Here is a 43,960-nt window from a genome sequence, read left to right as displayed (position 1 = left end):
ACTCGCAGCGCACCAAAAAATAGTAAAGCAGAGTTCCACCGAACAGACGCCCTCCACCAATTCTCTGTGGGAGGGAGCCTGCTCGCGAAGGCGGCAGCGGGTTACATGCCTGCTTAGAGGTGTAGGTGATCCGTGGCGAGGGAGCAAGTTCCCTCGCCACGGGATTGATACTGTAGCGACTAGCGTGGGTCGACGTTATCGAGTACTCGGTTCGCCAGCAATGAACTCAGTTCGATCAGTTGCTGGATGCCGAGGGCGATGTGGCGGCGGGGGCCTTCCAGGTCGAAAGCCAGGTTGCTGATCATCGCGTCGGCGGATGCCAGGTTTTCGCTGAGGTTGGCGAGCAGGCATTCGTTGTCGGCGTTTTTTGCCACGGTGAATAGCTGGCCTGGTTTGGATGCCTCTTCGGACTTTTCCGGTTTCGGTAGCAGGTAGTAATCCAAGGCGCGTTTTTCTGCCTCGTCTTGTTTCTTTGTTTTGGATTGAGTGGACGCAGAAGTGCAATCTGCTTCGGGGGGATTTGGTGTGAGTTTGAACATGGTGGAGCTCCTTTCGTAAGAGGAACCATCACCGTCTGCCGCCAAGCAGATGGGGTGACGGGTTACACAAGGTTGGCGGACCGGAACGAAAGGAACCCGGCATCCCCGAAGGGATCCTTGCGCAACCCGCCATAACATAGGAGTGCCAATGCCAGAGGCATCGCATTCATATTGAGGGGCTGTTACGCCTTTCGTGTAACGGGCCGCCAAGCCCGACCACTGATGGGCAGTGGCAGGGAAACGATAGAAGCCATGGGCAAGGCGCACAAGCGGGCGGATTCTGGCGTAGTTGTAGGCAATGGCGCAAGGATGCGTAGCTTGGTGGCAGTGTTGCGGAGAGAGAATAAACAAGCTTTCGTAATGCTCAGGATTCGGGGCGAGGAAACTTGCTCTCGTTCGGTGGCGTAGCTGTTTTTCTGTAGGAACGCGCCCGCCATTTGGGGCTGCTGCCATAGCCGTGGCGTACTGCATGGCGACATGAAGCCGAGCAACGTCATGTTGAGCGAGGAGGGCCTGCGTCTGTTCGATTTTGGCTTGGGCCTGGCCGAGGGAGGACCCTCGCAGCACCTGCCGAACCTGAACCGTGAGCGCCTCAACGCCTGGACGCCAGGTTACGCGGCGCCTGAACTGCTTGAAGGTGCGCCCCTGTCAGTGGGTGCCGATGTTTATGGTGTGGCTTGCGTGTTGTATGAACTGGCGAGCGGCAAGCACCCGTTCCGACGGTTACCCGCCACCCAGGCTCGCGATGCCCGGTTGGAGCGCGGGCTCAAGGCACCGCGCCACCTGCCCAGGCGTTGCTGGCCGGCGCTGCGAATGGCGTTGGCGCTTGATCCGGGGCAGCGGCGTATTGGTGCGGCTCAGTTGCGCGATGCCTGGGATGATGTTTTGTCTTGGTGGTGACATTTCCCTGTGGGAGTGAGCAGCGGTCTTGTCTGACCCGGTGATGTTGAAGGTGCCGCCGTCATCGCGAGCAAGCTCCGCTCCCACAGTCAGCGGGAGCAAGCTCCCTCGCCACGGGGGGCTGCGATTAGCGAGGGAGTTGCCCTCGATCCCCCAGGAGTTCATCGATCAGTTCGTCAAAGGCTCGATGAGCGCTGAAGCCATTCAGGACGCCTCCATTGTCGCTAAAAAGCCATTTTGGCGACACGTTCCATTCTCATGTCGTCGCCAGCGACATGAGAGCGTAACGTGTCGCAAAAATCGAAAAACAGCGACACGTTATTCCGTCGTGTTCACACTGACGACATGAGAGGGCGCCTGACCGAGCGCCTTGTTGGAAGCCAAGGACAGTTCCGAGATCGAAAGCATCGTGACCACTACGGACTTGCTCTTTCAGCATGCCCGCCCAGCGGGAGCAAGCTCCCTCGCCACGGGGATTTGTGCTTAACCTGCGTGGCTGTACAAGATGTTGTAGAACGAGGTGTGTTCATCGTTGATCAAGGCAAGATCCTGCCCCGTGGGAATTTTTTCGAACAGCGCTTTGTCGACCCCCATCCGACGCCGGATGATCACCTCCAGCAATTGGCCGAACAACGCTTCATCACGGACGTGTTTTTTCAATTTCAGAACGTCGCGAGGTTTGTCTTTCAGGATGTGAAAGGCGTAATTCATCACAACCATATTGGAGACGAACAGGTTTGCCGTTGATTGAAGCGGATTGACCGCATCGATCAACGCATCAAATATTTTTTTCGGGTCCTGAGCGTACGTGAGCAGAAATACATCGGGGTACATAAGCTCGCTATGCCGATCATTGATCGCGAAGCGGTAATGAGTCTCGTCGGGCTCGGTGAGTAATCTGACGGTGCTTGTTTGAAAGGTTTTCAACGTCCTGAGCAGTTCATGTTCTTTCCTGCTGTCGGCCTTGATCGTTTTGTAGACCCGATCAATCACATCCAGAAAAGCCACGGGCCCCAGCCCGTCGGTCGCCATCATCAGTTGATCGCCTTCGATGCTGAACCGGCGATAAGCCTCGTCATCAATGCTCAATTCGAAAAGCAGAAACCTGAGCATGTAGTTCCTCAGGTGCGCGTCCGCATCCAGGGCGCTGTTCTTCAAGCTGATCAGTTGGATCAGGTAGAAGAAAATAAAGTACTGCTTGTTGGTTCGTTGACGGTTGTCGATTTCAAGCAGGTAGCCAAAACGCGACAGGACCAGCAGCAGGGCGTAGCAGTCGGGCTCCGTGAAGCCGTTCTTCAACATGGCTTTTTCGAAAGCGCTGACGGAAAACAAATCATGCCAGCGGCTAATGCTGAAGGGCGCGCCATTGCGTTTTCTGGCGACAGCGGTCAGCAGCGCAGGCTCGTCTTCTTCGTAAAAAACAGCACCCAACGCCTTCGGATACGGCCGGACGTTGAGGAAATTTTCAAGCTTGTAGGAGAGAAGATCGAATATGTCCATCTGGCGTTATCCGCAGGTCTTCCATTTTCCGTTCGGGCCTTTTTTCTCGACACGAAATGACGTAATGGTTTTATTGAATTTATCCAATAATCGGAAACCGATGCCTCTGGCCTTGGGCTCATTCGTCTTGGACAGCACGCCATCTTTCAGGCCCGTCTCTTTATAGTCAACGGTAGAGATGTCCTTGTGATTATTGAGCATGCTCACACCTTCGTTATTGACGGTGGCCACTACCCGATACTTCTCATTGCCTGGGTTGAATCCAGGGTTACTGTCCTGGTTGACCCACACTGCTTTCTCTCCTCGGATATTCGGAACCAGGCCACCTTTGCCTCCGTTGGCAGCCTTGGACGAGACGGTTTCGCTTTCGCCCATGTACCGGATAATCTCATTCTCTTTGAGCCCCAGCGGGTCGATCCAGGTAAATGGATTCGGTGCGTAGCGATAGAGATTCAGGCTTGCCGCCAGGCCCAACGGGTCGGGCGTGGTAAAGCGGCCTATGTCGGGATCATAGAAGCGGAAGGTGTTGTAGTGCAGGCCCGTTTCCCGGTCCAGGTACTGCCCCTGAAACCGCAGGTTCTGTTCTTCGATGTAGTACGGTTCACGGACTTCATCAGTGGTGTTGCCCCATACCTGGTAGCGAGCGTGCCATAGCGGATGGCCGTCACTTTCCGTCAAGGCTTGTGGCAAACCATTGGGGTCGTTGTGGTAATAGCGGATGCGTTGATGTTCATCGATGCCGTCGACACGGGCCAAGGGTTCGTGACTGTCGCCGATGTAGAGGTACAGGCTGGTCAGGCTATTTTTATGTTCCTTGAGTAGTTGCAGGCCATCCCAGTCGAAACGCGTGCAGGCGATGAGACGACCGTCGTCATCGTGTTCGGTTTTCTCAATCCTTCGGCCCAACGGGTCGTAGCGCATCCTGACGATGCTTTCACCGTCGGATTTGAGCGTTCGAACTTCAACCAGCCGATGATCCGAGTCGTAGCTGAAGCGCTGCAGGCCGTGCCGGCTGCTGCGCTTTTCGATCATTCGGCCAAAGCCATCGTAGCGATAGTGCTTGTCCTGATAGCGCTTGAGTTGGTTGTGCGTAACCCGCCCATCTGTACCGAGTGAGCTGTCGAGGAGATTGGCGGCGGCATCGAAGGAAAATGTTTCATTCTGGCTTTGCCGAGTGCCCTGGCTTGCCAGGATCCGGCCCGTCACATCGTAGTGCAGCAATTGGCGTTGTTGACCTGTTGGCAGCCGCTCAAGGCGCCCCACCAGGTGGTCGCCAGGATCAAACTCGAAATGGGTCTGATCGGTGGCAGGCATCAGCGCTGGCTGGCGGGTATGCCGACGTTGGCGGCTGCGTAAGCGCCCGCTACGGTCGTACTCACTCCGTGTGCTGATTTGGCCTTGGGTGCGCAGCACCTCTCGATGCAGCCGATCGCGTTCGAAGTCGCTGATGACGTGGCCGTCGAGGTTGATTTGGTGCAGATGACCACTGCCGTAGTACAGACGGTTGACCCACCGGCCATCGGGTAGATGGGTCTGGATCAGGTTGCCGAGTTCATCGTAGTGATGCTTCAGAACGCCTGCTGAACTCTGCTCCTCAATCAGATAACCCAGCGCGTCATAGGCAAAGCCCAGTCGTTGTTCGTTGCCGTCGTTATCGATGACCGTGGCTTCGATTAACTGATTCAACGGGCTATAGCTGTACCGGGACTGTCCATCCGGTGTGATTCGGGTTGTCAGCCGGCCAATGGCATCACGTTCTAACTGATGAACAAGGGGCTTTTCACTGGGCTGATGACCACCTCGCGACGCGGCGACGGTTTCGACTCGTTTTACGTTGTTGAGGGCGTCGTATGTGTAGCCCTTGGCGCTGCCATCAAGGTTGCGCTGTTCGGTCAACCGATCCCCTGCATCCCAGGCAAACCGGTAGCTTTCACCATTCTCGTTGGTCAGCGCTTGCAGCCGGCCGAAGCTGTCGTAGACAAACTGCACCTGCCGGCCCTGGGCGTCGGTGCGTTGGCGGATCTGGCCGCGGCGGTTGTGTTGGTAGAGCGTGGTGTGCCCGGCCGGGTCGGTGTAGCCGGTGAGCTGGCCGGCGGTGTCGCGCTGGTAACGCTCGGTGCGGCCGTCCGGCAACTGGCTGCCGAGCAAGCGCCCTTGAGCGTCGTAGCTGAATTGGGTGCGTTCGCCGAGGGCGTCGGTGATGGTCTGCAAATAACCGCGGGCGTCGTAGCTGAAGCGCGTCGGGTAACCCGAGCAATCGACGTGTTCCACCAATTGGCCGAACGGGTTCCAGCGCAGTTTTTTGCTTTTGCCGGTGGCGTCGATGATTTCCACGACCTGGCCGTGGGCGTCGTAGCGGTAGCGGGTGACGTGGCCCAGCGGGTCGGTTTCTGCCGTGCAGTTGCCGCGTTGATCGTAACGGTATTTCCAGCTGTGGCCGGCGGCGTTGGTGTCCACCCGCGGCAGGGCCCAGTGTTCGAGCCAGAGGGTGGATTCGCTGCGACCCAATGGGTCGGTTTCGCTGAGCAGGTTGCCGGCTTCGTCGTAGCTGAATGAGTACTGGCCGCCTTGTGGATCGGTGGCGCTGAGCAACTGGCGCTCATCGTTCCATTCGAACAGCCAGGTCTGGCCGAGGTTGTCGGTGTAGTGGGTAATCTGGTGCTGGCTGTTCCACTGCCGAATGCTGACGCGCTGCAAACTGTCGCTGATGCGGGTGATGCCGGCCTCAAGGTCATAGTCGAACTGGTAGGCGTCGCCTTCGTCGGTCCAGTGGCGGACCACGCGCCATTCCTGGTCGTCGATCAGGGCCCATTCGTAGAAGCAGTGCAGGCCGGTGGGCAACTGGTGCTCGACCATCCGTTGCCCGACGTCGTAGCGGAAGCGCCGTTGCACCTGGCCGCTGGCATCGCGTACTTCGGCGAGGGTGTTGGCCGCGTCGTAGGCGTAGCTGACCAGCACCTCCCGCGTTTGGTCGGGGTAGAGGCGCTCGATGTGGGTGACGCGTTCGCCTGCGCGGATCAGCTCGACCTGCACCAGGTCGAGGGTGTCACGCAGCCGCACCAGGCGTCCGGCGTCGTCGTAGTCGAGGTGGATGCGGTTGTCGTTGCGGTCGCCCAGTTGGCTCAGGCGCAGGTGCGATGGGGTGGCGGGCGAGGGTTCGAACAAACGGTACAGGCCGTCTTCGCTCTCGATCAGCAATTGCCCGTTCACATGGCGGCGCACGGCCAGGCCTTCGCCGGCGCTGAACACCGCGCCGCCCAACGGGATGGAGCCCATGTCGATGGGCCGGCCCTGTTCGTCGGTGTAGACCAGGGTTTCGCCGCCCTCGGGATGAGGCAGGATTTCCACCTGCACTTCGTAGGCGACGCTCCAGCCGGCGCCGAACAAACTGTCGCGGCGTTCGTCGCGGCTGTTGTAGACGCGCTGCCAGTCAATCGGCAGGATGCCGGGCAAGACGAAATCCAGGTCCTCGTCAGCGCCCAGCACCTTGGCACCCGTGGCGGCATGCACCGGATTCGACGAACCCATGGCCGCATTGGCGGCCGCGTTCGCCGCGCTGCTGGCAGCCATGGACACCGCGCCGCCCACCAGCATGCACGGCAGTTTGCTGAAGAACTTGCCCTTGCCACCCTTGAGCATCAGCAGTGCGGTGACCGCCAGGCCTACGCCCGGGGTCTTGCCGCTGCGGATCTCGCGCACCACCACCGAGCCGCCGCCAATGGTTACGTTGGGCGAAATCAGCCCGGCCGACACCACCGTCGCATCGCAGGTGCTGCGGTCGCCGCTGCGCACGGCGGGTTGGCCGTTGATGGTGACCTTCTCCGAACCTTCGGCCATGAACTGCGGTGGCATGGGCGGGTGCTTGGTGCAGATCACCAGGTCTTCCGGTCGGGTCTCCGTGCCGGGGGCGGGCGAGGCGACAGTCGGGCGCCACATCTGCGAGAAAAAATTGCCGGCCATGTCCAGGTAGCTGGGTTCTTCTTCCGGCTCGGGCATTTCCAGTTCGGTGCCGGCCGGCGCCACATGGGAAACCACCGCCCCGGCGGCGCGGGCCGAGGGGATGTTGTTGGTGAAGGTGTCCTTGGAGCCGGTGAGGATGTTGGCCTGCACCGTGGGCGGAAAGAGGGCGTTGCCGATGCCCTCGCATAAATTGCTCAGGCCTTTGTCGGCCCCGGTCTTGCTCATGGCCAGGCCAACGATGGTGCCCACCACCAGGCCCAGGACGAAGCAGCCCAGGCCGCCGGTGACCACGGTGATGCCCGTGGCCGCGACCACGGCGGCGGTCGCCAGGGCAGTGATCGCAATGTTGGCCGCCACCTCCAATACACCGCCCAGGATGTCGGCCATCATCGAGGTGTGGTTGAGTGCATCGCCCAGGCGGGCGGCCCAGAGCGCGTCAGACATGCACGTTGCTCAGGCGGGTAGGGTGGCTGGGGAGTGTGTGTTCAAGCAGTTGGATGCCTTCCATTGCATCTGTCCTTGTGGGTTAGGGCATGCTCATCAGGGCCATTCTCAGGCGCTTGATCAGTTTCGGGGTCTTGAGGCAATCGGCCGGGCGTTTGTTACCCAGGGCGGGTACGGTCTGTTCCAGCCACCATAAGCCTTCCTTGAGCCCCCTTTTGCCGTAGAGCACCACGGCCATGTCGAGGTGGTTATCCATGACCTTGGCCAGCGCGCGGGCGTTGTCGTCGAGGTAGTCCTCTTCGTACAACCGCACGAAATGCTGCCAATCGGCATCGCCGACGTATTCGTCTTCCAGTCCCATTTTAAAAACCTGCAAACGAAATCAAGTTGCTGCCGGTCGGGTTTCGCGCCGACGGCGCCAGGATCCCATCATAACCATTCGCCTTGGCCCAGGCGCCGATTTGATGGGTCTGGGTGTATTTGTCGCCGGTAATGCTCTTGAGGGAGACCCCCAATTGTTTGCGCACATCGGCCCGGGTCAGGTCCAGGACGTTGTTGAGCTGCACTTTCTTGCTGACCAGCACCCGTGTGGACAGGTCCACGCCCCAGTGATTGACTTCGCCCATGGCTGTCTTGCGTGAGTTGGCGCCATAGACACCGCCCAGACCGGGGGCGGTGTAACGGTGCCTGGAGGCGACGTTCCACTTGTGCGCCGTCCAAGTCGTGCTGATCCGCCCCGGCTCTTCAAAGCGATACACCGTTCGGTTGACCTTGCGACCCTTGGGCGGCGTCGAGCATTTCATCAGCCCGAAGGGGTCGATCCAACTCACCGGGTTCGGCGCGTACTGGTAGAGGTTTAGCCCACCGGCTAAGCCGATCGGGTCCGGTGTGGTGAAGCGGCCGATGTCCGGGTCGTAGAAACGCAGGGTGTTGTAGTGCAGCCCGGTTTCGCGGTCCAGGTATTGGCCCTGGAAGCGCAGGTTCTGCTCTTCGATGTAGTACGGTTCGCGCAGCTCTTCGGCGGTGTTGCCCCACACCTGGTAACGGGCTCGCCAGAGTGTGTGGCCGTCGGCTTCCGAGAGCTGTTCGGGCAGGCCGTTGAAGTCGTTGTGGTAGTAGCGGACCTTCTGCTGATCGCCCAGGCCGTCGACCCTCGCCAGGGGTTCGTGGCTGTCGTCGGCGTAGATGTAGAGGCTGGTCTGGCTGTCGCGGTGTTCCTGCAAAAGTTGCAACGCATCCCAGGTGAAACGGGTGCGGCTGAGCAGCGTGGCGTTGCGGTCGTACTCGGCTTTTTCGATGCGTCGACCCAACGGGTCATAGGTCATTTTTACGACCGAGCCGTTATCGTTGCGCACTTCCACCAGGCGTTGTTCGGCATCGTAGCGAAAACGCTGGACGCCACGTCGGGCGCTGCGTTTTTCCACCATGCGACCGAAACCGTCATAGCGGTAGCGCTTGTCCTGGTAGGTCAACAAGCGGTTATGCGCGACCTGGCCTGTGCCCAGGCCGTCCAGCAGGTTGGCGGCCGGGTCATAGGCGAAGCTTTCACGCTGGCCTTGAAGGTTGTCCTGGCTGGCAAGGATGCGGCCGGTGGCGTCATAGTGCAGTAACTGGCGATGGGACGCTTCGGGCTGGCTGTCGAAGCGCTCCACCCGTTGATCGCTGGCGTCATAGCCAAACAGCGATTGCGCCACAGGCTGCAGCAGCGTGGATTGACCCTGTTGCCGCCGCTGGCGGGCCCGCAGGCGGCCACTGCGGTCGTATTCGCTGCGGGTGCTCTGGCGCCCCTGGGTGCGCAGCACTTCGCGGTGCAGGCGGTCGCGCTCGAAATCGCTGATGACCTGGCCATCGAGGTTGATCTGGTGCAGGTGACCGCTGCCGTAGTGCAGGCGGTTCAGCCAACGACCGTCGGGAAGCAGCGTCTGGTTCAGGTTGCCCAGTTCGTCATAGCGATGTTCGAGGTTCCCCGCCCAGCCTTGCTCGGTAATCAATTGCCCCAGGGCGTCGTAACGCAAGCCCAGGCTTTGTACTTCACCGGTCTGGCTGGTGAAGGTGATCGCGTTGACCTGGTCGAGCGTGTCATAGCGGTACTCGGTGCGCCCGTCTGCGGTGACTTTCGCCACCAGTCGCCCCATCGCATCGCGTTCCAGCTCATGAATGATGGGGGCTTGGGGGGCGAGGTCCAGGTCGGTGCTGCCAGGCACCGCGAACGCTTCCACGCGGGTGACGTTGTCCAGCGGGTCGTAGGCGTAGCGCTTGAGGCTGCCGTCCAGGCTGTGTTGGGCGGTCAAGCGGTCGGCGGCGTCCCAGGCAAACCGGTAGCGCTCACCGTTTTCGTTGGTCAGGGCCAGCAGGCGCCCGTAGTTGTCGTAGCTCAGCTCCACCCGGCGGCCATGGGCGTCGGTGCGCACCCGCAGTTGACCGCTTAGGGTGTGTTGGAAAGTTGTCGTATGCCCGGCCGGATCGCTATAGCTGATCAACTGTCCGCTTGCGTCACGCTGATAGTGCTCGGTGCGCCCGTCCGGCAGTTGCTTGCTCAGCAGTCGACCCTGGTCGTCGTAGCTGAAAAGCGTCCGCTCTCCCAGTGCGTCGGTGCTGCTGAGCAACAGCCCTCGCTCGCAATAGCTCAACCGTGTGGTGTAACCGGAACAATCGGTGTGTTCGCTGAGTTGTCCAAGCGCCGTCCAGCGCATGCGCTTGCTTTTGCCGGTGGCGTCGATGACCTCCACCACTTGGCCGTGGGCGTCGTGGCGATAGCGGGTGACGTGGCCCAGCGGGTCGGTTTCGCGAATGCGGTTGCCCCGCGCGTCATAGCGGTATTGCCAGGTATTTCCCGCGGCATCGGTTTCAGCCAGGGGCAGGGCCCAGTGTTCGAGCCACAGGGTTGACTCGCTGCGCCCCAGCGGGTCGCGGGTTTCGCAGAGGTTGCCCGCTTCGTCATAGCTGAACTGATGTTGTCCGCCGTTGGGATCGGTCGCTCCCAGCAACTGGCTTTCGTCGTTCCACTGGAAGGTCCAGGTGCGACCCAGCGCGTCGGTGCTTTCGGTAATCTGATATCGGGTATCCCAGCGACGGGTGCTGATGCGCTGCAAACCGTCGGTGATGCGCGTAGTCCCGGCGGCCAGGTCGTACTCGAAGGTGTAGGCGTCGCCCGCGTCGGTCCAGTGGCGAACCACGCGCCATTCCAGGTTTTCAACCAACGCCCATTCATAGAAACAGCGAAGCCCGGTAGGCAGTTGGTGTTCCACCATTCGCCGCCCGGCGTCGTAGGCGTAGCGACGTTTTACCTGGTCGTTGGACTGACGGACCTGCGCCAGATCGCCCTGGCCGTCGTAGCCATAGTGCATCAGCACTTCCCGGCGTCGATCGGCATAGAGGCGGTCGATCCGGCTGACCCGTTGTGGCCAGCGCTCGTCATACGCCAGTGCGATGCGGGTCAGGTCGAAGGTGTCACGCAGTTGCGCCAGGCGTCCGTTATCGTCGTATTCCAGGTGGATACGGTTGTCGTTGCGGTCACCCAGTTGGTTCAGGCGCAGCAGCGCTGCGTTGGCTGGCGTGGGTTCGAACAAGCGGTACAGCCCGTCCGCGCTCTCTATCAGCAACTCGCCGTTGGCATGCCGGCGCACGCTGAGGCCTTCACCGGCACTGAACACGGCACCGCCCAGGGGGATCGAGCCCATGTCGATGCGTCGGCCCTGTTCGTCGCTATAGACCAGGGTTTCGCCGCCGTCTGGATGGGGCAGGATTTCGACGCGCACCTCGTAGGGCACGCTCCAACCGGCACCGAACAATCCGTCGCGGCGTTCGTCGCGGCTGTTGTAGAAGCGTTGCCAGTCGATCGGCAAGATGCCGGGCAGGACGAAGTCCATCTCCTCGACATCGCCCAACACTTTGGCCCCGGTGGCGGCGTGCACGGGGTTCGACGAGCCCATCGCGGCGTTGGCCGCGGCGCCCATCGCGCTACTGACCGCCATCGACGCCGCACCGCCGATCAACATGCAGGGCAGGTTACTGAGGAATTTACCCTTGCCGCCCTTGAGCATCAGCAGCGCCGTGACCGCCAGCCCGACGCCCGGGGTCTTGCCGCTGCGGATCTCGCGCACCACCACCGAACCGCCACCGATGGTCACGTCAGGTGAAATCAGCCCGGCTGATACCACGGTCGCATCGCAGGTGCTGCGGTCACCACTGCGCACGGCGGGCTGACCGTTGATGGTGACTTTGTCCGAGCCTTCGGCCAGGAACTGCGGCGGCATCGGCGGGTGTTTCATGCAGGTGATCATGTCCAACGGCTTGGGCACGGCACCGGGCGCGGGCACGGCGACGGTGGGACGCCACATCTGCGAGAAGAAATTCTCGGCCATGTCCAGGTAGCTGGGTTCGGCTTCGGGTGCTTCAAGTTCGGTGCCGGCCGGCGCGACATGGGACTCGATCGCCCCGGCGGCGCGGGCGGCAGGGATGTTGTTGGTCAAGGTGTTGGTGGAGCCGGTGAGGATGTTGGCCTGCACCGTGGGCGGGAAGAGGGCGTTGCCGATGCCCTCGCATAGGTCGCTTAGCCCCTTGTCGGCCCCGGTCTTGCTCATGGCGAGGCCGACCACGGCGCCCACCACCGCGCCGAGCAGGAAGCAACCCAAGCCGCCAGTGGCAACGGTAATGCCCGTGGCCGCGACCACGGCAGCCGTCGCCACCGCGGTGATCGCAATGTTCGCGGCCACTTCCAGGACGCCGCCAAGGATATCGGCCATCATCGAGGTGTGGTTCAGCGCGTCGCCTAGCCGAGCGGCCCAGAGTGCGTCAGACATGCAAGGTGCTCATCAAGCCAGAGCGTCGAACAGCAGCGAACCCTTGATCGTTGCCCAATGCGCCGCTTCGGCATCGCCCAGTTTCTCGGCTTTCACGTAGCTCAGGGCAAGCATTTTGCGGGTGCCGGGCAGTACCAGGGCCAGCTGGAACTGGAAGACCTTTTCATTGCCCTTGTTGAACTGGCTGCGCAGTTCGATGGCTTCGACTTCCTGGTTGGTGCCTACGCGCACGGTGGCGCCCGGTTGGCAGCGCAGGTCCTGGACCTGTTTTTCCAAGCGCTTGAGCTGGTCGTCGAGGTTGCTTTGCAGGGTCTCGCCCTCGGCCAGCAAGCTGCGGCTGACGATCAAGGACGTGCCCAGTTCGGGGAACTTGAGGATGTTGATTGTCGCATCCAGCAATTCGCTGGGCGGCAGCTGGAACTGGAATTCATTGAGGCGGTAAGTCATGGCGCGAAAATCTCGAGGTTAACCCTTGGGTGCAGGGAACGCGGCTTGGATGTTGGCATCGATGCTGCCCTTGACGCCCTGGCCGTCCGGCGTGGCTCCGGGGCCGCCGCCGTTGTTCAGGTGCAGCACGCCGCCGGTGTTGAACTCGGCATCGCCGCTGGCGTAGAAGCTGATCTGTACGCCGGTCAGGTTGATCTGGCCGCTGGCGTTGAGCTCCAGGATGCTTTCGCCGCATACCAAGCGCAGGTTTTCGCCCACTTCAATCACGTAGCTCTGGCTGATGCTGTCGGTCTTGCGCTGGCCGACGGAGAGGATGTCCTCCTGCTTGACGATGCGCAGGCGGTTGTTGCCGATGGTCACCGTCTCGTTGTGGCCGATGCTCTTGTTGCGGTCATGGCCCACCGAATGGCTTTCATCCACCTCGACCACGATGTCCTGGTTACGCTCGGCGTGGATGTACAGTTGCTCGGCGCCTTTCTTGTCTTCCATGCGGATTTCGTTGAAATTCGCTGGCGTGCCGCCCTTGCTCGAACGGCTTTTCATGCCGCTCTGGGTGGCATTGGCGGGCAAGTCATAGGGCACGGTCTGTTCGGCGTTGTAGACGCGACCGGTGATGATCGGCCGATCCGGGTCGCCTTCGAGGAAACTGACGATCACTTCCTGGCCAATTCGCGGGATCTGCATCGAGCCCCAGTTTTTCCCGGCCCATGCCTGCGACACGCGAATCCAGCACGAGCTGTTTTCGTTGGATTGGTCGTGACGGTCCCAGTAGAAATGCACCTTCACCCGGCCGAACTGATCAGTCCAGATTTCCTCGCCCTTAGGACCCACCACTAACGCAGTCTGCGGGCCTTTGACGATAGGGCGATGGGTGATGGGCAGTGGCCGATAGCTTTGCTGGGCGTCGATACAGGTCAGGCTGCTTTCGAACTGCGCCGAAGGCGCGCCACCGCCGGTTTCGCCGCTTTCCTGGGAAATGTAGTAGCGGGCGCCGACGATCAGGTATTCGCGGTTCTGGTCCTGGCGGGTGAAGCCGGTGAGGCTGAACAGATGGCCCGAGCCCAGGCCCCGAGCGTTACCGGCCAACTCGACCTGTTCGTGCTGGGTCTGCAAGGCTTCGATGCGGGTGCGGGCATAGTGTTCGCCGTCCTGGCTCTGCACGTAGGTGCCAGGGTAGTCGTAGAGGGGATAGTCGCCGGCCGTGTGCGGGCGGGGCATGGCCGAGCGTACGTCGATGCGTGCGCTGGGGCGTTGAAAATCGTAGTCGTTGAGTTCCAGCGAGCCGGGCTGGACTTCCTGGGCCAGGTGCCAGTCGTGGATGTGATCCCGCTCGCGCTGCTGCTCGTTCTTGGGGTAGTAGGGCACCGAGCCGTAGCCGGGCGCCTTGGTGTGGGCACCATAGGCGTCGGCCAGCACCAGCACATGACGACCCTGCTCATGGCGGAAGAAGTAGTAGATGCCTTCCTGCTCCATCAGCCGGCTGACGAAATCGAAACTGGTCTCGCGATACTGCACGCAGTATTCCCACTCGCGATACGTCTGGCTCAAGGCGTCTTCGAAATCGGAAAAGCCCAGGTCGCGGAACACCTGCTTGATGATCTGCGGGATGGTCAGGTTCTGGAAAATCCGGCAATCGGAGGTGCGGGTCAGCAGCCAAAACCACGGGCGCAGGGTGGCGTGGTAGCTGGCGAACTGGCCCTGGTCGACGTTCTGGCTGAAACGGGCGACGATGCCATGGAAATAACGCTCGCCACCGCCATCGAGCTGCAGGCTCACGCACATGGGCTTGCCGAGCACCTGATTGAGGTCGATGGCGTTGTCCAGCGAGTGCAGCTGCAGCTCGTAGTTGAACAGCCGCCCCAGTTCTTCGCCGCCGCTCATGTCCTTGAGCAGCAGTACCTCAGGTCCCAGGGGGCTGGTGATCTTGGCCAGGCGTGAGGCTTGGTTGAATAACATCGAGTGTCTCGTGCAAGTTGTAGTAACTGACGGAACCGAATTCCCACTGTGGGAGCGAGCCTGCTCGCGAAAGCGCTGTGTCAGGCAACATGGATGTCACTGACAGATAGCATTCGCGAGCAGGCTCGCTCCCACAGGAGATAGACGTGTTCCTGTCAGGTCAGGCCGCGTCGCTGAAATCGTACTGCAATTCGTTGTCCACCGCGCTGATCCGCACGCCGGCCAAGGCCTTGCCTTCGAGCATGCGGGTCAGGAACTCGCGGCTCATGTCCGGCAGCAGGCTGTTGGTCAGGATGGTGTCGATCATACGCCCGCCGCTTTCGGTTTCGGTGCAACGCGAGACGATCAAATCGATCACCGCGTCGTCGTAGTCGAAGGCCACTTTGTGGGTGCTCTCCACGCGCTTCTTGATGCGGTTGAGTTGCAGGCGGGTGATGGCCTTGAGCATCTCGTCGCTGAGCGGATAGTACGGGATCGTCACCAGGCGGCCGAGCAGGGCCGGCGGGAAAATCTCCAGCAGCGGCTGGCGCAGGGCCTTGGCGATTTCTTCCGGCTCGGGCACGTTCTGCGGGTCTTTGCAGACGTCGGCGATCAGTTCGGTGCCGGCGTTGGTGGTCAGCAGGATCAAGGTGTTCTTGAAGTCGATCACCCGGCCTTCGCCGTCCTCCATTACGCCTTTGTCGAACACCTGGAAGAAGATTTCATGCACGTCCGGGTGGGCTTTTTCCACCTCGTCCAGCAGCACCACGCTGTACGGTTTGCGCCGCACGGCTTCGGTCAGCACGCCGCCTTCGCCGTAGCCGATGTAGCCCGGTGGCGCACCCTTGAGGGTGGACACGGTGTGGGCTTCCTGGAACTCGCTCATGTTGATGGTGATGACGTTCTGCTCGCCGCCGTACATGGCTTCGGCCAGGGCCAGGGCGGTTTCGGTCTTGCCCACGCCGGAGGTGCCGGCGAGCATGAACACGCCAATCGGCTTGCTCGGGTTGTCGAGGCCGGCGCGGGAGGTCTGGATGCGCTTGGCGATCATCTGCAAGGCATGGTCCTGGCCGATGATGCGTTTTTTCAGGTGCTGGTCGAGGTTGAGCACGGTTTCCAGTTCGTTGCGGGCCATGCGGCCCACCGGGATACCGGTCCAGTCGGCGACCACCGAGGCCACGGCCTGGTAATCCACGGTGGGCAGGATCAGCGGGGTTTCGCCTTGCAGGACGGTCAAGCGCTGTTGCAGGTCCACCAGTTTCTCGCGCAGGGCGTGGCTGGCTTCGCTGCCGTCCTCGCTGTCCACCACGCCGACGCGCTCGCGCAGGGTGGCGCGGGTGGCGAGCAGTTCGTCCACCAGGGTTTTCTCTTCGGCCCAGCGGCTTTCCAGCTCGGCCAGGCGCTCGCGTTCGGCGCTCAGCAGGCTTTCGGTCTGGGTCTGGCGAGTGCCGATGACCACGCCGATGGCGTGCTCACGGGCGATGATTTGCAGCTCGGTTTCCAGCGCTTCGATGCGCCGACGGCTGTCGTCCACTTCGGCCGGCACGGCGTGCAGGCTGATGGCGACGCGGGCGCAGGCGGTGTCCAGCAGGCTCACGGATTTGTCCGGCAGCTGGCGCGCGGGAATGTAGCGGTGGGACAGCTTGACCGAGGCTTCCAGGGCTTCGTCGAGGATCTGCACCTGGTGGTGCTGTTCCATGGTCGAGGCCACGCCGCGCATCATCAGCAGGGCTTTGTCTTCCGACGGCTCGGCCACTTGCACCACTTGGAAACGGCGGGTCAGGGCCGGGTCTTTTTCGATGTGTTTCTTGTACTCGGCCCAGGTCGTGGCCGCCACGGTGCGCAAGGTGCCGCGGGCCAGGGCCGGCTTGAGCAGGTTGGCCGCGTCGCCCGTGCCGGCGGCGCCACCGGCACCCACCAGGGTGTGGGCTTCGTCGATGAACAGGATGATCGGCTTGGGCGAGGCCTGGACGTCTTCGATGACCTGGCGCAGGCGCTGTTCGAATTCGCCTTTCATGCTCGCGCCGGCCTGCAACAGGCCTACGTCGAGGCTGCGCAGTTCCACGTCCTTGAGGGCCGGCGGCACGTCGCCGGCGACGATGCGCAGGGCAAAGCCTTCGACCACGGCGGTCTTGCCCACGCCGGCTTCACCGGTGAGGATCGGGTTGTTCTGTCGGCGGCGCATGAGGATGTCCACCAGTTGGCGGATCTCTTCGTCACGGCCGACGATCGGGTCGAGCTTGCCGCTGCGGGCCTGCTCGGTGAGGTCGACGGTGAAGCGCTTGAGGGCTTCCTGCTTGCCCATGGCGCTGGGGGCCATGGCGCCGCTGGCTTCGCCCGGCACTGCACCGGCATTGAAGCCGTCGCTGGCGGTCAGGGCGTTTTCCGGCGAGTCGCCGACGTATTCGTCAAACCGCTCGCTCAGGGCTTCGACCTTGACCTTGTCGAACTCCGACGACAGCCCCAGCAGGGCGTGGCGCAGGCTCGGCGTCTTGAGGATGCCCAGCACCAGGTAACCGGTGCGCACTTGGCTTTCGCCGAACATCAGGCTGCCGTAGACCCAGCCGCGTTCCACGGCTTCTTCGACGTGGGACGACAGGTCGGTGATCGACGTCGACCCCCGTGGCAGGCGGTCGAGGGCTTCGGTGAGGTCGCGGGCCAGGCGCGCCGGCTCGATGTTGAACTGGCGGATGATGCGATGCAGGTCCGAGTCCTGCAGTTGCAGCAACTGGTGAAACCAGTGGGCCAGTTCCACATAAGGGTTACCGCGCAACTTGCAGAACACGGTGGCGGCTTCGATGGCTTTGTAGGCCACGCTGTTGAGTTTGCCGAACAACGCGGCGCGACTGATTTCACCCATGCTCATGGCTCCTTGAGGTCTGTGAGGTGTTGGCCTGTTCGGCGTAATGCCGGGCCAGTATTAGATCGTTGGCATCTGTTTCGGGGCGACCCAGCCAGGTATTGAACCCCAGGCGGAAACGACCGTTGAGTTGCAGCGCCGGGACTTCGGGCTGTTCCAGGACCAGGTTCAGGTCCCAGTCCAACTCATGACCCAGGTATTCGGCGACCCAGGCCACCAACTCATTGAACGGCTGGCTGCCGGGCAGCATGCCCATGTAGTCGACGAGCTTGAGTGGCCCCAGGCGAATGCGGAATTTGTGCTGGCGATCCCACACGAAGCGGCCGAGGCAGAAGTCCACGCCCAGTCGGGCGTTGACACCGACGCGGCTGCGTTCGGGCAGTTCCAGCCATTGGCCGACGTATTCTTCGATCTCCACCGGCAGGCCGAAGTACTCGCTGAGAATCGCCTTCAAGCCGTCCGGGTAACGGGTTTGCGCCGACAGGTGGCCGCTGTAGTGCAGCTTCGCCGTGTCGGGGATCAGCCCCTGGTTGAGCAGGCTCGGCATGCCCCGGCCGCTGAGGGCCGCCAGGCGCGCCGACCAGTAGTCATCGTCCGGGCGGTCATGGCTGACAGTCGGCCGCGCTTCGGCCCAGGCCCGGTAGAACAGGCTGAGCAGGCGATGGTGAAACACGTCGAGGAAGCGCTTGCTGGTGCCGTCGGCGTTGTTGCGCTGGCGTTCGCGCACGTATTCGGTGATGTGCAGCGGCATCGGGCCGTTGGGGCCGCCGAGGCCGAAGAAGAATTGCTCCAGGCGCGCCGGCGTACCGTCGCCGCCCGGTTGCACCGAGGCGAGGGTGGCCGGGGCGAAGGTGCAGTCGGCCTGTTGCCCGAGGCGCAACGGGTCATCGGCCAGGCGCAGGGAATGGCCCAGGCGCGGCAGCTCGGGGGATTCGCACTCGATGCGCCGCAACGCCTGGAAGAAGTCGTATTCCCAGGGCTCCTGGTGCATCGCCTCCAGGGTACTCACAGGGTCGGACGACGTCCGGGCTTGGCTTTCCATCGCATGATCTCGCCGCGTTCGGTGGTACGGATCACCGTCTCGGTAAAACTGTTGATCGACACGTAGCGTGCCAGGAAGCGTTCGAACACCGCACCGAGCAGGAACACCCCGGTGCCGCGAAACGCGTTTTCATCGAATTCCAGGGTGATCTCCAGGCCCCGGCCGAACACGATTGGGCCGGGCATCGGCAAGCGCCGGGTGCAGGCCTTGCTGCTGACTTCCCGCAGGCCTTCGATCTGCAATTGCAGCGCCGCGTCGTTGCTGTCGCCGTACAGGCGCAGCAGTTCGCGCAGGGCGGCGGCGCCTTGGCCTTGTTCGCTCAACGACAAGTAGTTCAGCGACAACTGGCTGATCAGCCGCCAGGCCTTGGCATCGTGGGCATGGCTGGCCCGTGGGCGACTGGGACCTGCCACGCAACGCACGGCGCCAACCGGCGCACTGTCGGCCAGGGTGAAGTCGGTCTTGCCGTTGCCCACGCCCATGAACAGCGGCAGGTCGCGGTTGGTGCACAATGCCGTCACGCCCAGTTGACGCAGGTCGTGGCGGTAGGGCGCTTGCTGGCTGTCCACCAGGCTGACGAAGGTTTCGCTGCCGATGTAGGTCGAGCGCGGGCCGTTGCGCCGTTGGTCGCTGGACAGCACGCGCGGTTCGCGGCGCACGGTGTAGTAGGCCTGGTCGCGGCCATAGCGGGACGGATCGCGCACGGCGTAGAACGGCAAGAACGGCTGCTCCGGCCCGGTGCCGTGACCGGTGAGGCCGCTGAGCGAATGCACTTCGAAATCCATCGGCCGGGTGCGGTCGGCGATCACGTGGTGTTCGTTGACCCGTTCCGACAAGTGAATGCGATCCAGGCGCTTGGGGAACAGGTTGATGGCCGGGGTGCAGAACGGCAGGAACTGCGAAGCGCCGACGCTGCCTTCCAGGCTTGGATCGTGACGGTCGAACAGCACGATCAACTCCAGTTCCTGGCCGTCGCAGCGTTTGACCGCGCGGCTCAACTGGGTGAAGTCGACAAACAGGAAGCGGTGGGGCAGGGCGAAGTATTCCTGCAACAGGCGATAGCCCTGGAAGGCCCGGGACACCACCGGCAGCGCGGCGTCGGCATCGTCGAAACCGCGCGAGCGCAACGCATCCTGGGGCAGCCGCTCCACCCAGTCGCCGCCGGGCTTGCGGGCGAACACCGCGCAGGCGTTGCCCAGCAGTTGTTCGTAGAGGCGGAAGGGCTGTTCGTCGGCGCCGCTCAAGTACAGCGGCAGGTTGTCCAGGGCCAGGCTGTTGAACGGCAGTTCGGCACCGGTGCGCAGGGTGATGCGCAGCCCGGCCTTGGCCTTGGGCTCGCTGGCGGCCAGGCGCCCGAGCACCACGGACGGGTTGCCGAAGTATTCAGCCTGGCTGACCTGCAACGGCCACAACGTCACCGCGTGGGCGGTGCGGTACTCGCAGCAGGTCTGGGTTTCGCGACCCAGGGCGGCGCGCAGGACGGTATCGCGGGGCAGCGGGAAACCACTGCTCAGCGAGCCTTCGTCCGGGTCTGCCTGCATCTGCACCACGGTCATCGACGGCGTTGGCGCCAGGTAATGGGGGTAGGCGATTTCCAGCAGGTTGTGGGTGAAGGTCGGGTACTCGGCGTCGAGCTTGAGCTGCACCCGCGCCGTCAGGTAGGCGAAACCTTCCAGCAGGCGCTCGACATACGGGTCGGCGCAGTCCATGCCGGACAACGTCAGCCGACTGGCGATCTTCGGGTATTCCTTGGCGAACTCCGCCGCGCTTTCGCGCACGTGGTGCAGTTCCTGGTTGTACAGCTCCAGCAGGCGCGGGTTCATGATCGTCTCCGCTGGTCGGCGTTGACCACGCGCACATGGCCGGTTTCCAGGTCCAGGTCGGTCTGCAGCATCAGGCGCAGGGGCACCGGCTGGGCCCAGAGGTCGCCCTCGATCTCGAAACTCAAGGCGTTGTGGTTCATCTCGGCGGTCGCCCGGGCCCGCACTCGCAGGGTGTGGCGCAGGATGCGCGGTTCGAAGGTGGCAATGGCCTGGTGGATCAAGGTTTCCAGGGCCGAGACATCGACGTTCGACGCGCTGTTGCCGGCCAGCGCCGGCAGGCCGAAATTCACCACCGAGGTGCCCGCCGGGGTGTGCAGTGTGGCATCGGCGTCGAGCAATGAGGTGGTGTTGAGCAGCCACGCCAGGTCACGCAGCACCGAGGCTTTCAATTGGGTCAGGGACAGCACGCGTTTGTCGGCGCTTTCCTTGGGGTTGGTCGGATCGTCGTCGGTCAACCGGTCCAATAGGGAGGGCTGGAGGCGATCGCGGGTGGCGATTTCGGTTACCACGTAAAAGGTGCCACGTACATTTTCTGGTCTCCGCCGGCGCCGCAAGCTGCATACAGGCTGACCGTCCCCGCCTCGAAACCTTCTGGCATCTGACGGATAGCCTGCATTTTGCTCAGACAATCGCGGCTGGGGGCGGGCATGTGTTCGCTGCGCCAGACCGCAAAAATCGGGATGTTGTTGAACATTTCCACGCGCAGTTTCTGCTGTTTGTCCAGGCTGAAGCCGCACGGCCATTCCATGTCCAGCTTCATGCGACTCTGGTCGGGTTTGACCAGCGTGCATTGGCCCTGATCGTCAACCAGGCTGAGTGGCTGGCCCACGAAAACGGCCTGGGTCGTCGGCGTCCCCGCATGCTCGGCGCATGCACTCAGGCTGACCAGGCTAGTCGTCAGGCATAGGGCGAACAGGGCCTTGTTCATTAAGTGAGCTCCCAGAACCAGATCTCCTTGGATCGATAGAAAAGGTCGCTGGTTTGGGTCAGGCCACGGTTCCACAGATCGATATGGTCGCCGCTACGACCTTCGGCAGTCTCGCCTGATTGCTGGAAGCAGTCCTTGAAGAAAATCAGGCCGGTCTTGCCCATCAACGTGCGTCGGTTTTCGGTGCTGTTACTGAGTCTGGTTGGAGCACCCAGGTGGTGCTTCCACAACCAGTTGGCCAATGATTCGGCGCCCCTGGCGTGTTCATGCTTGCACAAGGGGTCTTTGGTGTAGGTGGATTTGTTGACCTTGATGGTTTTCTCCGCATTGAGCGTCAGGCTCATGCGTATGGCGCATTGGTTTGCCCAGGGACCGTCACAGGGTTTTGCGTCAGGATGGGCAACCAGCAGGTCGGAATAGGCTTTCCACAAATTGATAAACGAAGGCTTGGCCATGACTCAGACACCGAAAGGGAACAGATTGGATTCGAGCAAGCACCAAACACCCCCGGCGCGTGGCACCGGGGGTATTTTCGATTACACCTTGACGTTCTGACGGATGTTCCAGCCGAACTTGACCGGACCGCCTTCCTTGGTGCCGTCGGCTTTCTGTGGCTGGTAGTCCACCATCACCTTGGCGAAGTTCAGGGTGACGTTTTCGGTCAGGCGATCATCGCCGCCCGAACCGCCGGTGCTCAGGGACGTGACCAGCACTTCTTCCAGGTTGATGATCATGTACTCGACCTGGCTTTCACCGCCGGCCTTGCGCACGGTCAGCTTGACCTTGTCGATGTGCTTGCCGCTGGCGCAGTGCATCATCAGGTTTGGCGAAGCCTTGTCGACGAACTTGGTCAGCGACAGGTCCTGGACGTTGACCTTGCCCGCACCGCCGCCGCTGCCCACGTGCATGTTGCCGGACTGGGACATGCCCCAACTCCAGTTCAGGACGTCGATCTCGTCCTTGTGGGCCTTGTCCATGGACTCGCCCTTGATGTCGCCGATCTTGATGAAAATATCAACAGCCATGTTTTCTCCCTGTGTGGTTTCTAACCACATTGTTTGGTTGACGCTGACCTTGCGAAATTACGGGTGCTGAACGGGGTGGAAGACGATCTCCAACCTGCTGGAGATCCCCTGTGGGAGCGAGCTTGCTCGCGATGGCGGCGTCACATCCGACATCAATGCAAGCTGATCCACCGCTATCGCGAGCAAGCTCGCTCCCACAGGGTTACCGCCACCCGTTTCAATAAGTTTTTACGCGCCCTTGGCCGACGGCAGTTTCGATACCAGGCGCAACGACACGGTCAGCCCTTCGAGCTGGTAGTGCGGGCGCAGGTAGAACTTGGAGTTGTAGTACCCCGGGTTGCCTTCGACTTCTTCGACGATCACTTCGGCGGCAGCCAATGGATGCTGGGCCTTGGTGGTCTCGGTGGAGTGCGCCGGGTCACCGTCGACGTAGTTGAGGATCCAGTCCTGCAACCAGCGCTGCATCTCGTCCTTCTCTTTGAAGGAACCGATCTTGTCGCGCACGATGCACTTCAGGTAATGGGCGAACCGGCAGGTGGCGAACAGGTACGGCAGGCGCGCGGCCAGGTTGGCGTTGGCGGTGGCGTCCGGGTCGTCGTATTCGGCCGGTTTCTGCAACGACTGGGCGCCGATGAACGCGGCGAAGTCGGTGTTTTTCTTGTGCAGCAGCGGCATGAAACCGTTCTTCGCCAGTTCCGCTTCACGGCGGTCCGAGATGGCGATTTCGGTCGGGCACTTCATGTCCACGCCACCGTCGTCGGTCGGGAACGTGTGGGCTGGCAGGTTTTCCACTTCGCCGCCCGATTCAACGCCACGGATGCGCGAGCACCAGCCGAAGTGTTTGAACGAACGGTTGATGTTCACCGCCATCGCGTAGGCGGCGTTGGCCCAGGTGTACTTGGAGCTGTCGGCGCCGTCGGTGTTTTCTTCGAAGGCGAAGGCTTCCACCGGGTCGGTCTTGGCGCCATAAGGCAGGCGCGCCAGGAAACGCGGCATGGTCAGGCCGATGTAGCGCGAGTCTTCCGACTCACGCAGCGAGCGCCAGCCGGCGTATTCCGGGGTGGTGAAGATCTTGGTCAGGTCGCGCGGGTTCGACAGTTCCTGCCACGAACCCATGCCCATCACGGTCGGCGATGCCGCGGCGATGAACGGGGAGTGCATGGCCGCGCAGACTTTCGACAGCTCGCCCAGCAGCTCGACATCCGGTGGCGACTGGTCGAAGTAGTAGTCGCCCACCAGGCAGCCGTAAGGCTCGCCGCCGAACTGGCCGTATTCTTCTTCGTACATCTTCTTGAAGATCGGGCTCTGGTCCCACGCGGTGCCCTTGAATTTCTTCAGGGTCTTGTGCAGGTCGGTCTTGGAGATGTTGAGCACGCGGATCTTGAGCTGCTCATCGGTCTCGGTGTTGTTGACCAGGTAGTGCAGGCCACGCCAGGCGCTTTCCAGTTGCTGGAAGTCGGGGTGGTGGATGACCTGGTTGACCTGGGCGGTGAGCTTGGCGTCGATGGCGGCGATGATCGATTCGATCGACTTGATGGCGTCGTTGGACACCAGGTCGGTTTGCGCCAGGGCCTGCTCGGCCAGGGTGCGCACGGCCGTTTCAACGGCTTCGCGGGCACGCTCGGTCTTGGGTTTGAATTCTTGCAGCAGCAGGGACGCGAACTCGCTGGTTTCTTGGGTTGCGCCCAGGTTCTGTGCGCCTTCGCGGGCTGTATTGTCAGTCATGATCATTGGTCCTGTGCTGGCTTCGGCGCGCTCGCCAGGGCCTGCAACAGCGCTGGGTCCTTGATCGCCTTCATGATGATTTCTTCGGCGCCGGTCTTGCCGTCCATGTAGGTCAGCAGGTTGGCCAACTGGGTGCGCGCTTCGAGCAGCTTGTTCAGCGAGTCGACCTTGCGGGCCACGGCCGCCGGGCTGAAGTCGTCCATGCTTTCGAACGTCAGGTCCAGGCTCAGGTTGCCTTCGCCGGTCAGTTCGTTAGGCACATGGAACGCCACGCGCGGCTGCATGGCCTTGAGGCGCGAGTCGAAGTTGTCGACGTCGATCTCGAGGAACTTGCGGTCGGCCACCGGGGCCAGAGGCTCGGCGGGCTTGCCGGCGAGGTCGGCCATTACCCCCATGACGAAGGGCAACTGGACCTTTTTCTCGGCGCCGTAGAGCTCGACGTCGTACTCGATCTGCACTCGAGGCGCGCGGTTGCGCGCGATGAATTTCTGAGAACTTTGCTTCGCCACGTTGCTGCTCCTGGTCGCTTGAGCGACGGTGTTGGCGTCATCGGGGGTACCGGTGACGTGACTGCGTGATCCGCTCGCTTTTTATTCGCTGTCTGGGCCGCGCAGGTTTTCAAATTGACTCATGCCGTCGGGAATCAGGTTGCGCACAATGGCCGCGAAATCGGCGTGCACCAGATGCTTGGCCCGGTTCAACAGCACCGGCAACGGGCTGGAGGGCTCATGACGGGTGTAGTAAGCGAGAATCCGGTCCAGGCTGCGCAGCACGTCGTCGCGGTTGTTGATGTCGCCGCTGACGGTGTTGGTATTACGCGGTGAGCTTGTGACATTTACATGCTCAGCGGGCGCTGCGCTGTTGTCGCTGACGGGATCGGCCTGGGCGCTGTCGCCACTCTGCGGGGCGAACTGGCCGAGAATCTGCAGGGCCATCTTCAAAGGTTGCTTCAACGGGCCGAGGTCCACGCCTTGGGCGGAACCGACCTGGTCGCTGACCTGCTGTTCGATGGCTTCGGCGGCGCTACGGGCTTCGAGCAGGGCGGCGCGGGTGATTTCCAGCTGCTCGGGGTCGCTGTCGAGCAGGGCCCCGGCGAGCTGTTCGGCACCGAGGTTTTCATCCGGGAAACTCTGCAGGCCACTGGCGTTGGCGGCGGCGCGCAGGCTGACGGCACCGAAGGTCCGCGAACGGGTCAGGATGCTTTCGCGCAACAGGCGGATGGTGACATCGGACGTCAGGCCGGCGAGGGCATTGATGCGCACGGTGGGGTCGTTATCGTCATCGGCGTCCAGGCGCGGATGCAGTTCGGCCCAGTATTGCTTGAGCAGCTCGCTGATCAGCGTCAGCACACGGGCCATGCCCGGCAGGCCTTCGAGGGCCAGGGAGCTTTGCATCAGGAAATGGGTGATGCGCAGGTCTTTGCTGCGCTGCAGCAAGTCCAGGCTCTGCTGCTGGATGCTGCGCCATTCAGGGGGTTCGGCAGGCAGGATCGAATCGCCCATGCTGCGCTCGGGTTGGCCCCGGGAGTCGCGTTCCAGGCGCAGGAAATCCGCGTCATATTCCAGATCTTCACCGCACGGAGAAGTCGCGGAAACGGCGGCGAGCAGCAAAGGCACATCCACTTGGATCGATCTCCCTATCACCCGCTTGATAGAAGTCGGGCAGTTCACACGCAAGTTTCGAATGAAACTTCACATGTTCCTTGACGGTAATGGCCCTTTAGATCTGCGATGATCCTAAAGTGCCATCATGTATATTCAAGAAGTTGTGCATTTTTGGTGTAGTACTTATCGCTTGTCAAGGTAAGCTATTTCGCCTGTGTATGCCCCATGTAACAGTTGTGATGCGCTTAACAGCCTGCCCGACCTGCCGGTCGAAGCGGCAACTGACGTGGGGTTTTTGTCACGCAAGACGGTTATGATCAGCAATCATGCTGGCAAAAAGCCGTTCTTACGGTTGTTGGCAGGTTGCCGGCGGTCGTCAGGGTCTGAACCCTCTCACCCCGCCCGCGCGCGAAGTATTCAGCAAGGAGGCAAGATGCCGCTGTGTTTGACTATCACTAGTTATCACAAAATTACCCCAGGCCAGTGTTCTGAAAAGTCCATGGACCAGGGAGTGATGGCAATTGGCCGTAATTCCGATAACGACTGGGTATTACCGGACCCCGAGCGCCTGGTTTCCGGTAAACATTGTGTTATCCAATACAAAGACGGGCGTTATTATTTGACCGATAACAGCACCAACGGTGTGGAATTGGTCAAGGCCGGCGTTCGCTTGCGCAAGGGCAACAGCGAGCCCCTGCAAGATGGCGAAGTGATCCGCATTGGTGACTATGAAATCCAGGCCCGCGTCGATTTCAACCTGCCGGTCACCGACAGCAATCCGTTCGCCGAATCGCCCAGCAGTTTCGAGGCCTTGATGGGGCAGCAGAGCACCGCCGCGCATGTGCCGTCACCGATCCAGGTGGCCTCGCCTGCGCATTTCCAGGGCGTGTCGGCCATGGACACCCTGCCGGACCTGTTCGACTTCTTGACCCCGAGCAGTGTCCCGCCGGCCACCCAGCCTGACCATGTCCCGGCCGAGCAGCACAACTTCCGCCCGCCGACGCCAATTGCCCGGCCGAGCCCGCCACCTGTGGTCGAGCCGGTTGTACCGCCGTCTGTCTCGGTGATTCCGGATGACTGGGACCCGTTCAGCGACAAGCCGGCACCGGTGGCGGTTACCCCGCAGCCCGTAACCCCGCCGCCGCTACCGCCGGTGGTTGAGCCGATCGCGACCCCGGTTTCGCAGCCTCCGCTCGTCGACATCTTTGCTGAAATCAGTGCACCGCCGCCGGCGCCCGTGCGTGAAGCACCGGTGACCCGCGTCGAGACCCCGGTCGCACCGCCGGTTGCGCCGGTTGCGCCGGTTGCGCCGGTTGCTCCAGTTACCCCGGTTGCTCCGGCCGCGCCGGTCGAGGCCGCCCAACCCGACTTGCTGCAAGCCTTCCTGCGCGGTGCCGGGCTGGACCAGTTGCGCCTGGACAAGGCCAATGCCGAAGCACAGATGGAAAACATCGGGCGCAGTTATCGCTTGATGGTCGAAGGCCTGATCGATGTCTTGCGCGCCCGCAGCAGCCTCAAGGGTGAGTTCCGTATCCAGCAGACGATGATCCAGCCGGTGGAAAACAACCCGCTGAAGTTCGCCCCCAATGTCGATGAAGCCTTGCTGTTGCTGTTGCGCCACGGCAACCAGGCGTTCATGGCCCCGGACGCGGCGGTGCGTGACAGTTTCGACGATTTGCGCGCCCACCAACTGGCGGTAATGGCCGGTGTGGAAGCGGCCATCAAGCATTTGCTGGGGCGCTTCGAGCCGGCGCAACTGGAAGAACGCATGGCCAAGCCCGGTGGGCTTTCGGGTATTTTCAGCGGTTCGCGGCAGGCCCAGTACTGGCAGCAGTTCACCGAGCTCTACAGCAACATTTCCCGGGAAGCCCAGGAGGATTTCCAGGACCTGTTCGGTCGCGAGTTCAGTCGCGCCTACGAAGAACACAGCACACGACAGCGACGCCGTTGAGCGGCGCCGTCCTAGAACAATATTGATCAGCCAACAACGGATAGCTCAAACGTCATTGAGGACGCAGGATGATTCCCAGGTTTTTACTCGCAGTCGCCACCGCGCTTCTGCTGACGGCGTGCGCCAAGGATGCGGCCAACCCCCAGCCCGAAGAAGCTGAGGCCGACACCGCCGCCATCGAGTTGCATTTCCATGCCATTGCCGGGCTCAACCCCGGTGCCACCGGCCAGCCGGCCCCGGTCCGGGTGCGCATTTTCGAACTGAAAAATGCCGCGACCTTTGGCCGTTCCGATTATTTCGCCCTGGCCGAGCGGGCCCAGGCCACGCTGGGTGCCGACCTGATCGACCAGGACGAGGTGCTGATCCAGCCCGGCCAGCAATTGAGCCTGCAACGCGACCTCGACCCGGCCACGCGGCACATCGGCATACTGGTGGGCTATCGCGAACTGGACCAGTCGTTGTGGCGCACGGTGATGAATGTCCCGGCGCGCGAATACACCGAATACCAGATCAGCCTCGATGTGCGCGCCGTGCGCAGCGCCGTCGTCGTTCCCCCATCCAGCCCTGCCCAATAAGCAATCGGAGCCCCCATGTCCTGGAACAATCGCGTGGTCTGGTCGGAAGGCATGTTCATTGGAACGCAGCACTTCCAACAGCATGACCGTTACCTGGAAAACCTCATCGACGCACGCAGCCGCCCATTGTCGGCCGGCGCCTGGGGTTTTTCCGAATTGCTGATCGACCAGGGCCTGCTGGCCCAGGGCAAGCTGGCGATCATCTCGGCGCGGGGCCTGTTGCCGGACGGCACGCCCTTCAACATTCCCCAGGATGACCTGGCGCCCACACCGCTGAACGTCGACGACAACCTGCGCGACGGCCTGGTGTACCTGGCCTTGCCGCTCAAGCGCGCCGGCGCCCGTGACACCGTGGACGAAGGCGAAGACCTCGGCGCCGCGCGTTATGTGAGCCAGGTGTGCGAAGTGCGCGACGATAACGCGCCGTTCGAAAACCGCGCGCCGGTGGCCCTTGGCTCCCGGGCCCTGCGGTTGTTGACCGAACAGGATGGCATCGGCGACTACGCCGCCATCGGTGTGGTACGCATCAAGGAAAAACGTGCCGACCGTGCCTTGGTGCTCGACGACACCTACATCCCGCCACTGCTGGATGTCATCGCCTCCAAACCGCTGGCGGCGTTTCGCAGCGAACTGCTGGGCCTGCTGCATCAACGCGGCGAAGCCTTGGCCGGGCGGGTGGTGGCGTCCGGTGCCGGTGGCGCCTCGGAGATTGCCGACTTCATGCTGCTGCAACTGGTCAACCGCGCCCAGCCGCTGATCCAGCACCTGAGCCAGTTGAGCCCGTTGCACCCCGAGCGCTTCTACAGCGAACTGGTGAGCCTGGCCGGGGAGTTTTCCACGTTCACCGCGTCCGGGCGACGACCGCAGCAATACCCGCCGTACCAGCACGATGACCTGGCCCTCAGCTACGCGCCGGTGATGCAGGCCCTGCGCGAAGCCCTGTCGATGCTGATCGACAGCAAGGCGACGCCGATTCCGATTGTCGAGAAAGCCTACGGCATCCACGTGGCGATGCTGGCCGACAAGACCCTGCTCGACAGCGCCAGCTTCATCCTGGTGGTGCGTGCCGATGTGCCGGCCGAAACCCTGCGCAGCCGCTTCGGCCAGCAGAGCAAGGTCGGCTCGGTGGAGCACATCCGCGACCTGGTCAACCTGCAACTGCCGGGCATCGGCCTGCTGCCGTTGCCGGTGGCGCCACGGCAACTGCCGTACCACGCCGGCTCCACCTACTACGAACTCGACCGGGGCAGCGACCACTGGCAGCAGTTGAGCAACTCCGGCGGCTTTGCGTTCCACATCGCCGGCCAGTTCCCGGGGCTGAACCTGGCTTTCTGGGCGATCCGAGGATAAACCGCGATGAGCAACGACGATCGTACCCAATTCATGCCGACGCCCGGTGGCCGTGGCGCCGATCCATTCCGCCCGGACCCTGGTCGTCCGGACCCGGGTCGTCCACAGCCGGCGCCGCTGTCGATGCCGGCCGCGCCGGTCCTGACCGGCAAGGCCGAGGGCCTCAACCCCTTGGAAAGCGCCGCCGGCCCACTGTTGGCCCTGCTGACGCGCCTGCGCAACACCATCGCCCACCCGGCGCCGGCCAGTTTGCGCGCGCAATTGCTGGCCTACCTGCGCCAGTTCGAAGAGCGCGCCGAGGCCGCCGGTGTGGTGCGCAACGATGTGTTGCTGGCCCGCTATGCCTTGTGCACCGCGCTGGACGAAGCGGTGTTGAGCACGCCGTGGGGCGGCACCAGTGACTGGGGCAAGCAAAGCCTGTTGATCACCGTGCACAACGAAGCCTGGGGCGGCGAGAAGGTGTTCCAGTTGCTGGAGCATTGCCTGCAAAGCCCCCGTGAGCGCCTGTACCTGCTGGAGCTGTTGTACCTGTGCATGTGCCTGGGTTTCGAGGGGCGCTACCGGGTGATGAACGACGGTCGCAGCCAACTGGAAGCGTTGCGTGAGCGCACCAGTGCGGTGATCCGCAGCGCCCGGGGCGACTACGAACGCGAGCTGTCGCCGCACTGGCGCGGTGTCACCGTGGCCCGTGATCGACTGGCGCAGTTCATGCCGCCGTGGATCGCCGTGGCCATCGGCGCGGCCTTGCTGCTGGCGCTGCTGTTCGGCCTGCGCATGAAACTGGCTTCCGATGCCGAGCCGGTGTTCAAGAACATTCACTTCCTGGGCGAAATCCCGGTGCAGACCATCGACCGCCCCGTGGTGCAGCCGAAAGTGGTCGAGCGCCCACGCCTGGCAGGCTTTCTGGCCGATGAAATCCGGGCCAACCGGATTGCCGTGGAAGACGCCGTCGACCGCTCGGTGGTGACCATCCGCGGCGACGAACTGTTCGCCTCGGGCAGCGCCAGCATCAAGGACGATTTCCAGCCGCTGATGCTGCGCATCGCCGATGCGGTGCGCAAGGTCAAGGGCCAGGTCCTGGTCACCGGCCACAGCGACAATCGGCCGATCGCCACCCTCCGGTTCCCGTCCAACTGGGCGTTGTCCGAAGCGCGGGCCCAATCGGTGCTGCAAATCCTTTCGGCCAAGACCGGCCAGCCCGAGCGCTTCAGCGCCGAAGGCCGCAGCGACACCGAGCCGTTGGCGTCCAACGCCACCCCAGAGGGGCGTGCGCGTAATCGTCGGGTTGAAATCACAGTATTGGCGGAGGGGGTCGAGTGAAGGCGTTTTTCAGTTTTATGACCCGCTGGGTCATCCCATTGCTGGGGCTGATCGCCCTCAGCCTGATCATCTGGTTCGTCGGCCCGCTGCTCGATTGGCTGGTGCCTGAAGGCCGCCGCTGGGCCTTGATCATCCTGGTGTTCGCGGTGTGGATCGCCTACCGGGTGTTCCGCATCATCCAGGCGCGCCGCCAGGCCGCCGAAGTGATGCGCAGCCTGGCCGCGCAAACCCCGCCCGACCCCACCAGCATCGCCACCGCCGAAGAGCTCGAAACCCTGCGCCAGCGCATGGACGAAGCCCTGGCCCTGCTCAAGAAAGCCAAGCTGGGCGGTGACGAGCGTCGCAACCTCTACGAGCTGCCGTGGTACGTGATCATCGGCCCGCCGGGTTCGGGCAAGACCACCGCGCTGGTCAACTCCGGGCTGCATTTTCCACTGGCCGCGCAACTGGGCGCCGGTGCCGTGCGCGGTGTTGGCGGTACGCGCAATTGCGACTGGTGGTTCACCGACCAGGCCGTCCTGCTCGACACCGCCGGCCGCTACACCACCCAGGACAGCGACGCGACCATCGACAAGGCCGCCTGGCTGGGCTTCCTGGGCCTGTTGAAAAAGCAACGGGCCCGACGCCCGATCGACGGTGCGTTCATCGCCATCAGCCTGTCCGACCTGCTGCTGGGCAGCGACGCTGAGCGCGCCGCCCATGCCGCGGCGATTCGCTTGCGGATCCAGGAGCTGTACACCCAGCTGGGCGTGCGCTTCCCGATCTACCTGATGCTGACCAAGCTCGACCTGGTGCCCGGGTTCATGGAGTATTTCGATACCCTGAGCAAGGAAGAGCGCGCCCAGGTCTGGGGCATGACCTTCGCCCTGGACGACGGCAAGAGCAACGACAGCCCGCTGGCGCACCTGCAAAGCGAATTCACCGGCCTTGAACAGCGCCTCAACGACCGTCTGGTGGAGCGCCTGCAACAAGAGCGCGACCCGGCGCGGCGCGACCTGATCTACGGCTTCCCGCAGCAGTTCGGCGCCCTGAAGGATTGCCTGCAAAGTTTCCTCGAAGGGGTGTTCAAACCCAACGCCTTCGAAGAGCGCGTGTTGCTGCGTGGTGTGTATTTCACCAGCGGCACCCAGGAAGGCAGCCCGATCGACCGCCTGATCGGTTCCATGGCCCAGAGCATGAACCTGGACCGTCAGCACCTGGCGCGCCAGACCGGCACCGGGCGCAGCTACTTCATCGAGAAACTCTTCACCGCCGTGGCCTTCGCCGAGCGCGGGCTGGTGGGCGTCGACCCGAAAGTCGAGCGTCGGCGCAAGTGGATCGCCCGCGGCGTTCTGGCCTCCACGGTGGTGCTGGTGCTGGTGGTCAGCACGTTGTGGTGGGTCAGCTACCGTGCCAACCAGGCCTACATCGCCCAGGTCGATCAGAAGGTCGCGCCCTTGGGTCAGACCGTGCAGAACCTCAGCCCGGCGCAACGGGATGTGCTCGCGGTGTTGCCATTGCTCAACGCCGTGAAACACCTGGCCGACGACGCCCCGAGCTGGGCCGAAGGCCTGGGCCTGTACCAGGGCGACATGCTCGAAGCCGAGTCCGGCAGTGTCTACCGCAAGCTGCTGATCGCGGTGTTCGCGCCACGCCTGCTGACGCGCATCGAAGAGCAACTGCACAGCGGCGGCAATTCGGATTTCCTCTACGAAGGCTTGAAGGCCTACCTGATGCTCGCCGACACCGAGCATTACGACGCCGACTTCATCAAGGCCTGGATCGCCCTGGATTGGGACCGCAGCCTGCCGCGGGACTTGCCGGCCGAGCAGCGCCAGGCCCTGACCGCGCATTTGCAGGCGTTGTTCGAGCGGCGTCCGCCCCTCGCGCGCCTGGACACGCGCCTGGTCGAAGACCTGCGCCGCCAGTTGCAGCAATTGCCGGTGGCCCAGCGGGTCTATGACCGGATCAAGCGCCAGAAACTGCCCGAAGGCATCCCGGACTTCCGCATCAACGAAGCCGCCGGGCGTGACGCGGCGCTGGTGTTCAGCCGCAAGAGCGGCAAGCCGTTGGGCGAGCCGCTGAGTGGGTTCTTCACCGTCAAGGGCTACCGCCAGGGCTTCTTGCTCACCAGCCTGAGCCAGACCGGCACCCTGGCCGAAGAGCAGTGGGTGCTGGGCTTTGAGCAAGCCGATCAGCAGAACGTCGCCAGCCTGGCCGCCGATGTGCGTCGCTTGTACTTCCAGGACTACCTGCGCCAATGGGACGCCTTGCTGGCCGACATCGACTTCGTGCCGATCACCAGCGTGGCCCAGGCCGCCGATGTGCTGCGGGTGATTTCCGGCCCGACCTCGCCGCTGAAAAAACTGCTGGTGGCGGTGGCGAAGGAAACCGACCTGCAACAGGATGAACGCCTGCTGGCCGCCCAAGGTGCGCCGGTGGAAGGTGGCGTGGACAAGCTCAAGGAACGCCTGGGCAGCTTGCTCGGCCAGGAGCAGGCGACGCCAAACGCGCCGGCGGCGAGCGACGACCCAATCACCGCGCACTTCGCCGAGCTCAACAGCATCGTCAGCAAAAGCGAAGGCGAGCCGGCGGCCATCGACGGTCTGTTGGCCGACATGAACGCCCTGTACGTACAGGTCAGCGCCATGGTCGGGGCCAGCGGCGACGCCTTGCTCGGCGAAGCCAAGAACCAGGCCACGGCTGCCGCCACGCGGGTCAGCCTCAACGCCGAACGCCAGCCGCCGCTGGTGCAGGGCCTGGTCAAGTCGGTGGTCAACTCCACCACCAACAGCATGATGGGCGGGGTGCGCAACCAACTGAACGCCGCCTGGACCAGCGAAGTGGTGAACATCTATCGCCAGTCCCTGGCCGGGCGCTATCCGATGTCGCCGGGCAGTGCGCGGGACGCGACCCTGGACGATTTCGGCCAGTTCTTCGGCGTCGGCGGGGTAATGGACAACTACTTCCGCAAGTACCTGCAACCCTACGTCGACACCTCGACGCCGACCTGGCGCTGGCAGCCGGGCGCGGCGCAGAAGCTCGGCATCTCCCCCGGCGCGCTGCAGACCTTCCAGCGCGCGGCGACCATCCGCGATGCGTTCTTCCGTTCCGGCGGCACCCAGCCGATGGTGCGCTTCGAACTCAAGCCGGTGGCGATGGACTCGACCATCACCCAGTTCCTGCTCGACCTCGACGGCCAGCAGTTGAGCTACGACCACGGCCCGAGCCGTCCGACCGCCATGCAGTGGCCGAACCCGGGCAGCATCGGCGTGGTGCGGATCTCCATCATGCCGCCGTCTTCCAGCGGTCGTTCCGGCATCACCCTGGACGGGCCGTGGGCCTGGTTCCGCTTGCTGGAGCAATCGGACCTGACCGCCGGCAACTCGCCGGATCGCTTCAACCTGCGGCTGCGGGTCGATGGTGCCAGCGCCTCTTACGAGCTGCGGGCCAACAGCGCCTTCAACCCGTTCAAGAGCCGGGTGCTCAGCGGCTTCAGCCTGCCGGAGCGGCTATGAGTACGCCGGGCTTCTACGGAAAGTTGGCCAGCCGCGGCGACTTCGTCAGCCGGGGTTTGCCCCAGGGGTTTATCGGCCCGTGGGATTCGTGGTTGGCGGCGGGTCTGCTCGCCAGCCAGAGCAGCCTCGGCGAGCGCTGGCTGGATGCTTATCTGGTCAGCCCGTTGTGGCGCTTCATGGTCGCGCCGGGTGTGTGTGGCCCGGACGCCGCCTGTGGGGTGGTGATGCCGAGCATCGACCGGGTCGGCCGTTATTTCCCGCTGACCGTCGCGGTGCTGCTGGAGCCCGACGCGGACCCGGCGTCCGTGGTGGGCGGTGCGGACGAGTGGTTCGAGCGGGTCGAGAACCTGTTGCTGAGCACGTTGAGCGTGGAGGCCAGTTTCGAGGCGTTCAACGAACAGCTGGAAACCCTCGGTAGCCCGATGTACCTGCCACGCATGTCGAGCAGCCGTTTCGCCAGCCTGCATCGCTTCGACGCCACCGATCCGCAGCGGCGTCTGAGCGCCCTGGCCGAGGCGGCCTGCGAAGGCGCGAGCCTGTGGTGGGGCCAGGGGTCGGAGCGCATTGCCCCGGGTTTGATGCGCTGCCAGGGATTGCCGGCAGCCGCCGATTTTGCGCAATTTTTGCTCGGCCAAGAAGGTGTTGTGTAGATGCGTCCAAGTGCCGGAAAAGCAATCAAGTCTGCAAGCAAGAGCCATGTCGGGATGGTCCGCCAGGTCAACGAAGACGCCTGCCTGGACCTGCCGGAAAACGGCCTCTGGGTGGTGGCCGATGGCATGGGCGGGCACGCGGCGGGCGATTACGTCAGCAGCCTGATCGTCGACAGCCTGCGCAGCATCGCCATGGGGCGTTCGCTGGACGAATACGTCGCGGCGCTGCAGAGCGACCTGCTACGGGTCAACGCCGCCGTGCGGGAAGAAACCGCCAACCGTGGCGTGACCATGATGGGCAGTACCGTGGTGGTACTGGCCGTCCGCGACCTGCGGGGCATGTGCCTGTGGGCCGGTGACAGCCGCCTGTATCGCCTGCGCGACGGCGTGCTCGAAGGGATCTCCCGGGATCACAGCTACGTCCAGGATCTGCAGGACAGCGGCCTGCTCAGCGAAGCCGAGGCGCGGGTGCACCCGCGGGCGAACATCGTCACCCGGGCCATTGGCGTCGAGGCGCAACTGAACCTGGCGCTGACCGAACTGCTGCTGGTGCCTGGCGACAGCTACCTGTTGTGCAGCGACGGGCTGACCAAGACCGTCGAGGACGAGGAGATCCGCGAAGTACTGAGCCACGACGAGCCCGGCGAAATCGCCAGCAGCCTGGTGTCCCTGGGCCTGATGCGCGGCGCGCCGGACAACATCACCGTGGTGGTCGTGAAGGTGCCGTCATGAGCTTGACCCTGAACATTGTCATCCCCGGCTACGACATCGAAGGGCCGATCGGCGAAGGCGCGATGGCCAGCGTGTACCTGGCGACCCAGCGTTCGCTGGAGCGCAAGGTGGCGTTGAAAGTGATGGCGGCGGCCCTGGCCGCCGACCCGACGTTCTGCGAGCGGTTTTTGCGCGAAGGCAAGACCCTGGCGCGCCTGTCGCACCCGCACACCGTCACCATCCATGACATCGGTAACGTCGGTGAGCTGTATTACATGGCGATGGAATACCTGCCCAACGGCACGCTCAAGGAACGCATCGCCGCGGGCCTGACGCCGGAGCAGGGCCTGACCTACATCCGCCAGATCGCCTCGGCCCTGGGGTATGCCCACGGTTTGGGCCTGGTCCACCGCGACGTCAAGCCGGCCAACATCCTGTTCCGCGCCGATGGCACGGCGGTGCTCTCGGACTTCGGCATCGCCAAGTCCCTGGACGACCGCACCCAGTTCACCCAGGCCGGCTTTGCCGTCGGTACGCCCAGCTACATGAGCCCGGAACAGGCCCGTGGGCAAGACATCGACGGTCGCGCCGACCTGTACGCCCTGGGCGTGGTGCTCTACGAAATCCTCGTTGGCAAACTGCCGTATACCGGCAACGACGCACTGTCCACGGCCCTGGCGCACCTGACCGAACCGTTGCCGGAGTTACCGGTGCACCACGGCCGTTATCAGGACGTGTTGCGCAAACTGTTGGCGAAGGACCCGGCGGAGCGTTTCCCGGACGCGGCGGCGTTGCTGCGGGCGCTGGATAACCTGCCTGAGGAGTCGGAAGCGACGCTGATCCGGCCGTTGTCGTTGCAACTGCCGACCACGTCGCCTGCGGTGGATGACCTGGCGGGCTTGACGCCCATGTCCATCGACATTCCCAGCGGCCCGGCTTATTCACCACCGCAGCCACAGTCCAAGCCCGTTCCGCCGCCGATAAAACCGACGGTTCAATCCTCGGTGTCGGAGCAACGCAAGGGACCGGTGTTCGCCCTGGCTGCCGTTGCGGTCGCCGTGGCGCTGGCGTTGGGTGGCGCGGGTTATTGGTGGTTGGCCGGTGACGATGGCAAAGAAGTGAAGACGCCGGTGGCCACGACCCCCTCGGCCAAGCCACCGGAAGTGAAGCCACCGAAGGCCCCGGACGTGCCGGCGGTCAAGCCACCCGTCGCCCCGCCGGCCCAGCCTCCCGTGGCGACCGAGGCCGACGGTGGCCAGCGTCCGCTGTTGATGGCCGGCAAGAAAACCCTGTTCCAGCGTGTGCTCAGCAAGCCGGGGGCGAAACTCGCCGAGGCGCCGGGTGCCGCACCGGGCAAGGCACTGCCGGCGTTTTCGGTGTTGTACGTGTATCAGCGCAAAGACGTCGATGGCAGCGCGTGGGTGCGGGTCGGGGCGGCCACCGACGGGCGCAGCGACGGCTGGTTGCCCGCCGCCCAGGTCAGCGACTGGAAGCAAAGCCTGGTGCTCAAGTTCACCGAACGTTCCGGCCGTGCGCCAGTGATGTTCCTGCGTCAGCCTGGGGAAGTGGAAAAGCTCCTGGCTAACCCATCAGCCGCCAAGAACGTGTTGCTCAAGGCCCAGCAGAGCCCGCAGGACGACCAGCAAGTGCTGGCCCTTGAGCCGGCCGCCAGCGCGGTGCCGCAGAGCCAGTTCTATCTGTTGCCGATCTTCGATTCCCGCGAAAGCCTCGATGAAAACGGCCAGCCGGTGCAGTTGCTGAACGTGGCGTCCATCGACCCGGGCAACACCCCCAAGGCGGCGGGCAACACGCCGATCACCACCGCCAACGCCGACGCGTTCCGCACCGCCGTAGTGCTGGTGGTGGACACCACCGTGTCGATGCAGCCCTACATCGACCAGGTGCGCGACGTGGTCCACGAACTGCAAACCCGCATCGCCGAGCGCGGCGAGTTGGACAGCGTCAGCTTCGGCATGGTGGGTTTCCGCAGCAGCGTCAAGAAAACCCCGGGCCTGGAATACGTCGCCAAGACCCTGATCACCCTCGAGCAGGGCCGCGACCCGCAGCGCTTCATGGAGCTGGCGCGGCAGGTCAAGGCATCGACGGTGTCCAGCCATTCGTTCAACGAAGATGCGTTCGCCGGGGTCATGGAAGCCGTTGAAGGCATGGACTGGTCCGGTTACGGCGGGCGCTTGATCCTGTTAGTCACCGACGCCGGTGCCCTGCGCAAGAACGACCCATTTGCCGCCACGCAAATGAACGAGGCCGAAGTGCGCCAGGCGGCGCTGGGCAAGCAGATCAAGATCTACGCCTTGCACCTGCTCAGCGACGCGGGCAAGAAAACCCATGCCGGCGCCCAGAGCCAGTACCGCACCCTGACCGCCGACGCCAACCCGCAGATCGGTGACCTGTACATTCCGGTGCCGGGCGCCGACGTGCGCAAGTTCGGCGAGCGGGTCGACGAGATCGGTTCGGTGTTTGCCGACCTGGTGCATCAGGTGCGCAGCAACAAGGCGCAAAGCGTGCCACTGCTCAGTGCCGCGCCGAGCCTGGCCGACAAGTCGGCCGCGGTCGGCTACGCGATGCACATGGATTTCCTGGGGCGCAAATCCGCCAGCCAGGCGCCGCAACTGGTCAGCGCCTGGACCGCCGACCGCGACCTGACCAACCCGGCGCTGCCGGCGTTCCAGGTCTGCGTGATGCTGACCAAGCTGCAACTCAACGACCTGCAGCAGTCGCTGAAACTGATCGTCGACGCGGCCCGCAAGACCCAGAGCTCGCCCAAGGATTTCTTCCAGGAAATCGCCAGCGCCAGTGCCTACATGAGCCGCGACCCGTCGGCCCTGCGCAAGGGCGGCAACCTGGCCGACGGCGGCATTCTGGGCGAGTACCTGGAAGGGCTGCCGTACCGCAGCAAGTCGCTGAACATGACCCAGGACTTGTGGCTGTCCTTGAGCGTGGCCGAGCAGGAAGATTTCATCGACGAGCTGGATTCGAAAATCCGCCTCTACGAAACCTTCCACAACGACCTCGCCAACTGGGTGCGCTTCGGCGACGCCGAGCCGGGCGATGCCTTGTACCGCGTTCCGTTGTCGACGCTGCCGTGATGCTGAGCCTCAACGCTGTGCACAAAAGCCGGGGCGCCGGCAGCCAGCGCTACAGCCTGGTGATTCCACGGCTGCAATTGCGCGGCGGTGAACAACTGGCGGTGGTCGGTCCCAGCGGTTGTGGCAAGAGTACGTTGCTGGACCTGCTGGCGCTGGTATTGGCACCGGATCAGGCCGGGCAGTTCGACTTCACGCCCGCCGACACGCCGCTGGACATCGCCAAATTGTGGCGTGCGTCGCAACAGGGCACCTTGGCCGAGCTGCGCAGCCGTTACCTGGGTTATGTTCTGCAAACCGGCGGCCTGTTGGGCTTCCTGGATGTGCGCGGCAACATCGCGTTGTCGCGCAAATTGCTGGGCTTGAAGGATGACGCAAGCGTGACGCGCCTGGCTGGGCAGTTGGACATCGCCGATCAACTGGACAAGAAGCCGGCGGACTTATCCGTCGGCCAGCGCCAGCGGGTCAGCTGTGCCCGGGCGTTGGCCCATGGGCCGCGCCTGCTGCTGGCCGATGAACCGACCGCCGCCCTCGACCCGCTGAACGCCGAGCGCGTCATGCAGTTGCTGGTGGCCCAGGCCCGCGAACATGGCGTGTGCTGTGTGGTCGCCACCCACGACGAGGCGCTGGCCCGCGCCAGCGGTTTGCAGGTGCGACGCATCAGTTGCCGTCGCGATGCCGACGGCGGTGTCACCGCCACTCTCGGGGAGGCTTGCTGATGCGCGGCGCGCTGGTGGCTTCCCTGGCCTGGCAGGATTACCGCAACGATGCCTGGCTGTCGGCCTGCTCGGTGCTCGCGCTGGTGGCCGTGGTGGCGCCGCTGCTGGTGTTGTTCGGCCTGAAGTTCGGCCTGGTCAGCAGCCTGACCGAGCGCTTGCAGAACGACCCGGCCACCCGGGAAATCATCCCCTTGGGCGGCGGTCGCTTCAGTGCCGAATTCATCGAACAGTTAAGCCAGCGCGGCGACGTGGCCTTTGCCTTGCCGCGCACCCGCCAGATCGCCGCCACGGCGGAGCTGAGCAGCGATGCTTCGGCTGTCACGGTCGAGATGATTCCCACCGCGGCCAACGATCCCTTGTTCGAGCATTTGCCGGTGCCTCAAGGCTTGGATCAAGTGGTGCTCAGCCAGACCGCCGCTGAAAAGCTCGGCGCCAAGGCCGGCGATTGGGTGCAGGCCAGTTTCGGCCGGCAGGTGGCCGGTCGCAGCGAGGCGCAGCGCACCCGCGTACAGGTCCTGCACGTACTGCCCTTGGAAGCCTTCGCCCGGGACGGCCTGTTTGCACCGCTGGCCTTGCTGGAGGCCGCCGAGGATTACCGCGATGGCCGCGCCGTGCCCGCGTTTGGCTGGCCGGGCGATGCGGTGAGTGTGGCCGGGCAACGGGTCTACCCGGCGTTTCGTTTGTATGCCCGCAGCCTTGGCGACGTCGAGCCGCTGCGTCAGTATTTCGCCGGGCAGAACCTGCTGGTCTCGACCCAGGCCCAGACCATCGCACAAGTGCAATCGCTGAGCCGCAATCTGTCGATCGTGTTCTGGATCATCGCCGGGTTGGCCTTGGCCGGCGCGTTCGCGGCGATCTTTGCCGGCGCCCTGGCGGCGGTCGAGCGTAAGCGCCGGGAGCTGTCGGTGTTGCGCCTGCTGGGGGTTTCCACTGCTGCGCTGTTGCTGTTCGTGGTGTTGCAGGCGCTCTACAGTGCCACATTTGCCGCCTTGCTGAGCGCCGGCCTGTATGGCCTGGCGCAGTCGGGCCTGAACCATTTATTTGCGCAGATGCCGGGTGAGTACGCCAGTCATCTGCTGGTGCGTCATTACACCTTGGCCCTGCTGGCCGTGCTCGGCGTCAGCGCTGTCGCGGCGGCTTGTGGTGGCTGGCGGGTGGCGCGCATCCAGGCGTGTGAAGGAATTCGCGATGTATAAGTTATTGGGCGCCGCCGTGGCGCTGAGTCTGGCCGGACTGGTCTGGGCTGATGAAAGCACGGACAAGCTGGACAACCCCAAGCCATTACCCGACGACGTCAGCCTGCCGCTGCCGTGCGAAGGCCAGATGGTGTTTCGCTACGTCTACATCCTCGCCCAGGGCACCCTGGACGACCGCGAGATCAGCCTCGGTTACCCGTTCAGCGAAGGCGAGGCGGGTTATCAGCAGTCGTTCATTTCCGGCTACCGGCGCGACTTCATCAACGGACAGTTCACCCTCAAGGACCTGCCCACGGACTGGAACAAGACCATCACGCCGTTGATGCCCAAGACCGACGCCAAGACGCCGCTAAAACCGATGCTGTACTTCATCGGCAAGTACGAGGTCACGGCCCGCCAATACGCCCAGGTCATGGCCCAGGCGCAATCGCTGGCCAGCGGCGAAGCGGCGCCGGCCTGCGAAACCCTGCAAGCCGATTTGCCCCAAGGCGTGGCGGGGCGTTTGCCCAAGGTGAAACTGTCGAAGTTCGAGGCCGAGCGCTTCTCGGCGGTGTACAGCGCCTGGTTGATGAAATACCACAAGGACCTGCTGCCGGTGAGCGGTCGCGGCACCTCCGCCGAAGACGGCGGGTTGGGCTTCGTGCGCTTGCCGACGGAAGTCGAATGGGAATTCGCCGCCCGCGGCGGGCAGGCCGTGAGCCGTCAGGACTTGGAAGGGCGCCTGTTTCCGCGCCGCCTGGAAGGCAGTGAAAGCGACGGGCCGCTGGCCGATTGGGCGGTGTTCAACCAGGTCGCCGGCGGCACCGGCCAGGCCGCGCGGTTGATGCCCATCGGCACCAAGCTGCCGAACCCCATCGGCCTGTTCGATGTGGTGGGCAACGCGGCCGAGATGGTCCAGGAGTCCTTCCAGTTGGTGCACGCCGGTCGCCGCCAGGGCGCCTATGGCGGCTTCGTGGTCAAGGGCGGCAACTACCTGGAAGGCGAGGGCACATTGTTCACCGGGATGCGTCGCGAGTACCCGCTGTTCGCCGCCGACGGTACCGAGCAGAGCAACGAAACCACCGGCTTCCGCGTGGCCGTCGGGGCGTTGTCGGCGCCACGTTCGCGCTACAAGGAATTGTTTGCCCAATGGCAGAAAGAGGGGCGCCTCGCGTCCCTGACCGACGCCATCGATGACGCCGACGACCCGACCAAACGCCTGGACAGTATCATCGCCGCCAGCGTCGACCCGCGCCTGCAAGCCGAACTGGGCCTGGTCAACGAAGAGCTCAAGCGCAACGTCTCGCTCATCGCCCAGCAGCGCGAGGAAGCAGCGGGCAACCTGATCCAGTCGTCGGCCCTGGTGGCCGAGACCGTCAACAACTACAACATTCGCCTGACCAATCTGCAGAACAGCCGGCAGGCCGCGCTGGACGCCAAGGATGAGGCCAGCGCGCAACTGTTCGCCACGGCCATCGACAACGGTCGCAGCGCGCTGGATGGCGCAGTGGCGATCTACATCGACAACCTGGCCACCGGCACGCGCTACACCGATGCCGTGATCCAGGCGCAGTTCCAGCGCATCAAGGAAGAGTTGGAACGCAAGCCGGTACTGGGCAAGAGCCTGGTGGCGCGCGCAACGTTATTCGTTCGTCATGTCGGGGATTATCGTCAGCAAAAACGAGCCGATCCGGCGGCGATATTGAAGGAATTGCTCGCATCGAACGCTCAGCGGTCTTGAGTGTTCGTTGTCAGCGAGCTTGGAAGGGACTCAGGCGGCGATAGGGCCGCGCTGAGCTGGTCAAAACTTAAACGAGAACACAACTATGCTTTTCTCCCGTAAACCTTTTGCTTCGGTTTCCAAGCGTCATTTGTTGCTGGTGGCTGTCGGCTTCAGCACCGTGCTGACGGGCTGCGCCACGTCGCCGACCTCCAAGGTCGCGTCGAGCACCAAGGTCGAGTACTACCCTAACTGCTACGAGCCGGTGCAGCACCTGCGCTCCACCGAAGGCAACATGACCAAGTCGGTCGTCACCGGTGCCGCTGTCGGTGCCGTCGGTGGTGCACTGCTGGGCGCCCTGACCGCCGACAAGGAAGACCGTGGCCGCAACGCCGCCATCGGTGCCGCGGGCGGTGCATTGGCCGGTGGTGCCGCCGGTTACTACACCGAGCGCCAGAAGCAGATCGCCGACGACAACCAGCGCATCGCCTCCTACGCCGCCGACGTCAACAAAAGCGTCTCCGACATCGACCGCAGCACCGCCTACGCCAAGACCTCGCAGCAGTGCTACCAGAACGCGTTCAGCAAACTGGTTGCCGACCGCAAGGCCAAGACCGTCAACGACACCGAAGGCCGCAAGCGCCTGGCGGAAATCGTCGCTGGCCTGAAAGAGTCGAACGACCTGATCGTCGCGGTCAACGGCAAAGCCTCCGAAGACCTGAACAACTACACCCAGGCCTACGAGAAAGACCTGCAGCAAGTGGGCGTGCAGCGTACTGACGTGGTGACTGTGGCCACTGCCGATACCACGCCGGTCGTGGCTCAGACCACCAACAACAAGAAAATCAAGAAAGTGCAGCCGGCGAAGAAGAAAGACCTGCCGACCGTGCCGAAAGAAGCGGTGACCACCGAGAAAACCCTGCTGACCGCCAAGGCCAAGCAGGATGAAAGCAAGCAGGTTGCCAGTGCCGGTACCACTCAGGTCAACAGCATGTGCAAGAACCCGGACCTGGGCGACTGGGCACCGGTGCCTTGCCCGAATGTTTGATTGAGTGAGGGCTGCTGATCGTTGGTCAGCAGCCAAAACCTGTGGGAGCGGGCTTGCTCGCGATAGCGTCCGTTCAGTTGGCCTCCATGTCGACTGACCCGCCGCCATCGCGAGCAAGCTCGCTCCCACAGTTGTTTTGTGTAGCCGGTGATATCTGCGACACCTCCAATCCCCTGTGGGAGCGGGCTTATCTCTTTCGGTTGTCCCCCGATCCAATTGTGGGAGCGAGCCTGCTCGCGATGGCGGCCTGACAGCCGGCCAGGATGTTGTTGACGGAGTACATATCCATTGCTGCGGTAACGGCGGCTTATGGTTCCGCTCTTACAGCGGGTCACTTTTGGCAAACGCCCCAAAAGTAACCAAAAAGTCTTTGCCGGTATGACTCACCCACATGGGTTACAAATCAGTTCACGCACATAGGTAACAGTTTTTAACTGGCAGGGTCGATTTCGCGAGGATCTGACCATGCCCTGGAGAGAGCTGAAACCTATGGACCTCAAAGTGATGTTCATCGCTGAGTATCTATCCGAAAAGCACAGCTTTAGCCGGCTGTGCCAGGACTATCAGATCAGCCGAAAGACTGGCTACAAGTGGGTCGAGCGCTAT

At 63.2% G+C, this 43,960-nt stretch carries 29 protein-coding genes and 2 pseudogenes; 14 read left to right on the top strand and 17 right to left on the bottom strand.

What is annotated here, in order from left to right; genetic code table 11:
* Positions 1-179 precede the first annotated feature (179 nt).
* A complete protein-coding gene (locus BLQ55_RS29880) occupies positions 180-539 on the bottom strand; it encodes a DUF6124 family protein (RefSeq protein WP_092259132.1) in 360 nt (119 codons plus the stop codon).
* 450 nt (positions 540-989) lie between these two features.
* Here BLQ55_RS29880 and BLQ55_RS29875 point away from each other — a divergent pair.
* Positions 990-1,439, top strand: a pseudogene (locus tag BLQ55_RS29875) (protein kinase); the annotation flags it as partial.
* 483 nt (positions 1,440-1,922) lie between these two features.
* Here BLQ55_RS29875 and BLQ55_RS29865 read toward each other — a convergent pair.
* The 16 genes from BLQ55_RS29865 to tssA form a co-directional block, all read right to left on the bottom strand.
* On the bottom strand, positions 1,923-2,939 hold the full coding sequence (locus tag BLQ55_RS29865; RefSeq protein ID WP_092259126.1) for a hypothetical protein: 1,017 nt from the start codon (positions 2,937-2,939) through the stop codon (positions 1,923-1,925).
* Between the two features lie 6 nt (positions 2,940-2,945).
* Complete coding sequence (locus tag BLQ55_RS29860; protein ID WP_256326667.1) at positions 2,946-7,343, bottom strand: RHS repeat-associated core domain-containing protein; 4,398 nt, start codon at positions 7,341-7,343, stop codon at positions 2,946-2,948.
* An 82-nt stretch (positions 7,344-7,425) separates the two neighbouring features.
* Positions 7,426-7,704, bottom strand: coding sequence for a hypothetical protein (locus BLQ55_RS29855; RefSeq protein ID WP_092200491.1), 279 nt, complete (start codon positions 7,702-7,704; stop codon positions 7,426-7,428).
* Between the two features lies 1 nt (position 7,705).
* The gene (locus BLQ55_RS29850) at positions 7,706-12,145 is read right to left on the bottom strand and encodes an RHS repeat-associated core domain-containing protein (RefSeq protein ID WP_092259123.1); all 4,440 of its coding nucleotides are present in this window, start codon (positions 12,143-12,145) and stop codon (positions 7,706-7,708) included.
* A 12-nt stretch (positions 12,146-12,157) separates the two neighbouring features.
* Positions 12,158-12,592 (bottom strand): DcrB-related protein, encoded by a 435-nt coding sequence (locus BLQ55_RS29845; RefSeq protein ID WP_092259120.1) that lies wholly within the window; start codon positions 12,590-12,592, stop codon positions 12,158-12,160.
* An 18-nt stretch (positions 12,593-12,610) separates the two neighbouring features.
* Complete coding sequence (tssI, locus tag BLQ55_RS29840) at positions 12,611-14,548, bottom strand: type VI secretion system Vgr family protein (protein ID WP_092200497.1); 1,938 nt, start codon at positions 14,546-14,548, stop codon at positions 12,611-12,613.
* Positions 14,549-14,708: 160 nt separating this feature from the next.
* Positions 14,709-17,387 carry a type VI secretion system ATPase TssH gene (gene tssH, locus BLQ55_RS29835; protein WP_092259117.1) on the bottom strand — a complete coding sequence of 893 codons (2,679 nt, stop codon included), beginning with the start codon at positions 17,385-17,387 and terminating at the stop codon, positions 14,709-14,711.
* Positions 17,380-18,429, bottom strand: a complete 1,050-nt coding sequence (gene tssG / locus BLQ55_RS29830) for a type VI secretion system baseplate subunit TssG (RefSeq protein ID WP_092200503.1) — start codon at positions 18,427-18,429, stop codon at positions 17,380-17,382. The genes tssH and tssG overlap by 8 nt, the downstream gene beginning before the upstream one ends.
* Complete coding sequence (tssF, locus tag BLQ55_RS29825; protein WP_060740016.1) at positions 18,393-20,252, bottom strand: type VI secretion system baseplate subunit TssF; 1,860 nt, start codon at positions 20,250-20,252, stop codon at positions 18,393-18,395. Before tssF ends, tssG begins: the two co-directional genes overlap by 37 nt.
* A complete protein-coding gene (gene tssE / locus BLQ55_RS29820) occupies positions 20,249-20,761 on the bottom strand; it encodes a type VI secretion system baseplate subunit TssE (RefSeq protein ID WP_058542707.1) in 513 nt (170 codons plus the stop codon). Before tssE ends, tssF begins: the two co-directional genes overlap by 4 nt.
* Positions 20,755-21,180: a hypothetical protein gene (locus tag BLQ55_RS29815; protein WP_092259114.1), complete on the bottom strand. Its 426-nt coding sequence runs from the start codon at positions 21,178-21,180 to the stop codon at positions 20,755-20,757. The genes tssE and BLQ55_RS29815 overlap by 7 nt, the downstream gene beginning before the upstream one ends.
* Positions 21,180-21,635 (bottom strand): type VI secretion system amidase effector protein Tae4, encoded by a 456-nt coding sequence (locus BLQ55_RS29810; protein WP_092200509.1) that lies wholly within the window; start codon positions 21,633-21,635, stop codon positions 21,180-21,182. The genes BLQ55_RS29815 and BLQ55_RS29810 overlap by 1 nt, the downstream gene beginning before the upstream one ends.
* 81 nt (positions 21,636-21,716) lie before the next feature.
* A complete protein-coding gene (locus BLQ55_RS29805; RefSeq protein WP_072407498.1) occupies positions 21,717-22,205 on the bottom strand; it encodes an Hcp family type VI secretion system effector in 489 nt (162 codons plus the stop codon).
* A 228-nt stretch (positions 22,206-22,433) separates the two neighbouring features.
* Positions 22,434-23,930, bottom strand: coding sequence for a type VI secretion system contractile sheath large subunit (tssC, locus tag BLQ55_RS29800; RefSeq protein WP_072407496.1), 1,497 nt, complete (start codon positions 23,928-23,930; stop codon positions 22,434-22,436).
* Positions 23,931-23,932: 2 nt separating this feature from the next.
* Positions 23,933-24,439, bottom strand: a complete 507-nt coding sequence (gene tssB / locus BLQ55_RS29795; protein WP_003177230.1) for a type VI secretion system contractile sheath small subunit — start codon at positions 24,437-24,439, stop codon at positions 23,933-23,935.
* A gap of 81 nt (positions 24,440-24,520) precedes the next feature.
* Positions 24,521-25,552 (bottom strand): type VI secretion system protein TssA, encoded by a 1,032-nt coding sequence (gene tssA, locus BLQ55_RS29790; protein ID WP_092200512.1) that lies wholly within the window; start codon positions 25,550-25,552, stop codon positions 24,521-24,523.
* 415 nt (positions 25,553-25,967) lie between these two features.
* On the opposite strand from tssA, the gene tagH reads away from it, so the two are divergent.
* From tagH to BLQ55_RS32640, 13 genes and pseudogenes are all read left to right on the top strand, one after another.
* Positions 25,968-27,485 (top strand): type VI secretion system-associated FHA domain protein TagH, encoded by a 1,518-nt coding sequence (tagH, locus tag BLQ55_RS29785; RefSeq protein ID WP_092259111.1) that lies wholly within the window; start codon positions 25,968-25,970, stop codon positions 27,483-27,485.
* Between the two features lie 68 nt (positions 27,486-27,553).
* The gene (gene tssJ / locus BLQ55_RS29780) at positions 27,554-28,060 is read left to right on the top strand and encodes a type VI secretion system lipoprotein TssJ (protein WP_060740022.1); all 507 of its coding nucleotides are present in this window, start codon (positions 27,554-27,556) and stop codon (positions 28,058-28,060) included.
* Positions 28,061-28,075: 15 nt separating this feature from the next.
* Entirely contained in the window at positions 28,076-29,410 is a 1,335-nt protein-coding gene (gene tssK / locus BLQ55_RS29775; RefSeq protein ID WP_072407490.1) for a type VI secretion system baseplate subunit TssK, read from the top strand.
* A 6-nt stretch (positions 29,411-29,416) separates the two neighbouring features.
* Entirely contained in the window at positions 29,417-30,730 is a 1,314-nt protein-coding gene (locus BLQ55_RS29770; protein ID WP_072407488.1) for a DotU family type VI secretion system protein, read from the top strand.
* Complete coding sequence (gene tssM / locus BLQ55_RS29765; protein ID WP_092259108.1) at positions 30,727-34,227, top strand: type VI secretion system membrane subunit TssM; 3,501 nt, start codon at positions 30,727-30,729, stop codon at positions 34,225-34,227. The genes BLQ55_RS29770 and tssM overlap by 4 nt, the downstream gene beginning before the upstream one ends.
* Entirely contained in the window at positions 34,224-34,877 is a 654-nt protein-coding gene (gene tagF, locus BLQ55_RS29760) for a type VI secretion system-associated protein TagF (protein WP_092259105.1), read from the top strand. The genes tssM and tagF overlap by 4 nt, the downstream gene beginning before the upstream one ends.
* Positions 34,878-35,609 (top strand): PP2C family protein-serine/threonine phosphatase, encoded by a 732-nt coding sequence (locus tag BLQ55_RS29755; protein WP_092200524.1) that lies wholly within the window; start codon positions 34,878-34,880, stop codon positions 35,607-35,609.
* Positions 35,606-38,695 carry a serine/threonine-protein kinase gene (locus BLQ55_RS29750; RefSeq protein WP_092200527.1) on the top strand — a complete coding sequence of 1,030 codons (3,090 nt, stop codon included), beginning with the start codon at positions 35,606-35,608 and terminating at the stop codon, positions 38,693-38,695. Before BLQ55_RS29755 ends, BLQ55_RS29750 begins: the two co-directional genes overlap by 4 nt.
* Positions 38,695-39,411, top strand: a complete 717-nt coding sequence (locus tag BLQ55_RS29745) for an ABC transporter ATP-binding protein (RefSeq protein WP_092259102.1) — start codon at positions 38,695-38,697, stop codon at positions 39,409-39,411. Before BLQ55_RS29750 ends, BLQ55_RS29745 begins: the two co-directional genes overlap by 1 nt.
* Complete coding sequence (locus tag BLQ55_RS29740) at positions 39,411-40,607, top strand: ABC transporter permease (protein WP_092259099.1); 1,197 nt, start codon at positions 39,411-39,413, stop codon at positions 40,605-40,607. Before BLQ55_RS29745 ends, BLQ55_RS29740 begins: the two co-directional genes overlap by 1 nt.
* Entirely contained in the window at positions 40,600-42,327 is a 1,728-nt protein-coding gene (locus BLQ55_RS29735; RefSeq protein WP_092200535.1) for a formylglycine-generating enzyme family protein, read from the top strand. The genes BLQ55_RS29740 and BLQ55_RS29735 overlap by 8 nt, the downstream gene beginning before the upstream one ends.
* An 85-nt stretch (positions 42,328-42,412) precedes the next feature.
* A complete protein-coding gene (gene tagQ / locus BLQ55_RS29730; protein WP_092200537.1) occupies positions 42,413-43,354 on the top strand; it encodes a type VI secretion system-associated lipoprotein TagQ in 942 nt (313 codons plus the stop codon).
* A gap of 465 nt (positions 43,355-43,819) precedes the next feature.
* Positions 43,820-43,960, top strand: a pseudogene (locus BLQ55_RS32640) (helix-turn-helix domain-containing protein); the annotation flags it as partial.

The sequence above is a fragment of the Pseudomonas sp. NFACC13-1 genome, assembly GCF_900104425.1.
Taxonomy (GTDB): Bacteria; Pseudomonadota; Gammaproteobacteria; order Pseudomonadales; family Pseudomonadaceae; genus Aquipseudomonas; species Aquipseudomonas fluorescens_AA.
This window is presented reverse-complemented; position numbering and strand designations above follow the sequence as displayed.

Coding starts and splice junctions, on each gene's coding strand:
- BLQ55_RS29880 (WP_092259132.1), bottom strand. CDS start 539: ATGTTCAAACTCACACCAAATCCCCCCGAAGCAGATTGCACTTCTGCG.
- tssH (WP_092259117.1), bottom strand. CDS start 17,387: ATGGGTGAAATCAGTCGCGCCGCGTTGTTCGGCAAACTCAACAGCGTG.
- tssC (WP_072407496.1), bottom strand. CDS start 23,930: ATGACTGACAATACAGCCCGCGAAGGCGCACAGAACCTGGGCGCAACC.
- tssF (WP_060740016.1), bottom strand. CDS start 20,252: ATGAACCCGCGCCTGCTGGAGCTGTACAACCAGGAACTGCACCACGTG.
- tssI (WP_092200497.1), bottom strand. CDS start 14,548: ATGTTATTCAACCAAGCCTCACGCCTGGCCAAGATCACCAGCCCCCTG.
- BLQ55_RS29860 (WP_256326667.1), bottom strand. CDS start 7,343: ATGTCTGACGCGCTCTGGGCCGCCCGCCTGGGCGATGCACTCAACCAC.
- tssJ (WP_060740022.1), top strand. CDS start 27,554: ATGATTCCCAGGTTTTTACTCGCAGTCGCCACCGCGCTTCTGCTGACG.
- BLQ55_RS29845 (WP_092259120.1), bottom strand. CDS start 12,592: ATGACTTACCGCCTCAATGAATTCCAGTTCCAGCTGCCGCCCAGCGAA.
- tssG (WP_092200503.1), bottom strand. CDS start 18,429: ATGGAAAGCCAAGCCCGGACGTCGTCCGACCCTGTGAGTACCCTGGAG.
- BLQ55_RS29755 (WP_092200524.1), top strand. CDS start 34,878: ATGCGTCCAAGTGCCGGAAAAGCAATCAAGTCTGCAAGCAAGAGCCAT.
- BLQ55_RS29865 (WP_092259126.1), bottom strand. CDS start 2,939: ATGGACATATTCGATCTTCTCTCCTACAAGCTTGAAAATTTCCTCAAC.
- BLQ55_RS29745 (WP_092259102.1), top strand. CDS start 38,695: ATGCTGAGCCTCAACGCTGTGCACAAAAGCCGGGGCGCCGGCAGCCAG.
- BLQ55_RS29815 (WP_092259114.1), bottom strand. CDS start 21,180: ATGAACAAGGCCCTGTTCGCCCTATGCCTGACGACTAGCCTGGTCAGC.
- tssK (WP_072407490.1), top strand. CDS start 28,076: ATGTCCTGGAACAATCGCGTGGTCTGGTCGGAAGGCATGTTCATTGGA.
- BLQ55_RS29850 (WP_092259123.1), bottom strand. CDS start 12,145: ATGTCTGACGCACTCTGGGCCGCTCGGCTAGGCGACGCGCTGAACCAC.
- BLQ55_RS29770 (WP_072407488.1), top strand. CDS start 29,417: ATGAGCAACGACGATCGTACCCAATTCATGCCGACGCCCGGTGGCCGT.
- tagQ (WP_092200537.1), top strand. CDS start 42,413: ATGCTTTTCTCCCGTAAACCTTTTGCTTCGGTTTCCAAGCGTCATTTG.
- BLQ55_RS29810 (WP_092200509.1), bottom strand. CDS start 21,635: ATGGCCAAGCCTTCGTTTATCAATTTGTGGAAAGCCTATTCCGACCTG.
- tagH (WP_092259111.1), top strand. CDS start 25,968: ATGCCGCTGTGTTTGACTATCACTAGTTATCACAAAATTACCCCAGGC.
- BLQ55_RS29750 (WP_092200527.1), top strand. CDS start 35,606: ATGAGCTTGACCCTGAACATTGTCATCCCCGGCTACGACATCGAAGGG.
- BLQ55_RS29740 (WP_092259099.1), top strand. CDS start 39,411: ATGCGCGGCGCGCTGGTGGCTTCCCTGGCCTGGCAGGATTACCGCAAC.
- BLQ55_RS29855 (WP_092200491.1), bottom strand. CDS start 7,704: ATGGGACTGGAAGACGAATACGTCGGCGATGCCGATTGGCAGCATTTC.
- BLQ55_RS29735 (WP_092200535.1), top strand. CDS start 40,600: ATGTATAAGTTATTGGGCGCCGCCGTGGCGCTGAGTCTGGCCGGACTG.
- tagF (WP_092259105.1), top strand. CDS start 34,224: ATGAGTACGCCGGGCTTCTACGGAAAGTTGGCCAGCCGCGGCGACTTC.
- BLQ55_RS29805 (WP_072407498.1), bottom strand. CDS start 22,205: ATGGCTGTTGATATTTTCATCAAGATCGGCGACATCAAGGGCGAGTCC.